This is a genomic window from Paenibacillus methanolicus (assembly GCF_008124765.1).
Taxonomy (GTDB): Bacteria; Bacillota; Bacilli; order Paenibacillales; family Paenibacillaceae; genus Paenibacillus_Z; species Paenibacillus_Z methanolicus.
Genome location: NZ_VNHS01000001.1, coordinates 979,765 through 1,037,435, shown reverse-complemented (window position 1 = coordinate 1,037,435; position 57,671 = coordinate 979,765). Strand labels below are relative to the sequence as shown.

Annotated in this window: 46 protein-coding genes (2 of these 46 only partly in view); 37 read left to right on the top strand and 9 right to left on the bottom strand. The window is 57.6% G+C overall.

All coding sequences use genetic code 11. The annotated features are described in order from the left end of the window. Together BCM02_RS03975 and BCM02_RS03970 are read left to right on the top strand one after the other, a co-directional pair. Positions 1 to 847: the 3' portion of a DRTGG domain-containing protein gene (locus tag BCM02_RS03975; protein ID WP_148927725.1), read on the top strand. The gene continues 482 nt to the left of window position 1, outside the view; the window shows 847 of its 1,329 coding nt (coding positions 483–1,329); its start codon lies beyond the left edge, outside the window; the stop codon is at positions 845 to 847. Between the two features lie 42 nt (positions 848 to 889). Next, positions 890 to 1,906, top strand: coding sequence for a S66 family peptidase (locus tag BCM02_RS03970; protein ID WP_148927724.1), 1,017 nt, complete (start codon positions 890 to 892; stop codon positions 1,904 to 1,906). A 124-nt stretch (positions 1,907 to 2,030) separates the two neighbouring features. Here BCM02_RS03970 and BCM02_RS03965 read toward each other — a convergent pair whose 3' ends face one another. Next, on the bottom strand, positions 2,031 to 2,591 hold the full coding sequence (locus BCM02_RS03965) for a helix-turn-helix domain-containing protein (RefSeq protein WP_148927723.1): 561 nt from the start codon (positions 2,589 to 2,591) through the stop codon (positions 2,031 to 2,033). Positions 2,592 to 2,773: 182 nt separating this feature from the next. On the opposite strand from BCM02_RS03965, the gene tdh reads away from it, so the two are divergent. From tdh to BCM02_RS03950, 5 genes are all read left to right on the top strand, one after another. Continuing rightward, positions 2,774 to 3,883, top strand: a complete 1,110-nt coding sequence (gene tdh / locus BCM02_RS03960) for an L-threonine 3-dehydrogenase (protein ID WP_148927722.1) — start codon at positions 2,774 to 2,776, stop codon at positions 3,881 to 3,883. Continuing rightward, positions 3,858 to 5,036: a glycine C-acetyltransferase gene (locus BCM02_RS03955; protein ID WP_148927721.1), complete on the top strand. Its 1,179-nt coding sequence runs from the start codon at positions 3,858 to 3,860 to the stop codon at positions 5,034 to 5,036. Before tdh ends, BCM02_RS03955 begins: the two co-directional genes overlap by 26 nt. A gap of 136 nt (positions 5,037 to 5,172) precedes the next feature. Further along, on the top strand, positions 5,173 to 5,322 hold the full coding sequence (locus BCM02_RS35140) for a hypothetical protein (protein ID WP_187434034.1): 150 nt from the start codon (positions 5,173 to 5,175) through the stop codon (positions 5,320 to 5,322). A gap of 183 nt (positions 5,323 to 5,505) precedes the next feature. Further along, positions 5,506 to 5,682 carry a metallophosphoesterase family protein gene (locus BCM02_RS35625; protein ID WP_222870986.1) on the top strand — a complete coding sequence of 59 codons (177 nt, stop codon included), beginning with the start codon at positions 5,506 to 5,508 and terminating at the stop codon, positions 5,680 to 5,682. A 16-nt stretch (positions 5,683 to 5,698) separates the two neighbouring features. Further along, positions 5,699 to 6,094, top strand: a complete 396-nt coding sequence (locus tag BCM02_RS03950) for a metallophosphoesterase family protein (RefSeq protein WP_222870985.1) — start codon at positions 5,699 to 5,701, stop codon at positions 6,092 to 6,094. A gap of 42 nt (positions 6,095 to 6,136) precedes the next feature. On the opposite strand, the gene sdaAA is transcribed toward BCM02_RS03950, so the two are convergent. Beyond that, positions 6,137 to 7,015: an L-serine ammonia-lyase, iron-sulfur-dependent, subunit alpha gene (gene sdaAA, locus BCM02_RS03945; RefSeq protein ID WP_148927720.1), complete on the bottom strand. Its 879-nt coding sequence runs from the start codon at positions 7,013 to 7,015 to the stop codon at positions 6,137 to 6,139. Beyond that, the gene (gene sdaAB, locus BCM02_RS03940; RefSeq protein ID WP_148927719.1) at positions 7,012 to 7,743 is read right to left on the bottom strand and encodes an L-serine ammonia-lyase, iron-sulfur-dependent subunit beta; all 732 of its coding nucleotides are present in this window, start codon (positions 7,741 to 7,743) and stop codon (positions 7,012 to 7,014) included. Before sdaAB ends, sdaAA begins: the two co-directional genes overlap by 4 nt. 179 nt (positions 7,744 to 7,922) lie before the next feature. On the opposite strand from sdaAB, the gene BCM02_RS03935 reads away from it, so the two are divergent. The 18 genes from BCM02_RS03935 (at position 7,923) to BCM02_RS03850 (ending at position 33,678) form a co-directional block, all read left to right on the top strand. Beyond that, on the top strand, positions 7,923 to 9,380 hold the full coding sequence (locus tag BCM02_RS03935) for a DNA/RNA non-specific endonuclease (protein ID WP_148927718.1): 1,458 nt from the start codon (positions 7,923 to 7,925) through the stop codon (positions 9,378 to 9,380). A 128-nt stretch (positions 9,381 to 9,508) separates the two neighbouring features. Beyond that, a complete protein-coding gene (locus tag BCM02_RS03930) occupies positions 9,509 to 11,650 on the top strand; it encodes an AAA family ATPase (protein ID WP_148927717.1) in 2,142 nt (713 codons plus the stop codon). A gap of 134 nt (positions 11,651 to 11,784) precedes the next feature. Next, a complete protein-coding gene (locus BCM02_RS03925) occupies positions 11,785 to 12,363 on the top strand; it encodes a Pvc16 family protein (protein ID WP_246183180.1) in 579 nt (192 codons plus the stop codon). Position 12,364: 1 nt separating this feature from the next. After that, positions 12,365 to 13,150 (top strand): hypothetical protein, encoded by a 786-nt coding sequence (locus tag BCM02_RS03920; RefSeq protein ID WP_148927715.1) that lies wholly within the window; start codon positions 12,365 to 12,367, stop codon positions 13,148 to 13,150. Positions 13,151 to 13,387: 237 nt separating this feature from the next. Further along, positions 13,388 to 15,127 (top strand): phage tail sheath family protein, encoded by a 1,740-nt coding sequence (locus BCM02_RS03915; protein ID WP_148927714.1) that lies wholly within the window; start codon positions 13,388 to 13,390, stop codon positions 15,125 to 15,127. 58 nt (positions 15,128 to 15,185) lie between these two features. After that, complete coding sequence (locus BCM02_RS03910) at positions 15,186 to 15,620, top strand: phage tail protein (protein WP_148927713.1); 435 nt, start codon at positions 15,186 to 15,188, stop codon at positions 15,618 to 15,620. 125 nt (positions 15,621 to 15,745) lie between these two features. Then, positions 15,746 to 16,123, top strand: a complete 378-nt coding sequence (locus tag BCM02_RS03905) for a phage tail assembly protein (protein ID WP_148927712.1) — start codon at positions 15,746 to 15,748, stop codon at positions 16,121 to 16,123. Further along, positions 16,078 to 16,317, top strand: coding sequence for a DUF6760 family protein (locus BCM02_RS36455; protein ID WP_148927963.1), 240 nt, complete (start codon positions 16,078 to 16,080; stop codon positions 16,315 to 16,317). The genes BCM02_RS03905 and BCM02_RS36455 overlap by 46 nt, the downstream gene beginning before the upstream one ends. 8 nt (positions 16,318 to 16,325) lie before the next feature. Then, positions 16,326 to 16,775 carry a phage tail protein gene (locus BCM02_RS03895; RefSeq protein ID WP_246183179.1) on the top strand — a complete coding sequence of 150 codons (450 nt, stop codon included), beginning with the start codon at positions 16,326 to 16,328 and terminating at the stop codon, positions 16,773 to 16,775. 52 nt (positions 16,776 to 16,827) lie between these two features. Continuing rightward, the gene (locus BCM02_RS03890) at positions 16,828 to 21,495 is read left to right on the top strand and encodes a hypothetical protein (RefSeq protein WP_148927711.1); all 4,668 of its coding nucleotides are present in this window, start codon (positions 16,828 to 16,830) and stop codon (positions 21,493 to 21,495) included. Positions 21,496 to 21,536: 41 nt separating this feature from the next. Further along, entirely contained in the window at positions 21,537 to 22,163 is a 627-nt protein-coding gene (locus BCM02_RS03885; RefSeq protein ID WP_148927710.1) for a CIS tube protein, read from the top strand. 3 nt (positions 22,164 to 22,166) lie between these two features. Continuing rightward, on the top strand, positions 22,167 to 23,267 hold the full coding sequence (locus BCM02_RS03880) for a phage late control D family protein (RefSeq protein ID WP_148927709.1): 1,101 nt from the start codon (positions 22,167 to 22,169) through the stop codon (positions 23,265 to 23,267). Beyond that, the gene (locus BCM02_RS03875; protein WP_148927708.1) at positions 23,264 to 23,980 is read left to right on the top strand and encodes a phage baseplate assembly protein V; all 717 of its coding nucleotides are present in this window, start codon (positions 23,264 to 23,266) and stop codon (positions 23,978 to 23,980) included. The genes BCM02_RS03880 and BCM02_RS03875 overlap by 4 nt, the downstream gene beginning before the upstream one ends. Before the next feature lie 34 nt (positions 23,981 to 24,014). Next, the gene (locus BCM02_RS03870; protein ID WP_148927707.1) at positions 24,015 to 24,413 is read left to right on the top strand and encodes a GPW/gp25 family protein; all 399 of its coding nucleotides are present in this window, start codon (positions 24,015 to 24,017) and stop codon (positions 24,411 to 24,413) included. Between the two features lie 20 nt (positions 24,414 to 24,433). Next, positions 24,434 to 27,493, top strand: coding sequence for a baseplate J/gp47 family protein (locus BCM02_RS03865; protein WP_148927706.1), 3,060 nt, complete (start codon positions 24,434 to 24,436; stop codon positions 27,491 to 27,493). 5 nt (positions 27,494 to 27,498) lie between these two features. Then, positions 27,499 to 29,799 (top strand): putative baseplate assembly protein, encoded by a 2,301-nt coding sequence (locus tag BCM02_RS03860; protein WP_148927705.1) that lies wholly within the window; start codon positions 27,499 to 27,501, stop codon positions 29,797 to 29,799. Between the two features lie 179 nt (positions 29,800 to 29,978). Next, the gene (locus BCM02_RS03855; protein WP_148927704.1) at positions 29,979 to 31,943 is read left to right on the top strand and encodes a phage tail protein; all 1,965 of its coding nucleotides are present in this window, start codon (positions 29,979 to 29,981) and stop codon (positions 31,941 to 31,943) included. A gap of 58 nt (positions 31,944 to 32,001) precedes the next feature. Beyond that, a complete protein-coding gene (locus tag BCM02_RS03850) occupies positions 32,002 to 33,678 on the top strand; it encodes a hypothetical protein (protein ID WP_148927703.1) in 1,677 nt (558 codons plus the stop codon). A gap of 271 nt (positions 33,679 to 33,949) precedes the next feature. Here BCM02_RS03850 and BCM02_RS03845 read toward each other — a convergent pair whose 3' ends face one another. Next, entirely contained in the window at positions 33,950 to 35,908 is a 1,959-nt protein-coding gene (locus BCM02_RS03845) for a hypothetical protein (RefSeq protein WP_187434010.1), read from the bottom strand. 5 nt (positions 35,909 to 35,913) lie between these two features. Next, positions 35,914 to 36,300, bottom strand: a complete 387-nt coding sequence (locus BCM02_RS03840; RefSeq protein WP_148927701.1) for a DUF4280 domain-containing protein — start codon at positions 36,298 to 36,300, stop codon at positions 35,914 to 35,916. Between the two features lie 193 nt (positions 36,301 to 36,493). On the opposite strand from BCM02_RS03840, the gene BCM02_RS03835 reads away from it, so the two are divergent. Genes BCM02_RS03835 through BCM02_RS03825 form a run of 3 tightly spaced genes read left to right on the top strand, consistent with a single transcriptional unit; the run spans position 36,494 to position 42,841 of the window. Next, positions 36,494 to 39,262 (top strand): adenylate/guanylate cyclase domain-containing protein, encoded by a 2,769-nt coding sequence (locus BCM02_RS03835; RefSeq protein ID WP_187434009.1) that lies wholly within the window; start codon positions 36,494 to 36,496, stop codon positions 39,260 to 39,262. Positions 39,263 to 39,282: 20 nt separating this feature from the next. After that, on the top strand, positions 39,283 to 39,777 hold the full coding sequence (locus tag BCM02_RS03830) for a GNAT family N-acetyltransferase (RefSeq protein ID WP_148927699.1): 495 nt from the start codon (positions 39,283 to 39,285) through the stop codon (positions 39,775 to 39,777). Between the two features lie 22 nt (positions 39,778 to 39,799). Beyond that, positions 39,800 to 42,841, top strand: coding sequence for an Npt1/Npt2 family nucleotide transporter (locus tag BCM02_RS03825; protein WP_187434008.1), 3,042 nt, complete (start codon positions 39,800 to 39,802; stop codon positions 42,839 to 42,841). 97 nt (positions 42,842 to 42,938) lie between these two features. On the opposite strand, the gene BCM02_RS03820 is transcribed toward BCM02_RS03825, so the two are convergent. Beyond that, complete coding sequence (locus BCM02_RS03820) at positions 42,939 to 43,865, bottom strand: helix-turn-helix transcriptional regulator (RefSeq protein WP_342791296.1); 927 nt, start codon at positions 43,863 to 43,865, stop codon at positions 42,939 to 42,941. A gap of 75 nt (positions 43,866 to 43,940) precedes the next feature. Here BCM02_RS03820 and BCM02_RS03815 point away from each other — a divergent pair, with 75 nt between their 5' ends. Further along, the gene (locus BCM02_RS03815) at positions 43,941 to 44,468 is read left to right on the top strand and encodes a dihydrofolate reductase family protein (protein WP_148927697.1); all 528 of its coding nucleotides are present in this window, start codon (positions 43,941 to 43,943) and stop codon (positions 44,466 to 44,468) included. Between the two features lie 71 nt (positions 44,469 to 44,539). Here BCM02_RS03815 and BCM02_RS03810 read toward each other — a convergent pair whose 3' ends face one another. Then, positions 44,540 to 44,965 carry a pyridoxamine 5'-phosphate oxidase family protein gene (locus tag BCM02_RS03810; RefSeq protein ID WP_148927696.1) on the bottom strand — a complete coding sequence of 142 codons (426 nt, stop codon included), beginning with the start codon at positions 44,963 to 44,965 and terminating at the stop codon, positions 44,540 to 44,542. Positions 44,966 to 45,205: 240 nt separating this feature from the next. On the opposite strand from BCM02_RS03810, the gene BCM02_RS03805 reads away from it, so the two are divergent. Further along, positions 45,206 to 46,885: a methyl-accepting chemotaxis protein gene (locus BCM02_RS03805; protein ID WP_246183218.1), complete on the top strand. Its 1,680-nt coding sequence runs from the start codon at positions 45,206 to 45,208 to the stop codon at positions 46,883 to 46,885. A gap of 98 nt (positions 46,886 to 46,983) precedes the next feature. On the opposite strand, the gene BCM02_RS03800 is transcribed toward BCM02_RS03805, so the two are convergent. Beyond that, positions 46,984 to 48,810 (bottom strand): CHASE2 domain-containing protein, encoded by a 1,827-nt coding sequence (locus BCM02_RS03800; protein ID WP_148927694.1) that lies wholly within the window; start codon positions 48,808 to 48,810, stop codon positions 46,984 to 46,986. 184 nt (positions 48,811 to 48,994) lie between these two features. Here BCM02_RS03800 and BCM02_RS03795 point away from each other — a divergent pair, with 184 nt between their 5' ends. Together BCM02_RS03795 and cyoE are read left to right on the top strand one after the other, a co-directional pair. After that, positions 48,995 to 49,771, top strand: coding sequence for a Cof-type HAD-IIB family hydrolase (locus tag BCM02_RS03795; RefSeq protein ID WP_148927693.1), 777 nt, complete (start codon positions 48,995 to 48,997; stop codon positions 49,769 to 49,771). Between the two features lie 154 nt (positions 49,772 to 49,925). Then, positions 49,926 to 50,858, top strand: coding sequence for a heme o synthase (cyoE, locus tag BCM02_RS03790; protein WP_148927692.1), 933 nt, complete (start codon positions 49,926 to 49,928; stop codon positions 50,856 to 50,858). A gap of 64 nt (positions 50,859 to 50,922) precedes the next feature. Here the strand turns inward: cyoE and BCM02_RS03785 are convergent, their stop codons facing one another. Beyond that, positions 50,923 to 51,957, bottom strand: coding sequence for a lytic polysaccharide monooxygenase (locus BCM02_RS03785; RefSeq protein WP_148927691.1), 1,035 nt, complete (start codon positions 51,955 to 51,957; stop codon positions 50,923 to 50,925). Positions 51,958 to 52,384: 427 nt separating this feature from the next. Between BCM02_RS03785 and BCM02_RS35135 the strand changes: the two genes are divergently transcribed. The 5 genes from BCM02_RS35135 to BCM02_RS03765 form a co-directional block, all read left to right on the top strand. Further along, complete coding sequence (locus tag BCM02_RS35135) at positions 52,385 to 52,528, top strand: hypothetical protein (protein WP_187434007.1); 144 nt, start codon at positions 52,385 to 52,387, stop codon at positions 52,526 to 52,528. A gap of 611 nt (positions 52,529 to 53,139) precedes the next feature. Continuing rightward, on the top strand, positions 53,140 to 54,075 hold the full coding sequence (locus BCM02_RS03780; protein ID WP_246183217.1) for an ABC transporter permease: 936 nt from the start codon (positions 53,140 to 53,142) through the stop codon (positions 54,073 to 54,075). Positions 54,076 to 54,105: 30 nt separating this feature from the next. Next, the gene (locus tag BCM02_RS03775) at positions 54,106 to 55,002 is read left to right on the top strand and encodes a carbohydrate ABC transporter permease (RefSeq protein ID WP_148927689.1); all 897 of its coding nucleotides are present in this window, start codon (positions 54,106 to 54,108) and stop codon (positions 55,000 to 55,002) included. Positions 55,003 to 55,071: 69 nt separating this feature from the next. Continuing rightward, a complete protein-coding gene (locus tag BCM02_RS03770) occupies positions 55,072 to 56,781 on the top strand; it encodes an extracellular solute-binding protein (protein ID WP_148927688.1) in 1,710 nt (569 codons plus the stop codon). A gap of 267 nt (positions 56,782 to 57,048) precedes the next feature. Then, on the top strand, positions 57,049 to 57,671 hold the 5' end (the start) of the coding sequence (locus BCM02_RS03765; RefSeq protein ID WP_148927687.1) for a response regulator. The gene runs 931 nt beyond the window's last position; 623 of the gene's 1,554 nt are visible here — the first part of the coding sequence; its start codon is at positions 57,049 to 57,051; its stop codon lies off the right edge, out of view.

Here is a 57,671-nt window from a genome sequence, read left to right as displayed (position 1 = left end):
GCTGGAGCTGCCTATTATCGGCAGCAACTACGACACGTTCACGGTCGCGACGCTGATCAACCGCGCCATCTCGGACAAGATGATCAAGAAGCAGATCGCGCTAGTCGGCGATTTGATGGAGGAAGAGCGGGAGCTTGCCTACCTGACCCGGCGCGAAGCGGTCGACGATATGCTTCGTCTGATCGGGGATACGAATCATAACCGGTTCCCGGTCGTGGATGACGACATGCGTCCGGTCGGCGTAATCACGGCGAAGGACATTATCGGGGCAGCGGGCGGCGAACCCGTCGCGCGCTTCATGACGCCGGATCCCCATACGGTGACTTTGCATGCGACCGTCGCCGCGGCCGGACACCTGATGGTGTGGGAATCGCTGGAACTGCTGCCGGTCGTGGACGACGACGGTCGTCTCGCGGGGGTGATCAGCCGCAAGGACGTGCTTCGCTCCATGCAAAATATTCAACTGCAGCCGCAGTATGGCGAGACGCTGGAGGAGCAAATCTGCTCCTCGTTCAAAGAGACGAAGGACGAAGCGGGCAGAAGCGCCTACGTCGGCACGGCCGCCGCGCCGATGACGAACGCGGTCGGCAACCTATCGGACGGCATCCTGGCCAGTCTTATTAATCAAGTGGCGGCGCGGGCGATCAGCGGCTTGCGACGAGGCAATTTGCATATCGACAGCGTGTCCGTCCATTATTTCCTGCCTATCGAGATCGACAGCAGCCTGAGACTTGAGCCGACCATCGTGGAATCGAGCCGCCGCTTCTGCAAAGTGAGCGTGGAGGTGTACCTCGAGACGAGACGGGCAGCCCAGGCCATCGTAACGGCGCGTCTGTTCGAATCGTAGATTGATCGGCATGCGCGTGGAAGAGGGGAAGGAAGGGATGGAATGATTCGATATCCGAACCTACAAGCGGGGGCGGCCATCGGCATAACGGCGCCGTCCTCCGGCGTGCAGCCCGAACTGCATGGTCTGGTCAAACAAGCGTGCGCGCGGCTGGAAGCGAAGGGCTATCGGCTAGTCGTCGGCGAGACGGTCTGGACGCAGCATAAAGCGAAGTCCGCTCCCGCGGACGTTCGCGCCGCCGAGTTGAACGCGATGCTGCAGGATGAACGGCTCTCGCTGATCTTTCCGCCGTGGGGCGGTGAGCTGCTGATCGAGGTTGTGGATCGGATCGACTACGAGGCGATCAAGCCCAAATGGATATTAGGCTATTCGGATACGAGCGCGCTCCTGCTGGCCGTGACGCTGATGACGGGCTTAGCGACGGCGCACGGCGCGAATCTGATCGATGTTAGAGGGGAAGTCGCGGACGAGACGACCGGCATGTGGGAGACGGTACTCGGCACGCGCGCCGGCGAATCGGTTCGGCAGCCGTCCTCGCCGATGTACCAGCAGGCTTGGGATCATGACAACCCGACGCCGTGCGTCTTTCACCTTACGGAACCGACGCGCTGGAAGACGGTCGGCGGAGGAAGCGTCCATATGAGCGGAAGGCTGCTCGGCGGCTGCGTCGACATCATACGCCACCTCGTCGGCACGCCATACGGAGACGTCAAGCGGTTCAGGGAAGAACGTATGAACGAGGAACCGGTTATTTGGTACTTGGAAAATTGCGAGCTGTCGATGGCGGACATGCGGCGTTCGCTCGTGCAGATGAAGCTGGCGGGCTGGTTCGATCATTGCGGGGGCCTGCTGTTCGGGCGAAGCGAAGCGAATCGCCCGACAGAAGGGTACATGGCCGAAGATCTGTATCGGGAGTTGGCCGAAGAACTGGGCGTGCCGGTGCTGTACGACGTGGATTGCGGTCATGTGCCGCCGCAGCTGACGTTCGTGAACGGGGCGCGGGCGGAGATCGAGGCGCATGAAGGGAAGGCGGTCGTGACGCAGTTTTTCGAAGCTTAGCGCAAGGGAGATCGCGATGTTAGCATTCTCAAGGCAATCATAATCGTAGCAGCACAAACTGGCGTCGGATCATCCGGCGCCGGTTTTTTGTGTTCTCTAGTGCTGTATGCAAACCGAGCTTCTCTTATAACGGGTAGCAAATAATCGAGTGGTACACCGTCTTCTCGTCCGCGATATTCTCGTAGCGGTGCGGCTGATCCGCGGCGAAATGAAGGGCGTCGCCGGCTCTCAGCTCGAATACCTCGTCCTGGATGTGGACGCGCAGCTCGCCGCTCATCATGAGCAGATATTCCTCGACGCCCTCGAAATGGGCTTCGGAATCGTGAATGATGCCGCGCTCCATCTCGACCGTGTAGATCTCGAACCGCTTCTGCTGCTCGTAAGGCACGATCGGGAATGCGCGGTAGTTGCCGTCTTCCTCGACGAATGGCTCCACGTCCTCGAACCGGTACACTTTGGCGACCGACTCGTTGTCCTCGATCAGCTGCGTGAACGAAATATGGAGACCATTGACGATTTTCCACAAAATCGAGATGGTCGGGTTCGTGTCGCCGCGCTCGATCTGGCCGAGCATCGCCTTGCTCACGCCGGTCAACTCCGCCGTCTGGTCCAGGCTGAGCGAGCGGGATTTGCGAATAGCCTGCAAATTTTTGCCGATCTTCTTATGAATTTGTTCATGCTCCATGTCGGTTCTCCTTCGGGAATGATGGTTTCATTATAAACGATCGAACAGTGGATGTAACATTTTTTTAGCTCCCTATGTACAATATAACGCACGTGTGTATAATGTAATGTATGGAATATATAATATAGCGCACAGATGGTTTAATATAACAATCAACAAGCGTGCGCAGGAGGCGTAACATTATGGGCGCGACGATGATCGGATTGGTCAAAGACAAGCGGGCCCCCGGAGCCGTTCTCATGAACGTGCCGGTGCCGGAGTGCGGCATCGACGAGGTGCTGGTGCGCGTGAAAGCGTCTTCAATTTGCGGGACGGACGTGCATATTTATCAATGGGACGCATGGGCGGAGAAGAATGTCGTGACGCCGAACGTGTTCGGCCATGAATTCGCGGGGATCGTCGAAGAGGTCGGCAGCCGTGTGACGCACGTGAAGCGCGGCGATTATATATCGGCGGAAGGGCATATGGTGTGCGGGGTGTGCAAAGCGTGCCGGACGGGCAACGCCCATGTCTGCCAGCATACGCGCAGCTTCGGCATAACGGCGCCGGGATGCTTCGCCGACTACGCGGTCGTGAAGGCGACGAACGTGATCCACAACGAACCGGACCTGCCTTATGAGCTGGCTTGTCTGCAGGATCCGCTCGGCAACGCGGTACAGACGGTGCTCGCGGGCGACATCGTCGGCAAATCCGTGCTCGTCGTCGGCACCGGACCGATCGGTCTCATGGCGGTCGCGGTCGCGAAAGCGAGCGGCGCGGGCATCGTCATGGCAGCCGACATCAATCCGTACCGTCTGCAACTGGCGGAGCGGATGGGCGCCGACTATTTAATCAACACCCGAACGGTCTCGATGACCGAGGCGGTGGCGGAATATACGAAGGGCGAAGGCGCCGAGATCATTCTCGAGATGTCCGGCCATCCCGGCGCGATCCAGAGCGCGTTCGAATCCGCCGCGCCGGCCGCGCGCGTGTCGCTTCTGGGCATTCCGACGCAGTCCGTGTCGCTCGACTTGTCGAAGCATATTATTTTCAAAGGGCTGCGCATCGAGGGCATTACCGGCCGCCGGATGTATCAGACTTGGTATCAGCTGAAAGGGCTGCTCAATCAGCGCCGCATCGATTTGACGCCAATTATCACGCACCGGATGGCGCTTCATGACTACGAATATGGATTCGATCTGATGGCATCGGGTCAGTGCGCCAAAATCATATTCAATCACGACAAGAAACCCGTCAGCGTAAGCTTGCAGGGAGAGGAGACGAACCATGGCCAATTGGAACCGGTTGTATGACGAGCTGGAGCAGCTGAAGGAAGAGGGGCGCTACCGTCCGCTTACGGTATGGGAAAGCGGGGCGGCGTCGACCATGACGCTCGGCGGCCGGGAGCTCATCCAGCTGTCGTCGAACAACTATTTGGGCTTAGCTGGCCACCCGGCGCTGCGCGAAGCGGCGATTGCCGCGACCGAGAAGTACGGCGTCGGCAGCGGCTCCGTCCGCACGATCGCCGGCACGCTCGATATTCATGTCATATTGGAGGAAGAGCTGGCGGCATTCAAAGGAACGGAAGCCGCGCTCGTCTTTCAGTCGGGGTTCACGGCCAATCAAGGCGTCATCGCTTCGCTTGTCGGCGCGGAGGACGTGGTTATCAGCGACGAGTTGAATCATGCCAGCATCATCGACGGCATCCGGCTGACGAAGGCGGCGCGCAAAATTTACGCCCACAAGGATATGGAACAGCTGGAACAGGCGCTGAAGGAAAGCGCCGGCTACCGGAATCGTTACGTCATTACGGACGGCGTGTTCAGCATGGACGGGGATATCGCGCCGCTGCCGGCGATCGTGGAATTGGCGGAGAAGTACGACGCGTTCGTCTATGTCGACGATGCGCACTCCAGCGGAGTCCTCGGCAAGAATGGCAAAGGCACGACCGATCATTTCGGCCTGCACGGCAGAGTCCATATTCAGATCGGCACGCTGTCGAAAGCGGTTGGCGCGGTCGGCGGCTATGTGGCCTGCGACGCGGTCGTGAAGGACTACTTGATTCATAAGGCGCGTCCGTTCCTGTTCAGCACGTCGCAGACGCCGGCGGTGGCGGCCACCGCGCTCGCAGCGATCGGATTGCTGCGTGAGAGCGGGACGCTGATCGAGATGCTGTGGGACAACGCGGCCTATTTTCGCGGGAAGGTGCAAGCGCTCGGCTTCGATACCGGCGCGAGCGAGACGCCGATTATCCCGGTCATCGTCGGCAGTCCGTCCGAGTCGATGGCGTTCTCCGACGCGCTGTTGCAAGAAGGCGTGTTCGCGCAGGGGATCGTCTTCCCGACCGTCGCTTACGACAAAGGCCGCGTCCGGTTCATCGTCACCGCGCAGCATACGCGCGAGCAGCTCGACCTGGTACTTGGCGCGCTCGAGCGAGCGGGCCGCAAGCTAGGGCTGCTGCCATAGCGTACACTGAATAGATTAAGGCGCTGAAAATTCGGCGCCTGCTTTCGTTTCGAGAATAAAGGCCAAATCCGCGCATAGACGCGATTTGGCCTTTTCCATTGACTAATCTTGCCACGACATGGACGTACTGTCCCCTTTGCCAGAGGCGCGGGAGGGGGAGAGTCTCACGTCGGCGACGGCGTCGTTCCGCAGTCATCTGATGGCGTTCGCGGCGGCGGAGTCGCGGCTGAACAAGGGGCAATCGATCGAGCTGACGGCATTTGCGCGGCGGTTCTCGGCGATATGATGGGCAAGCGGAAGGTTATAACTGGGTAATGGTGCAAGGAATACGCTCGAGGGAGAGCCGCGGAGACGCGGCTTTTTGCATGGCATCGCATTCGCGCGGAATATATGGAAGAGATTGGTGCCAAGTCGTTGTTCTTCAGGTACAATTTGGATAATGACTAAAACAGACGAAGGAGAGGGAACCATGAAAATTTTAATCGTGGCCGACGAAGAATCGCAGTACATCTGGGACCACTTCGACCCGGAGCGGTTCAAGGACGTGGAGCTGATCCTCTCCTGCGGCGATCTGAAGGCGGCGTACTTATCTTATCTGGTCAGCATGATTCACGCGCCGCTCCTTCTATATTCACGGCAACCATGATACGACGTATGGCGCAATGCCGCCGGAAGGCTGCGATTGCATCGAAGATCGGCTCGTCACTTTCAAAGGCCTCCGCATTCTCGGTCTTGGCGGTAGCTACCGTTATAGCCCGGGCGAGCACCAATACACCGAGCGTCAAATGAGGTGGCGGATCGCCAAACAGAAACCCAAGCTGTGGATGAAAGGCGGCGTGGATCTCCTCGTTACGCACGCGCCGGCCTATAAGCTCGGAGACGGCGAAGACCTTTGCCACCGGGGATTCGAGAGCTTCGTGTCGTTCCTGGATCATTATCGCCCAAGCTATATGCTGCATGGACATCAGCATCTGAATTACGGCCGCAATGAACGCGTACGTCAATATAAGGATACGACGCTGATTAACGGATTCGGCTATTATTTGCTCCATATCTAACAATATCCCCGCTGCCACGGCCGGCAGCGGGGATCCGCGCGTTCATTTCTTCTTCCTCAGCTGCGACATGATCGCCTTGCCCGTCGGCGTCTGAGCCAACCCGCCGCCGGCCGTCTCGCGATGCTTCTCGGGCATCGCCGAGCCGACCTCGAGCATCACTTGAATGACCTCGTCGGACGGAATGACGCTGCGCACGCCGGCCAACGCCATATCGGCCGCCGCCAGCGCGGTGACCGACCCGAAGCCGTTGCGGACGATGCACGGAATTTCCACGAGTCCGCCGACGGGATCGCAGATGAGGCCGAGCGTGTTCTTCAGCGCGAGACCGACCGCGTGCATCGCCTGCTTCGGCGTGCCGCCGCGCAGCTCGACGAGCGCTCCGGCCGCCATGCCGATCGCCGACCCCACCTCCGCCTGACAGCCGCCCTCGGCGCCGGAGACGAACGAATTGTTGGCGATGACATAGCCGATCGCGCCCGCCGCGAACAAGCCGTAGACCATATGCTCGTCGCTCCAGCCGAAACGTTCCTGGCTGCTGACGAACACGCCGGGGATAATGCCGCAGGAGCCGGCGGTCGGCGTCGCGATGATGCGGCCCATCGAGGCGTTGATTTCCGACACTGCGAGCGCATAGGCCATCGCGTTCCCCGCATGCTCGCCCAGACTCAGTTCCCCGCCCCGTCCGAATTCCATGACGCGCTGCGCGTCCCGTCCGGTCAATCCGCTGCGCGAGGTCGTATCTTCCGTCAATCCGCGCTGCACCGCTTCCTTCATTATGCGGAAGTAATCGGCCATCGTGCGGAATTCCAAGCCGGCGTCGCGTCCCGACTCCGCGCTTTGTTCCTCGACCATGAGCTTGCCGATCGAGAGACCGCGGCTCTCGCAGAGCGCGGATAGTTCATCTAAGGTGCGAAAATTCATGGTTGTTCCTCCTGGGTATTCGTGCTGATGCCATCTTCGTCCGCCGCGGCCTCCTGCAAATTCACGATATGCACCGTGCTGACCGATTCAATCTGTCCGATCTCCGCGATCAAGGCCTCGGTTATCGGGGAATCCAGCTCCAGCACGGTAAGCGCGTCGCCGCTTCGGCCCTTGCGGTCGACCGACATGAACGCGATATTGGTCCGGCTGCGCCGCATGACGTCCGTGACGCTCGCGACGACGCCGGTCCAATCTTTATGGCGTATGACGAGCGTCGGGTAGATGCCGGTCAATTTGACGCTGAAGCCGTCGATAGCCGTAATTTCGATGTTGCCGCCGCCGATCGACGTGCCGGTGACGGCGAGCTCGCGCGCCTGGCCTTCGGATTGGGAACGGAGCAGCAGCTTCGCCGTATTCGGGTGCGAGAACGCGCCTCGTCCTTCGCGGAACGCGACCGCGATTCCTTGTTCCACCGCGATCTGCAGCGAATTCGGTATTCGGGGATCGTCCGTCTGCCAGTCGAGCAAGCCGCCGACGATCGCGATATCGGTGCCATGGCCTTCGTACGTCGCGGCGAACGATCCGTAGAAGGTAATATCGGCTTCTTCCGGCGCGGCCCCGAACAGCTGCCTGGCGAATCGTCCGATTCGCGCGGCGCCGGCCGTATGGGAGCTTGAAGGACCGATCATCGCCGGTCCGATAATGGAGAACACGTCTTTAAAGCGCAAGTTCGCTCACCTATCCTCGCTGGATGACTGATAATGAAGCACGGAAGCTTACCTTCTTAATATAAGGCTAACCATATTCCAAATGAAGCAGACAACTTGTAACAAATTCAATTTACAGCTCGATTTGGCGCGCCTTATAATAAATTTATAATAATGATGCCGGATGTGAATAGACGAAGATGATAAGGCAGCACGCGCCGGCTCGGCCGGATGAGAAGCAGGGATCCTCGAATCGAAAACGCGCGCAGGCAAACGGTCTCCATCTGCTGCAGCGAAAGCTCGGCAATCAGGGCTTACGGCAATTGCTAGCGGAAGACGAGAAGGCCAGAACGAAGCCAAGCGGCGCAACGGAAGCAGGCAAGGAGGAGTCGGTCCCGAAGTTTGGGCATACCGTCGGAAGCGAGGAATCACGAACGGGCGACGCGATCGAGCCGGAAGAGATCCGACAGCCTTTCCAGACGTTCGACAAGGAACGCCACACGCTCTGCATCGAGCATGAAGGCGAGGGTTGGCGGCTCGTCATGCGCAGCGAGCCGACGCCGCTGGGAGAGCACTTGGAACGGATTCGGGAGTGGATCGAAGACAACGGCTCCGTTCAGCAAAAGACGGATCACGAGCGGGCATGCGAATTGGCGGAAGAGATCGATCGCGGCATCGCCCCGAGAGGAGCATGGGCGGCCTGGCGGCCGCAAGACGGAGACGAGGTCGAGAGCCGGCTGACCGAGCTGTCCGTATTAATGGAGAGTTTGCCCGGCGACGAATACGGAGGCCAGACCGGCGCGCAGGCGAGACCGGCATCGACGGCTGCATGGAATTCGGTCAATCTCACGATTTCCGACGGCAGAGGAGGCACGGTCGCGAGCGCGGACGGCCGCGGCGTCGATGCGGTCGTCACCGTCAATCCCGGCGCGCTTCGCGGCACGGAGCCGCAGGCGGGAGCGCGCAGTCCCTTGCTGCAGGCGGTCAACGCGCTCACGGGCGGACAAGCGACTTATATCGCCGGTCATTTGCTGAACCACCATCTTCACGGCAAAGGGGACGCGGTCGAGAATTTGGCGCCGATCTCCGCCACCGCGAACCGGCTGATGGAATCGAATTTCGAGAAGAGCGCCAAGCAAGCGGTGCTGGGCGAGAACAAAGTGCTCAGCTACAAAGTAACCGCGACGTACCCGGGAGGCCGCGATGATACGGTCGGACCCGAGAGCTCGCTGCCGACCAGTCTGGACGTCCAAATCCAGGAGTACGAGTTCGATAACAAACACGGCGATACCGCGGCGCTGCGCAAGGATATCAACAATTGGACGCTAACCGGACCTACGCTCTACGGCCAAGGCAATTATCCGCTGCATCGGAATAACGACTACGTTCGGATTGAGGGCAGCATTCAGCAGCGGGCGCAAGAGCACGTCGACCGGGTGAATCACTTTATTAACAATCCGGCCTTCGTGACGCTTAGAGCGCCGCTGATAGACAGAGCGAACCAGTTTTTGGCCGATGGCCAGCTGATCGTTAACGACGCGAATCTCATGCACAATTATTTGACGCACGAGCAAACGCTAGCGACGATGTCCGTTGCATGGAACGCGCTGGAGAACGACCTGATGATCGCGCTTCCGCGCGGCAAACGCAAACGATGACGCCGGCAGGCCGTTTAAGCGGTCCATGGCGCGAAAAAGGAGCGTACTCGCATGGTGCGCTCCTTTCTTTATGTCAAATAGTGCGGCAGCTAGAGAGAAGATAAACCCGATAGGAGCGACATCGTATTATGGCTTCCACTCCCTATACTACCGGTTACGAGCATTGGCGAGACGAGCTTCTTCTGCTCGATGCCTTGATTCAGTTCCGCTTGGATTGCCGAATCGAACTCGAACGCGATAACCCGTTCGACCCGATGCGCGGGCTGCTCGTCACCGAAGAAGAAGTCGCTCGTCTCCTGAACGAGACTGCCGGCGATGAGGCGTTGAGCGATTCGCTTGGGGTTCGCCAGCGAATCATTCAGGAACGAAGGAGCGAGATCGACGCGCGATTAGCCGCCAATCTGGCCGAACATCGTCCGCTGCCGCTGCTGGAACTCGCGGGACGCTTCGGCCTGCTTGCCTTCGAGCGGCAATGCGTCATGTTGGCGCTCGCGCCCGAGCTGAACCGCAAGTACGAGAAGCTGTTCGGTTATTTGCAGGACGACGTGACGTGCAAGCATCCGACGGCTGATCTGGCGCTGAAACTGTTCGGCGGGAACGAAGCCGGGCAATACGCGGAGCGCGGAACTTTCGAGGAAGACGGCCCGCTGATGAAATGGATCATGGAAGAGGGAGAGCGCGCGGCCGGCGTGCTGTCCAAGCCGCTCCGGCTCGATTCGCGCATCGTTTCGTATTTGCTCGGCACGTCCGAATTCGACCACAGGCTGACGCCGCATGCCAAGCCGCTGCCAACGCCGAGGCAATCCGAATGGCCGCTCTTGGAAGTCGAGGAGCTGCAGGAGAGGCTGCTGCATTTCGTCCGGATGAACGAGGCGAGACGGCCGGCCGGACCGATGCTAATTCATCTCTGGGGCGGCGATGGCGCGGGGAAGACAACGCACGCGGCCTTGGTTGCCGCGTCGCTGGGCAAGCCGGCGTACAAGCTCCGGCTTCAGCCCGAGAGCAAGTGGACGGCGGAGACGAACCAGCTGCTGCATCGCTTCTTCCGGGAAGCGCGTCTAGCGGGCGCGGTCGTCGCGCTGGAACCGGCAGAGCCGGGGGGCGAGGAGGATGCCGGCTGCGAGAAGCTGCTCGCATGGACCAGCGTTTATCCGAGCCCGGTCTTCTGGCTCACCTTGTCGCCGCGCGGCCCGGGCGCGCTCCCCGCGGAAGAGGGGACGCCGGTGCTGCAGGCAGAGCTTGCCGTCCCGGATATCATGCTCCGGCAGCGTCTGTGGATGAATGCCGGCGAGCTGAATGAACGAGAAGCCGAAGCGCTTGCCGCCAAGTATCGCTTCACGCCCGGGCTTATCCGCAGGGCTGCCGAGCATGCCGCGCAGAAGGCGCGGTTGGACGGCGTAGAAGCCGCGGCGGGGCATTACGAGCAAGGCGCAAGGGCGCAGGCGCATCATCGGATGGGCGACAAAGCCCGCAGGCTGAATCCCCGTTATCAGTGGTCGGATCTCGTGCTGCCGGAAGAGCAGCTGGACATGCTGCGGCAAGCTAGCGCAATGATGCGCTACCGGGGCGAAGTGTTCGGCAAGTGGGGATTCGAGCGGAAGTTGTCCTATGGCAAGGGGGTCAGCATGCTGTTCGCCGGCCCGCCAGGCACGGGCAAGACGATGGCTGCCGAGGTCATGGCCAGCGAGCTGAACATGGAAGCGTACAAAATCGACTTGTCCCAGATCGTCAGCAAGTACATCGGCGAGACGGAGAAAAACTTGCGCGTTATCTTCGACGAAGCGCAGCGTTCCCATGCGATCCTCTTCTTCGACGAGGCCGACGCGATATTCGGCAAGCGATCGGAAGTGAAAGACGCGCACGATAAATACGCGAATGTCGAGACCGCTTATTTGCTGCAACAAATGGAAGAGTACGACGGCATTTCGATTCTCGCCACCAATTTCCAGCAAAATATTGACGATGCGTTCATGCGCCGCCTCAGCCTGGTGATCAAGTTCCCGTTCCCGGATGCCGAGCATCGCGCGCGTCTATGGAGTTCGATGGTCCCATCCGCCACGCCATTGTCGAAAGATGTCGATTTTGAATTGCTCGGACGCAAAATCGAGGTCGCCGGAGGCAGCATCAAAAACATCGTCGTGACGGCGGCCTTCATGGCGGCATCCGCCGGAAACCCGCTTGGGATGCGGGAATTGGTCGCCGCGGCGCGGCAAGAACTGCGGAAGACCGGCAAAATTCTGCTGCCGGGCGAATGGGAAGGTTTTTTCTGATTCATTCAAGTCGAATCTTGTAAAATTGCGTAGTCAGATGTTCCTAGAGCAGATATAATAGGAGCATGGAATAAGCTACATAATCGATGCAACCGGCCGGACTGGTCCCGCGCCGGATAGATGGAGGGATCCTATTGGCCACCTATGCCGCGATCGCGGAAGCCGGCGCCTCTCTTCTGGCGCTGCTCCGGGAAGCGATGTCGCCCGAGCCGGTCACCCATCCCGAGTTAATCGGCATGGCTTCGCCGGCGGACAAGGGCGATTTGTCCTTATCCCTGTATCTGTACCGGGTAGCGGAGAGCTCGGAAGGCCGGCGAACGGAATTTATCGCGAGCGGCAGCGGTATGCTGCAGTTCCCGCCGCTCGCGCTGGATCTCTATTATTTGCTCACGCCTTACTCGAACGCGGATCTGCAATCGCGGACGCTGGACGAACACCGGATTCTCGGCAAAGCGCTGCAGGTGCTGCACGACAACGCGGTATTGCGCGCGCCTCACTTGACCGGCTCGTTGGCCGAGAGAGGCGAAGAGCTCCGCATCACGATGGACCCCTTGACGCCGGACGCCTTGAACGGACTATGGAATTTCGGCAGCTTGCCGCAGAAGCTATCGATACCGCTGCGGATCGGTCCCGTGTATATCGAATCGACCAAGCTCAAGCCGACCACGCGGGTCGTCGAACGGCAAATTCGCGTCAGGGACAAAGGAGAATAGCATGCGAACGATAACTACGCGCTGTTCTCTCGTCATTCGGCTGAGCGACGGATTCACCGGTCGTCCGCCGGCATCCTCGGCGGTAAGCTTGTCGGTTGAAGGTTCGGCGCGCAAACCGATCGTTAAGTCGGACGGCATGTGGATTTTTACGGATCTCGAAGGCGCCGAAGTAACCGTTATCATCGAATCCGCGGTTTACCGCCGGCAGAAGGCGCGCATTCGCTTGGACGAGCTGTCTCCGCTGGAACCGGTCGTCGCGATAGCGTTGGTTCCCGGGGGCGCTTATCCGCTACCGAGCGGCACGACGATACTGGATGCGGCCGTCACGGATCGTTCGGGCGCGCCGCTGGCCGGCGAGCGGGTAGAGGCGGAAGTTGCGCTTGCGCAAGCGTCGCGCGGCAGGCTTGTTGCGGATGCGAGCAGCGGTTCGCGCGAGATCGAGGTGCTGAAGAACGGCGCGATCGGCGTCGGCGATTACCTCCGATTATCCGGCCGCGACAATACCTCCGGTCAGGTCGTACGGATTCTGGAACATCGGGACGGCGTCCGCAAGTACGCGCTTGAACTTCCGTTGGCGATGGAAGCGAATCGAGGCGATCAACTGCTGCCTCATCTGAAGCAGTCGACGGATGAACGAGGGCGGATTTGGATGGCGTTCAGACAGCCAATGCCGAGCGCGCCATTCGAAATTTTTTTGAACTTTCCGGATCTAGAATCACAGACTCCCATTAGCATTACCCTTAACGCTTCCGTTTTGAATCAGGCGGATATCCGGCTTGAGGTATAAGTTCAAGTTCAAGAGACGACAACTCAGCACCGATGGCGACTTTGTGAACAGCCTCTTGCGGCAAGCGAGCAGTGCCTACGACGATAGGTTCATTGATGCCGGTCCGTGCCTGTTACGGCAGCGTGCATCAGTTTATCTTATATATAACCAAACGGGAGGAGGAACTGGTTTCGCCCCTTGCGCGCCGCAAACCTCATTCGGTCGGCGGGAAGCGGAGGATCAGCGAAACCGGGGATCATGGCAGAATATTTGTCGCCTGGCGTGTATGTGGAAGAATTTGAGAGCGGTGCGAGGCCCTTGCAAGGCGCCAGCACGAGCACGGCCGGCTTTATCGGATTGGCTCAGCGGGGCGCGACAGAAGGTTTGCCCGAGCTAGTCACCAGTTTTGCGGAGTTCAAACGTTTGTTCGGTTCTTATCTCTCGGAGAACGCGTTCGGCCCATACCGCTTCTTGGCGTATGCGGTGGAGCAATTCTTCATGAACGGCGGCTCGCGCTGCTTCGTCATGCGCGTAGCGCCCAAGGACGCGCGCGCATCGGTCAACACCTCCGCCGAAGCCGGCGTGCTGGCGCTCTCCGCGACGAACCCTGGCGCATGGGGAGACCAAATTCGGGCTGAATTGCTCCCGGCAAGCAAAGCCAAGACGCAAATCTACGAAATCATCGGCGAACCGGAAGCGTCGAAACGCTACCGCGTGAAGAGCAATGCGGGCTTCAATGCGGGCGACATCGTCGCGTTCGACGATGCCGCGGGCAAGCAATACAACCGCGTCGTATCTTCGCAGGACAACATCATCGAGCTGGAGCAGCCGCTTGAAGGCGGACTCGAAGTCGTGGACAACTCGCTGCTGCCGGCCAAAGTGCTGTCGACATGCGAAGTGACCTTGAACATCTTCTGCGGCAACGAAGCCGAGAGCTTCGACAAAATGTCGCTCAACGCGGCCGCGGCCAACCATATCGTGAAAGTGATGGAGCGTTCCGGTCTGCTGAACGCCGCAGACCTGAGCACGGAATCGAGCGAAGCGGTGCCTCCGTTCACGGTCATCTGCGGTCTGCCCGAAGCGGCCGGCAAATACGACATCGTGTTCGGCGGCGGCAGCGACGGTTCGGTCGCAAGCCTGTCCGCGTCTGATTTCGTAGGCGAAGATAACGGCCCTGGCCGCCGTACCGGCATCCAGTCCTTCATCGATAACGACGTCGTCAGCATCATGGCGATTCCGGGCGTTACCGATCCGAACGTACAAGTGCAGCTCGTGGCGCACTGCGAGAACCTCGGCAGCCGATTCGCGATTCTCGACATTCCGCGCGAGAAAACGAAGGTTGCGGACGTGCTGACGCACCGTAATATTTTCGACTCTAGCTACTGCGCGATGTACAATCCGTGGTTGCAAGTATTCGATCCGCTCGACAAGCGCAACATCTTCATTCCGCCGTCCGGCACGGTCGCGGGCATCTACTCCCGTTCCGACCAGACGCGCGGCGTGCAGAAGGCGCCGGCGAACGAAGTGCTTCGCGGCGTAGTCGGCTTGGAAGTGCAATACAACAACGGCGAGCAGGATATCCTCAACCCGGCCGGCGTGAACCTGATCCGCAGCTTCACGGGCCAAGGCATCCGTATCTGGGGCGCGCGCACGTGCTCGTCCAACTCGCTTTGGAAATACGTCAACGTACGCCGTCTGTTCATCTTCATCGAGGAGTCGATCAAGAACGGCACGAGCTGGGTCGTCTTCGAACCGAACAATGACCAGCTGTGGGCTCGCGTGCAGCGGACGATCGACGCGTTCCTTACTCGCGTATGGCGCGACGGCGCGCTGATGGGCACATCGCCGGCCGAGGCGTTCTACATTAACATCGGCCGCGAGACGATGACCCAAGACGACATCGATAACGGCCGCCTGATCTGCGTGATCGGCGTGGCGCCGGTGAAACCGGCCGAATTCGTCGTCTTCCGGATTACGCAGAAGACCGGCTCCGAATAATAGAATGGCCGCTGAGACGGCGTAGATTAGCAGTATATATGAATGGAAGGGGATTTCAATGCCAGGCGAACGTAATGATCCATACCGCAATTTTAGGTTCCGCGTAGAGATGGAAGGCATCCAACAAGCGGGCTTTAGCGAAGTGTCCGGTTTTGAAGCATCGCTCGACGTGATCGAATACCGGGAAGGCAACGAAGTTATCACCCCGCGCAAGCTCCCGGGTTTGGCGAAATACGGCAACATCACGCTGAAATGGGGCGCGACGGATTCGCTCGATCTGTTCGATTGGATGCAATCGTGCATCGAAGGCACCGTCGAACGGAAGACGGTCACGATCATCGCGATCGACGAAGAAGGCGGCGACGTCGCGACATGGCAAGTTATCGAAGCATGGCCGGTCAAATACTCGGCGCCTAGCTTCAACGGTACGGGCTCCGAAGTGGCGATCGAATTCGTCGAGCTTGCGCACGAAGGCATGACGCGCACGGCATAATCTCGTAGTCTAATAACACGATCATGTTTTTGGGAACAAGGGATGGCGAGGCGCCTTTTGCGCGCTTGCGTCATCTCTTGTTTTCCGCTTTAGCAGACTTGCAGACAAAATATGGAGGGATTACGATGGCGTTTCAAACGGAATATCCATTCGAGCTGCCGCGCGGTTACGTAGACGATCAAGGCACGCTGCACAAACGCGGCGTCATGCGTCTGGCCACGGCGGCCGACGAGATTTTGCCGATGCGCGATCCAAGGGTACAGCAGAATCCGGGCTACTTGACGGTTATCCTGCTCGCTCGCGTCGTCACGCGGCTTGGCGATCTGAAGCATCTCGACACGAAGGTGATCGAGCGCCTGTTCACGGCGGACTTGGCATTCCTGCAAAATCTATACCGCTCCATCAACGACATGGAAGCGCCGAAGGTGCATACCGCTTGTCCGAAATGCGAGCATGAATTCGAGGTGGACATCGATTTTTTGTCCGCAGCGGAAAGCCTTTAACGGGCTATCCGGTCGAAAAGCTGTACGAGGAAGCGGGGTTCATCGCGTATTATTTCCATTGGCCGCATGATGACATTATGAATATGGAGCACCGGGAACGGCGGCGTTGGTGCGAAGAAATTTCGCGCATTAACCGGAGGCTCAACGATGATGAAGACAAGGTGAACGTGTTCGACGTCTTCAAGAAGAGGTGACGGGCAGATTGAGCGCGTTAACGGAGAGAGCGCCCTACGGCGGCGTATTTCGCTTCTGGGTGGAATTGGATGGCATGCTGGTCGGCGGCTTCAGCGAAGTGACGGGATTGTCGGCCGAGATCGAGACCGAGGAGTTCCGGGAAGGCGGCGTGAACGGGTACGTGCACCGGATTCCGAGAGCCGTCAAATTTTCGCCGATCATTCTGAAGCGCGGCATGTCCCAATCGAGCGAGCTATGGGATTGGTACGCGCAAGCGATGAACGGGAAGATCGTGCGCAAAAGCGGATCGGTCATTTTGCAACAGCTCGATGGCGAGGAAATGTGCCGGTGGAATTTTTTCGAGGCTTATCCGGTTCGATGGAGCGGCCCCGACTTGAACGCGTCCCAGAGCGATATCGCCGTCGAGACGATCGAGCTGGTGCACAACGGGCTGAAGACGATTTTCAAGGCGAAATAACCGAAGATACAATAGACGGGCTGTAACGACAGTCGCGAAAGGAGGGACGTAAGTGACAAGCCGAAGAGACCAACCGTCGCCTGCTCAATCGGAATCGGCTTTGCTGGACATGGGACGCGCGCAGCGCCATCAGTCTTTCGCGCAGACGATCGCGGACAAGTACAGATTCGTGAGGCGCGATGACAGAGGCCGGCTCTCGCTTACGTTTCGAGAGAAGGGGGCCGCGGCGGCGGCGCTGCCTCCCGCCTCGATCACGACGGTCGTACAGCAAGTGCAATTGAAGCTCGGACTGCTTATGCCGATGCAAGTCCAGCTGGAAAGTATCGAACGCAGATGGCTGGTCCAGGTAGAGCGCTGGCTGCGAGGGACGGACCGATCTTTCGATCGCGTCGTGAAACGCGTCGGGCAGAAGCTGCGCGAGGACGAACGCCGCGAGCATAGCGCCGCCGGCAATCGGACCGAGCTGAATTCAACCGCGTCCCGACAGGCGGCGCACGGCATCCCCTTTACGCGCAGCGCAGACGGCTCGCGAGAAAGGTCCAATCCTCTGTCGGGAGGCGAGCGTGGTCGTGCGTTCGATGCGCCATTCATTCACGCCGCGCCGCGTGACCGACAGGAAGACGCGGATGGTACTCGATCGGCGCAACGCGACCAAGAAATCCGGGTAGAACGGCAGCGCGTCGAACGAGTCGAAGACTTGCTGGAGCGGTCAAGGGTAGAGTGGCGAAGAGCGATGCGTCTAACGGCGATGCCGGCTTCGTCAGCGGATAATCGTCGGTTGGAAGCTGAATTCATGCGGAAGCGATCCGGTGGCGAATTAACGCAGATGAAAGCCAACCAGGATCCCCATGCAAGTCGAGAGATTCGATCTCATGCGACGGTCGTCCTGCATCGTTATTTGCGCATGCTGGATTCGAGATCGCCGCTTGCAGCGGAAGGCAGCATGCAGGCCCGGCGGCCCGGCGTTATTCGCAATGAACGCGTTGCGCAAAACGACGCTTCCATCCATGGCAGTTTCGAAGCGGGTGAGGCGCTGCCTCGTCGGGCAAGGATCGTGCAAACACCGACGAATCGTGACTTCTCGCTGGAGGTTCGGAGTCGGATGGAACGTTCGATGCAGGGCTCCATAGCCGAAAACAGCGTACAGGCAAGCGAAATCGGCACGGCAAATCGTGGTCCGCGAGCGAGCTTCCATTCGACTTGGTCGGCCCAGCTTGTGCACGCCGTACTGGGACGTCTCGCTGGAGAGCGTTCGGCCACGATTCGTCCGTTCTTGAATCGGGCGATGGACACGAGCCGGACGATTGGAGAACATGCGGATACCGGTCGAGCTGCGCGCCGTCAACTAGACGATGTCGCGAATCCGCCGCGTAACCGAACTGCATCACCGGCTCATGTGTCGGAGTATCGAGGTGCGCAGCGACAAGATGCCAGTACCAACCGAGACGCCTGGAGCGAGCAGAACAGTAGGAACGATGCGAGACAAGAGACAGCGGCGCCGCTCGGTAGCGTTTCGCGAATGCGATCTGAAGTTGACGCTGCGCAGAGCGTGACGGCAACAACGCTCGGAAGCACTTTGCGCATGCAATCCGGAGTCTACGCTCCGCCACTTGTGAAGGCAGCGCCGATGCAGCTGCGCCTGGTTCGCAGGCCGCATACGGGTCTTGAGTCTCGAGATAGACGAACGAAGGCATCCGCGATCGAGCATATCGAGCATCTACCGGGCAAGGACGCGCAATCCAAGCCGACGAATCGTCCGGATACGAAGCCAGCGTTGTCTGGCGCAGATGCTGACAAGCAAGCACTTCCGTCCAAAGCTTTGGCTATTAACGGAGACATTGCGCATCAAGCAGCCGAATCCGGCAACGGTGATTCCCGGCAATCAATGCCGCAACTGAAGCGAACGCTTCCGAACGGACATCCGGATTTATCGGTAGATCGCCGGAATGAAGGGATGCTGCCGGCTTTTCGCCGTCGGGATGCGGAGAGTCGGTTAACGTTGAGCCGCTGGCAGCTTGTTGAGCTCACCCCCGCGATGGCGGAACCACAAGTTAATCAGAAGGAAATCATCGCGTACAAGCCGGTAAGAAGCACGATGCTTGTCCAGCGGATACAGAGTCGCGGCGAGCGTGATTCGCGAACTTCTACTGGGCAAGACATGACTTCTAGTCGCGAGGCGAATCCGGCGGCTCGAGGCGGCATCCGGTTCTTCGTTAAGCAAGTGCACTCCACAGGTTCATTGGAGCGCGAGCGCGCAGCTTGGCAATCGTCCGCGGAACCGGCGGCAAGAAGTTGGGTCACTACGGCCTCGGTGCCGCAGATTCAGCGTTTCAAGCACAGATTACGGCCGCAAGCGAGCACGGCGAAAGAGGCCAATGGTATCCTTTCGCAAGGACCGTTTACCTCGAAGCCATTGTTGAAGGGACTACAGTCGCTCATTCACAAGAATTCGTCGACAGTAACGGACCTTGCTCCCGATGATTCTGCTGTGCGCAGACCGACTAACGGTGCAAGCGATATCGCGAAGCATCCGCCACGCGTGGAGCGTTCTTTGAACGATGTAAGCGTGCATGACGCGGAGCATCCATCCGCGTTAACGAGCGTGAATGGCAGTAAGCGCGGCTTGCCCGCATTACCGCCACATTCGCCCGTGCATCTGATTTTTGCAAGACGGCAGGCAGTAGCGGTGGATATTAGCTCGGCGAATGAGCGCGCAGCATCGTCAAGTGCCGAGAAGGTCGGCGAGATTGCGAAGCGCGTAATCGCGCAAAGGGCAGCTTCCGCAACGGGGGATTTCCGCGATATAAGAGTCATCCAGCAGCAATCGCGAGGTCAGATTCAAGGCCGGCAATTCGTGTCCCAACCCGGATCGTCGAGTGCAGATGATGCAAGGACGTCTATCACGCGCGTTCGCGGAACAATTACTCAGCCTGAATCCGGTACGACAGCGCCGAACACCGCGGTTCAGCAGCATGCGACTGCGAAGAACGAGCAAGCAGACTATGATGTGTCCATCGCGGTTCGCGCGCGCTTGAATGTACGTCGAATCCAGCAGCATATGCCATTGTTACCGGATTTGATCTCGGAAGGTATGCTGAGTCGGGGCGGCTTCGAGAAGGGCGGGCGTAGCGCGTCGCTCGTTCATATATTGGCAAGGCGACTACAAGCGGATGGAGAAGAGGCGCGCTTAGGACACCGAACGGATCCCTTGCACGAATTGCCGGTTCAAACCGTTCGCATCCATCTCCGTCGCGGCCTTCTGAACGCGGAAGGCTCCGACCGTACGGCACGACAAAATGCATCGCATATGCCGGAACATGGGAACGAATCGGTCGCTGCTCGCGGCTCTAATCCAAGCTCCGAACGTGTCGACAATCCAGCTGGGCCAAGTCACGCCGCGAGGGCAAAAGGAACGCTCTCTTCACCAAGCAGGCAGGAGCAGCAGCCTCGCCATCAGACGGCAGAGCTCGCACGGCTTACGTTTCCTGCCAGCTTATCTTTCGTCTTCGCGGCAGCCGCGCGCAACGCTGCACGGCTGCGTACCGGCTCAACCGCCGGCCGATTCGCCGGATGGAACAAAGGCACGCCGTTGTCGGCTAGACAAGGCGCTAAACAGAATGACCGAACGCAAGCCGGACAAGCCATTAGCAGAGTCGCGTCGCACATCCAGCCAAAGGTTGATCAGCCGCAGGCGCAAAAGCCAGCCGGCAGAAGCGTGCTCAGCGTCAATGCGATACACCGTATTTTTCGTCAATACGGACAAGCCGCCATTGCCTCGCTGGGGAATTCGGTGCGAGTCAACACGGCGACCGCCGAGGCGGCAAGTGCATTAAATACGAGGAAGAGCCGACCCGGTACGTTAGGAGATCAGAACGATTTCTCGCGTAATCCAATGCAAGGGAACGCATCCGTGGCGGACAACCGCTTCACTATTCTTGACTATCGATTGCCGACTGCCGAACCTGTTCATCCAAACCAGTCTTCCCGAGCAAGAGGCGGCATGATCTCGAATGCGTTAACGCATCGGACGATTGTCGTGAACGGGAACGTTCAATTTACGCGTAGCCTGAACGCAGGCATAGCGCGAGGCCGCGGTCCAGAATCGGGAAGCGCTGCGAATCGGCAGACGGCCGGTTCACGCATCGCGGGCTCTCAGACGATGAGCGACGGATCAAGCCGTTCCGCTCGGCTAACCTCTTTGCAGCACACGCTGCAACGGCGCAGTTCAGGCTTGTCGTCGAACCTCGCAAGTTCGGGCATCGCCGATGTGAATTCCGCGAGCGTCAATTTGACGGATGCCGTTCAACGAAGGAACAGAGGCTACGCAAACGCCGGCAGACATAACCCGACGACCAGTGTACAACCCGCGAACGCGCAGGATGTCGAGTTGGCAATGGGACAAGCCGCGGGCCGCCAGACGGCCGCGTCATCTCCGGCCATGCACTACAGCGCGGCAAGGCCGCAGGCATCAGCCGCGTCGAACCGTTCGGCCATTCAGCCGGCCATGATGCAGCATGCCGCGAAGACGCAGCCCGCTTCTGCGCAACCGGCGCAGCCGGTGAAGACGATGGAACCGGCCCGGACGCCGGCGATCGACCCGGCGCAGCTTCAGCAAGCGCTGAATCAGCTGCCTCAGCTGCAACCGGACGTCATCGCGGGGAAAGTGATGACGGCCATCGAGAAGAAAATGAAATTCCAGCAGCGGACGCGGGGCTATTAGCTCGAATTGCGCGTCCCGGATCGTAGAGGAGCGAGAACGATATGGCATTGAAAAAAGCGAATATCATCGTGAAACGGGGCAGTGGCCAGGAGACGCTGGAAGTGCTGTTCAACCCAAGCGAATATTCGCTGGAGTCGGCCAATACGTTCGCGTGGCAGACGATTCCCGGGCTGCAGACCCCGATCGCGCAGTTCATTAGCGGCGAAGCGACGACGCTCAGCATGGAACTATTCTTCGATTCGTACGAGAAAGGGACGGACGTTCGCCAGCAGACCTCCAAGGTATCCAAGCTGCTCGAAGTGGACAAGGATCTCCACGCGCCGCCGACCTGCCGGTTCGTCTGGGGTTCGCTGGATTTCAAAGGAATCGTCGAGCGCGTTTCCCAGAAATTCACGATGTTTCTCGATTCCGGCCTACCCGTCCGCGCGACGCTGTCGGTGTCGTTCCGCGCGATCGCGAGCATGAAGGAGCAGTACCAGAACATTCCTCGGCAGTCGGCCGACCGGACGAAGCAGAAGACGCTGGAGCAAGGCGACCAGCTGTGGATGATCGCGGCGCACGAGTACGAGGACGCGGGCGAATGGCGGGCGATCGCGGAGGCGAACGGCATCGATAATCCGCGCACGGTCCGCACCGGACGCAAAATCATCATCCCGAGGCTGGAGTAGACGATGGCAGACGTAAAATTCGACAACAGCACGTATACGTTCGACGCGTTGGAGCAGAAGTACCGCAACTTCTTCGCGCCCGCGTTCGAGGTGACGATCGACGGCACCAATTTGACACGGCAGAGCGTAGCCATCTCCTCCATATCGGTCAATACGATCACGAAGAACGAAGCGGACTCGGTCTCGTTCACGGTCGAGAACGCCTACGATCCGATTCGGCGCGAATTCCAATGGACGGACTCGCTGCTCGCGATCGGCAAATACATCACCGTCAAGATGGGCTATACCGACAAGCTGGAGACGGTGTTCTATGGCATCATCACGACCGTGGACCTCGATTTCCCGGCGCAGGGCAATCCGACAGTACAGGTGCAGGCGATGGACCCTTCGTTCTTCATGACGAAAGGCACCCACTCGAACACCTGGCTGAAGAAGAAGGATTCGGACGTCGTGAAGGCGGTTGGGGCGAAATACGGCCTGCGGATGGTCGTCGACGATACGACCGTCGAGAAGGAAACGGTCGAGCAGTCCGAAACGACCGATTTTCTCTTCTTGAGCGAGTTGGCGCAAATGAATCACTTCGACTTCTTCGTCGTCGGCAAGACGCTGTATTTCCGCAAGCCGAAGCAGTCGAAGGTGCCGATCATGACGCTGATGTACGGCAAGAACTTGCGCAGCTTCTCGACGACGATCGATCTGTCGGGTCAGGTAAGCCAGGTCGTCGTCCGCGGCTATGACAAGAAGACGCTCAAACCAATCGAAGCGGCGAGCCGCAACATCGATATCATCGGCAACAATTCCAAGACGGGCCGCGACATCATGCGATCGCTTGCGGATTACACGAAACAGTATTATTACACCAATGCCGGCACGCTGCAGGAAGCGCAGCATTTGGCCGACGCGATTATGAACGAGATTGCCATGGACCTCATCAAAGGGCAAGGCGAGAGCATCGGCATTCCCGAGCTGCGGGCCGGCCGGTATCTGAAGCTGGACGGTTTGGGAAGCAAGTTCAATCAGGTGCTGTACTTGACGCAGGTCACGCATACGATTTCGGCATCCGGTTACTTAACTACATTCATCGTGGAGGGCAATGCCATATGATGGGATCCAATTCGCCGGGCGGCCGCTCCGGCAGAGGGGCCGGCGTGGAAGGCGTCATGCTGGCGCAGGTGACGAACAACCAGGATCCGGAGAAGCTGGGCCGGGTGAAGCTGAAGTTCCCGCACCGCGAGACGAATCAGGAGTCCGATTGGGTTCGCACGCTGACGTTCATGGGCGGCAAAGATCGCGGCGGGCTGTTCGTCCCGGAGGTCGGAGACGAAGTGCTGGTGGCGTTCCATATGGGCGATTTCAATCAACCTTACGTGATCGGGGCGCTATGGAATAAGACCAACCCCGCGCCGGCGGGCGGCGAGAAGAACAGTATCCGCAAAATCAAATCGCGCTCCGGCCACGAGTTTATTTTGGACGACACCGAAGGCAGCGAGAAAATTACGCTTCAGACGAAAAAAGGGCACAAGATCGAATTCGCCGACCAGAACGACGAGCTCAAGGTGACCGACAAGAGCGGCAATCACGCGGTGACGATCAGCGGCAGCGGTACCGGCACCGTGACGATCAAGAGCTCGTCGACCAAGATCGAGATTACGGGCGGCGGGGACGTAACGATCTCCAGCACGAAGGCCGTCACCATCAAATCGACGCAGGTGAGCGTTGAAGCTTCGGCCGCGCTCAGCCTTAAGGGTACCGCGTCATTGGAACTGAAGTCGGACGGCATCGTGTCGATTAAAGGCTCGATGGTCAAAATTAACTAGCGCCGCTGGCGCAACCGGGAAAGGCGGTGGCAGGATGGCATCCTTTATGGGGAGAGGCTGGAAGTTTCCGATCGAAGTCGACGCGACGACCGGCCGGATCAAGACGAGCGGACAGGAAGAGGATATCGCCGAGGCGATCCGCATCATTCTCTGGACTAGCAAAGGAGAGCGGGTCATGCGGCCGGATTTCGGCTGCGGCCTGCGGGAGTTCGTGTTCGAGACGACGGACGAAACGACGCTGCGTCTGCTGGAATCCGATATCCAGGAGGCGATCCGCGTGTGGGAGCCCCGGGTTCACGAAGTAGAGGTGCAGGCGTTGCGGGACGCGGAAGAGCCGGGCAAGCTGCTTCTGAACATTTCGTATGTGGTCAGGACCACGAACAATTTGTTTAACCAGGTATTTCCTTTCTATTTGGAGGAAGGCACGAAGTAGAAGGGCGGCGTACATCGACGATGAAAGACAAGCGCGAGTTAAGCGAGTTAATACAGTGGATGAAAGAAACGGCGCCCTACTATACGCCGGAATGGCGCTTCTCGCCGGATGATCCGGACCCCGGCACGGCGTTGTTTCATATAGCCGCGGATATGGTGCAGGAGAGCCGCAAACGGCTGGGCCGCGCGCCGAACAAACACTTTATCGAATTTCTCAATCTCCTCCAGACGCAGCTCCAGCCCGCGCGTCCCGCCAGGACGGACGTCGTGTTCGAACTGAGCGAAGGGGCTCGGGAATCGGTGTGGATTCCTAGGGGGACGCAATTGACGGCTCCCGCTCCGGGCGGGGGCGAGGAGCTAATCTTCGAGACGGACCGGCCGCTGCTCGTCACGCCGGCCAAGCTGCTCGACGTCATCAATATCAGCCCGCTGCAGGATCGCATCGTGCTGGCCGCGGAAGATTATCCGAATCTCGTGCTCGGCGGTCGTCCGGAGGTATCGTTATTCGATACGTCCAGCGGCGTTAATTTGCAGGAGCATGCGATTTACCTTCGGCATGACGATTTGTTCATGGCGACGCATCCGGCCGAGCTGACCGTGAAACTCGTACACGGCGCCAAACAGTATAAGCTGCCTGAGCTCGCGTCGTGGCTGGCGGAGACGGAGCATCTGGAGTGGTCGTATTGGTCGGAAGGCAATTGGGTCGCTTTCGATGAGGTACATGCGGTCGGCCATGCGTTGAAACTGCGCAAGCATGTCGTTCGTCCCGTGGACGTGCTAACGGTCGGAGGTTTGGAAGGGCGCTGGATCCGCTGCAAACTACGCGATGCGCAAGAGGGCGAGAATCCGCTGCTTTCCCGCGATTTGGAGGTGGAGGCGTTGGCGGTGTCGGCTTCGTTCGACGAAAGCCGCGGCGTGGACGGCATACCGCCTTCCATGATGGCCTTCAACGACATGGAGCTGGGCGCGGGCGGCTGTTACCCGTTCGGCGAGCATTTCGCCCCGTTCGCCGCGTTCTACATGGAGAGCGAGGAAGCGTTCGGCAAGCGGGAAGGGAGACTTACGGTCCGCTTCCGGATGACGATGATGCCTAATATGCTGCGCGTTGCGCCGGATCCGGAGATTCGCTGGCGGATGGTCATGCGGCGGACGGAGCTGGACAAGAAGGACCCGCCGCGCGTCCGTATCCAGCGCGTCATGTGGGAATATTGGAACGGCAGCGGCTGGATGCGGATTCCGGGCACGGAGCGGTATGAGACGTTGTTCGGCGAGATGCCCGAAGGAGAAGCGGTCGATTGCACGCTGACGTTCGATTGTCCGCGGGATTCGGAGCGGACTTTCGTGAACGCGCAGTACGGCTTCTGGATTCGCGCGCGCGTGACGGCGGTCGATAACATATATGCGCCGGAGATGGTCTATGTTTCGCCGCATGTAGAGCAGGTCAATCTGAGGTATGCCTATGATTCGCGGACATTCGCCGCGGAGAACGCGCTGGCGTTCAACAACGCGGCGCTTCGGGACGTCTCGCACGCCGCGGCGCAGGGCGGCCATCCGTTCCGCGTGTTCGAGCCGCTGGATAGCCGCGAGCCTGCCGTCGTCATGGGATTCGACGCTCCGCTTCTGAAGGGGCCGATTCGGCTGCAGCTGGCGCTTCAGCCTGGCAAATGGTCTTCGCTGCAGCGGCCGTGGATCGAATGGGAAGCGCTCGTGCTGGACGGCAACCGCATGTACTGGAAGGGCATCGCGGCGGCCGACGAGACGAACGGCATGACCGAGCAGGGCGCCGTGCAATTCGCGGCGCCGCCCGATATGGCGCGCACGCTGCTGTACGGCCGAGAGCGGTATTGGATTCGGGCGGTGAACCGGGATCGGTACTTCGACCTATCGCTCGCGTCGGATTATCCCGCGGCGGCTCGGATCGACATGAATGCCGTGCCAGCCGTCCAGCAATGGTCGATCCGGTCGGAGACGCCGACTTACCGTAACGGCGTATACAGCGTGTCGCGGACGCCGGTTATAGCGGAAGAAATCTGGGTGGACGAGACGGGCTCGCTGATCGAGCCGGAATTGTCGCGGCGGATTCGGGAATATCCGGATGACCATGACGTCCTCTACGATAGCGAAGGCGACGTGCATCGGGTATGGGTACGCTGGCAAGGCGTGGATTCGTTGACGGGTTCCGGTTCGGAAGAGCGGCACTATCTGTTGGATCGTGCCGCGGGCACGATCCGGTTCGGCGATGGCGTGCGGGGGAGAGCGGTGCCGCTAGGCGGTCCGGATGGCGTGCGCTGTCACTACAAGGTGACGGCCGGCGCCGGCGGCAATCTACCCGCAGGCTCGATTACGGGACTTCTTCAATCGGTCGCGTTCGTCGCCCGCGTCGCCAATCCCGCACCGGCGGGGGGCGGCTGCGACACGGAACGCATCGATGCCGCTCAAGTGCGCGGACCCGAACGGTTGAAACATCAAGGCCGGGCGGTGACGGCTTCCGACTTCGAATGGTTGGCACGCGAAGCCTATCCGGGCTTGTCCAAAGTCAAATGTCTGCCGAACCGCGACGTACTGATGCAGCGGGCGGCGGGCGCGATCACGCTTGTCGTGCTCGCGGATCCCGGGGAAGCCGGGCATGCGCTGTTCCCGTCGGTCAAACGCCAGATCGAAGCGTATTTGATCGCGCGGGCAGCCAATACGATCACGGTTCGGCCGACGATTCAAGTAACCGAACCGGCATTCCTCGAAGTGTCCGTCAAGGCGACGGTAACGGCCGAATCCATGGGTCAGCTCCTGGAGACGGAGGAAGGCTGCTTGGCGAAGCTGCGGGCGTTTCTTGATCCGGGTAACGGGCATTTCGATGGGAAGGGCTGGGAGATCGGCGAGGAAGTACATGCATCGCTGTTCTACTCGCTGCTCAAGTCGGTGCGTACCGTGAAGAACATCGATCACCTCTATATGTCCATCGTGAAGGTGGAAGACGGCCGCCGGATCGAGATCGATCCCGCCAAGCAAGCACAATTTCCGCACGGCATCGTGCGCAGCGGCCAGCATCGGATCGACGTGCTGGCCGACGAAGGGAGAAGGTGACCGGCATGCTGCCATCCCCGAATTTGGATGATCGCAAATTTGAGCAGATCGTGCAGGAAGCCAGACGCGCCATTCCGAAGTGGATGCCGGACTGGACGGACGAGAACGCCCATGATCCGGGCATCACGCTCATCGAAATGTTCGCTTGGCTAACCGAGATGCAGCAGTTCTACATGAATCGCGTTCCGCTGCGGATCCAACTTAAGTTCCTGAAGCTGCTCGGCACGAAGCCGAAGCTTCCGAGCAGAGCGAGGGCGGCGGTCAGCTTCAGCGGTCTGGACCGCTCGCTCATGCTGCCCGAAGGGACGAAGCTGGACGGGATCGATCAACGGTTCGAGACGGTCGAGCGCATCGTGCTGCATCCGGCCAAGCTGGACCGCATCATCGTGCGTACCGACAGGGAAGCCAATGATTATACGTCCACGAACGACAACGTAGGGGTCTCCTTCTTCGCGTTCGGCGCGGATGCCAGAGCGGGCAACCGGTTCTACATGGCTTTCGACCGCGAGCTCGCCGCAGGGGACGAGCTGACGATTTCGGTGACGCTTGCCGAGGAGGAAGGGACGACCTTCGTGCCCGCCCGCCATCCGCAGCAGGAGGTGGTGCCGTCGGCGGCCGTATCGTGGAAGTTCTACGGCACGGAGAATCAGGCCGACCTTGCCGTATCGGATGCTTCCGGTCTCGGCGCCGTTCGGCCATCGGCTTGGCTGCCGCTCGATATCGTGCGGGACGAGACGCTGCAGCTGATGTATAGCGGCACGATCACGATCCGGATTCCGCATCCGATGCGCCAGGTGATGGTGCATCCCGCCAACGACCGCGGACGGTGCTGGATCTGCTGCACGATCGAAGAAGACGGCTACGAGAGTCCCCCCCGGATCGAGCATATTGCCCTGAATACGGTTCAGGCGGTCCAGCAGGATACGCATGTCGTCCTGTACGATACAAAGGGCAACGGCAAGGCGGAACAATCGATCCGGCTTAGCTCCCATCTGGGGGTTCACGGGTCGCTGCGGGTTCAACTCGCGAACGAACGCGGACAATGGACGGATCTGCCTCGAAGCGGCAGCGATAGCGCCTTCGATTATGCGGACGACATGCCGCGCGTAACCGCCGGATACCGATTGATTCGGCAACCGGAAGCGGGCGAGATTACCGTCATCGTAGAAGGGATCGCGGCGGAGACGGCCGCGTCCATGGCGGGCAAACCGCTGCTGCGCGTGATCGCCTATTCGGACGAGCTGAATGATAAGCGCTTGATCGGCATGACGAACGGACTTCCGGGGCAGAAAGTGGCCGTATACGATCATCCGCTGCAGAACGGCCGGTTCCGGCTCCAAATCGGGCAGCTCCGGGACGATCAATGGCAGTGGGAGGATTGGATCGAGGTGGACGATTTCGACGCCTCGGATGCTTCCGACCGCCACTACGTCTGGGACGAAGCCGCGCAAGAGCTGCGTTTCGGCGACAACGAGCGCGGGCTCGTCCCGACGGCAAGCGAGAAGCCGAATATTTGCATCGTCGCGTGCGCGTATGGCGGCGGCAGCCGCGGCAACGTGAAGCCGCATTATATCGACCGGATCGCAGATGACTTCTATGCGGACCGGGGGTTGCAAGTAACCAACCATCAGTACGCTCGCGGCGGCACGGAGCGCGAAACGATCGAAGCGTGCATCGATCGGGTCCGCGGCGAGCTCGCGCGGCCGTTCCGCGCGGTGACGGCCGAGGATACGGAATTTATCGTCCGGCGAACGCCCGGCGTACGCGTCGCTCGCGTGAAGGCGCTGCCGCTGTATACGAAGGGATTGGCGGATTATCCGCGGGAGCAATCTCCGGGTCAACTGACGGTCGTCGTCGTGCCCGCCAGTCCGGTATTGACCCCGAAGCCGAGCGCGGGATTCCTGCAAACCGTGAAGAGGCACTTGGACGACCGCCGGTTGATCACGACGGAGACGCACGTTATTCCGCCGGCTTACATTCGGATAACCGTGCATGCCGTTATCGTCGTGGAGCCGCATTTCGTCGACGAGCACGGGAAGGTTGCGGCGGCCCTGAACAAGCTGCTCAAGCCGCTTGACGGCAAAGACGGCTCTCCCGGCTGGACCTTCGGCCGAACGGTTCATAAGAGCGACCTGTACAGCATCATGAACGCGATGGACGGCGTCTGCTACATCCAGGAACTGTGGTTGGACGCGGACGGCAAACAGTGGAACCGGACGCCATCGGGCGATATCGCGCTTCCGCCGTACGGCCTCGTTTACTCGGGCGAGCATGAGATCGAACTCATCAGCCGATTGAACGTCTAGCTTAATCCGTCATCCGCGCATAAGAAAGGAGGCGAGCGTCTCTGGAACGCGACCCGTTATATTTTTCCTTCAACAAGGAAACGGACTGGGCAAACGGCCAGACCAGCAATCTCGAATGGTCCAAAGACGGACTGCGCATCGGGCAGACGTATAAATACGGCATCCGCAGCACGGTTCAATTGAGCGGTCTGGACGGGATCCGGGACGTACGCGATTTCGCCATCGGACCATACGGTCGGCTGTACGTGCTGGACGAGAGCGGCGACGTCTGGATGTACGACCAAGAGAATCGGCATCACGAGCGTCTCTTCCCGGGCGGACATGGATTGTTCGGCCATCAAGCCTTGTTGGCCGCATCCGGTGAGATGCTGCTCGTGGGCGACATGGAGCGAGAACAATCGCTCGCGGCTTATTCGGTATCCAACTCGCAGACGTATTGGAGCTTCGGCGACCTGCAAGGCATGCCGATCCTGCCGCTTGCCGCCGCTTCGGACGACCGCTTCTTCTACGTGGTTACGCCGCTCGACGCCGTGCGCTCCGACCAAGGCGAGTGGATCTCTCCGGCCGGCGGACGGATGGGCATCGTCCAGATCGGCAAGGCCGGCGACGTGGTAGCCGTTATCGAAGACGACAAATGGCGGACGAAAGAACAAGTACCCGTTCGTCGCTTGCGCTACCGCTATTATTTGGCCGTCTCGTCCAAGCAGGACGTATTCGTGTTCGATGCCGCCGGTCACTTTCTGGTCGGCTTTCCGCACGACGGAGACTCGCCTTCCCGGATCTATTTGCCTTCGCTGCAGTTCGCGGGGCTGGCGATCGACTCCCGCAATCAGCTCTACATCGGGGATTCTCGCCATGTGGACGACGAAGGGGAGGACGACCGCTTCATTCTGAATCTGGGCGAGACGGGCGAGTGGATTAACAAAGTGCCGGGCTTCCGGGGCAAAGCCGATAAGCTGATCTTCGGCGACCGGGACCGGATGTACATTCTGAACGCCGAGGCGGAGCGCGCCACGATTACGGTGTTGGAGCTGCAGCGCCGAACGCTCGAGAACGAGGAGAGCGGCATGCTGGAGGGGCTCCTGCTCATGCCTGCGCTCGATAGCCGCGAAGCGGAGACGGTCTGGCACAAAATGCAGCTTGACGCCGACATTCCCGACGAGACGCAGCTTCGGCTGTCCTACTTTTGCTCGGACCGGGATAGTCTGGTGATCAATGGGCGAATCGTCAACGTGGATGCGCTCCTCCGCGACCCTGCACTTAGTCTTCGGGAGAAAAATAGACTGCTGGCGGAGATGTGGTCCGAGCCGGTCATCAATCCGAAAGACGCGCTGTTCTTCGAGGCGAAAGGCCGCTACATGTGGCTGAAGCTCGAGTGGATAGGAAGCGAGCGCAAGACGCCGCGGCTGAACCGGCTTCGCGTCTACTTCCCGAGACTGACGTATCTGTCCTACTTGCCCGCGATGTACCAACAGGATCCCGGCGGCTTCATGGAGCGGTTCCTCGCGCTCTTCGGTTCCATGTTCGATCGCGTCGAGTCGGATATCGCCGATTTGCCAAGACGGTTCGATAGCGACTTGGTCGCGGGACCTGCGCTGCGCTGGCTCGGAAGCTGGCTCGGCATCGAGGTCGACGAGCATTGGACGGACGCGCAGATCCGGCGATTCATCCAAGAAGCGCCGCAGCTTTATCGCTATCGCGGCACGCGAAAGGGCATCGAAACGATGGTTGACATTTATACGGGCCGCAAGCCGCATATTATTGAATATTTCCAATATAAAGCGATGCGCGAATCGGCCGACCTGCGAGCGGTTACCGATTTGCTGTACGGCATGAATCCGAGCAGCTTCTCCGTCCTCGTGACGATGGAGCAGGCGCCGACCGAGAAGCAGCGTCTCATGCTGCAGCGCATGCTGGACGAACAAAAGCCCGCTTTTACCGAAGCCCGCCTGGTCGTGCTGCAGCCGTGGATGTACTTGGATATGCATACGTACTTGGAGCTGAATACGGTGCTGACGGAGCCTTCGCTGCTGACGCTAAATCCGGACCGTTCCATGCCGAGCGATACGCTGCTCGTCGATGTCGATCGAGACCGGCGACTCGATTCGCATACGCGACTGGGACTGGATTCGGAGCTGGAATAGGGGAGCCTGGCAGGATGCCGTCAAACCTGCTGCTTAAATTGATCAAGGGGTGGAGAGCGTGAAGAGAAGCCGGTATTACCCGTTCGAGCGGAACCGTTATTTCTATGGCAAGCTATTGACGGTGCGCGACTTTGAATCGGAACAGAAATACGCGAACGACAAGCGCCGGCTGCTGAATCGGCTGACGACGGGAAGCGGCGTCGTATCCGGTATGCAAGTCGTGGCGGTGGACGACAAATCGGTCACGGTCGAGATGGGCGTCGCGATCGACTATGCCGGCCGGGAGATCGTCATCCCGTCGCCGGTTACGCAGAAGCTGTCCATGATCGACGGCTTTACGAACAACGAATACATGAAGAATGTCTACTTATACGTCGCTTATGACGAGAAGGGCAAGGAACCGGTGCATGCGATCGCCAATTCGGCGGTGCGGTCGGAGGAAGTCAGCGAATATAACCGCATTCTCGAGAGCTACCGATTGTTCGTGACCGAGGAGGCGCCGGATCCGGCTTCGTTCGAATACGTGCGGCTGACGGAGACGATCGCGCCGATCTACCAGGACGGACATGTCCGGATCTACCAGCGCATGCCGAAGTATTTGAATCCCGACTCGGTGACCGACGTGACGCTCGTCATCGAGAAGACGCTGCAGACGCCGAAGATCGCGATCGAATTCGACTACGAATGCGACGCGCTGTCGCCGATCGGCGCAAGCAACCGCCATGTTGCCTTTGCCGATCCGGGAGACGGACGCGATACGGAATATACGTTCAAATACGCGGTCAAAGCCGGTAATCCCGCCAGCGGCAAAGCGGCGCTGCGCATTCTGCGCGAGAGCGTGAAGCTGACGATCGGCGACGCGAAGGTCGCGGTCGACGCTAACCCGCGTCATGAAGTCGAGCTCATTCACGATCGGGTTCCCGAGCGGGTATTGCGCGATTATTTCGAACGGACGCTGGATCAATCGCTGGACGGCATGGCGGAGCAAAGCATCTGCTTGGCCAAGATCAGCCTGATGAAAATGGGACCGACCTACATGATCGAGAAGGTCGAACGCGTGCCATTCGGGGAGTTCGTGCACAATCCGTCGCTGCTGCAGCGAATCGGGGGCTTCGGCGGTCAGGATGCGGACAGCCGGTTCTTCACGAAATCCGAGGCGACCGAGCTGCCATACGGCTCGAAGCCGGAGCTCAATGTCGACTTCAACCCCGACCGGAGCGAGTTCACGTTCAAGCTTGGCGTGCCGCAGCCGCAGCATATCCAGGACGAGATCGCCACGGGGACGGTAACGGTGGAGCTCGAACCAAGTAACAAGAGCGGCCTGTACTTTTTTAGCCGGGGACAGAAAAGCTACGTGACCGAAGAAATCGCGTCTACGCTCGGCGCCGGTCAATTCTACGTGCAGGTCGGACTGGAAGAGAAAGATATCCATGTGACCAGCGACTTGCTCCAATCCGGCGACCAAGTGTATTACGGCAACGCCGACGTCTTCAAAGGGAGCGAGTTCGAGTCGCCGCTGCCGAACGTCACGTTCGGCACGATCGTTTATCCGGCCAAAGGGGCGTTCCGGATCGGCATGAAGCTCAGTCAAGCGACGGAAGCGTCGGCGATCAAGCTTCGCTGGTGGGCATTCAAAAAGCTGCCCGGCGCCGAGACCGCGGCGGTCGTCTCTACGGCCAAGGCGGCCACGAAAGAAGCCGCGGCAGCCAAAGAGGAAGACTTGTCGGGAAAGTAAGTCATGCGAAAGCTGGAATAGAGGACTACGTCTTGCTAATGCCATCATTCCGAATAAGTGACGTTATAACGCCGTGCGGCCTATGGGCTGCACGGTTTTTTGGTCTTTCTTGAAGCTGTAATTAAAGACGATCCCGACGTTCGGTATCCTCAGTGAACGCAGTCCAATCCGCGTCATGCGCAGAGAAAAAAACCTTCTCTCGCGCGAAGGCAAGAGAAGGCAGCTGAAGGCATATGAACGTAGTTGATAAAGTGGAAGGAGATGATGAAGGTTAGCGCTGACTGCTCAGCGTCTTGACAATCGTCAGCCGAACCGGTTGCGGCTTGTTTTTGAGGTACGTAAAGGTGAGTATATCGTTACCCCATAAGTAGATGACGACCGTTTTGTCCGCGGAGAGCGTCGCTTTTTGACCTTTCAATTTCTGTGCTTCGGTCAATTTCAATATCTCGGCGATGACCGGTTTATTCCACAGATTAATCTCCGATACGTACGATTCCTCCGGATTTGCTTCGTCGGCCTGCATAACGAACGACATCTGGAACGCGCCATATACGAGCAAATTAGGGGACGAACCGAGCGGCGCGACAGCACCCGGATCGGCGTTCTCCGCATCCTTCGCCGTTGCATCCTTGGCGGCGTTCGACGCCGGCGTATCGCTGCCCGGATCGATCTCGTCCATCTCGTTGATGTCATTCTCCGGGTTATCCCCGCTGCTGGCTAGCCGAACCGAGCCGCCGAACAAGGCGTTCTGCCAGCTGGCCGGTTTCGCGGTGCCGTCATCCGTCGTGCCCGACGGATCGCCAGTTTCATCTCCTGTGCTAATCGGAGGCGGCGATGGCGAAGTTGGGGAGGTGCCGCTCGACGCGTCCGTGTCGGCGTTATCTTGCGAAGGCGTTAAGACCGGTGTCTGCGGAATCGTCGGCGTCGTGCTTGGATTCGTCTCGTTCCCGTTCGTCGCCGCTTCGGCATCGTCGCTTGCCGGGCTATCTTCCGGCGTTTCCGCCGATTCTTCCGGTTGTTCTTCTTCCGCCGTTTCTTCGGCAGGCGGGTCCGGCTCGCCTAGCACATCGAGCAGTTTCTTGCGCGTTTGGTCCAGGAACCCCTGTGCATGAATGCTGCCGCTTTTGAAGAAGCCTTTGTAGAACGGGTTGCCGTCTTGATCGTGCATCGTGCCGACGCCATCATAGACGCCGTTCTTGAATTTGCCGGCATACAGGAGCGTGCCGCCGCTCGCGAATGCCTGTCCGTCGCCGTTCGCGACGCCTCCTAGGAAATTGCCGGTGTACAATGCCGCTCCGGTTTCGTCCGACAATGTGCCTGCGCCGCTGTATTTGCCCTGCTGGAACAGCCCTTTGTACTTGACCGCGCCGGAAGGATAATATTCGGTGCCTTCGCCGGCGAGCGCGCCGCTCTTGAACAGCCCTTCGAATTCTACGCTGCCGTCCTTGCGGAACAGCTTGCCTTCGCCTTCATAGACGCCGCCGCTCCAATTTCCTTCATACCTCGGCTTGCCGCCTTGATCGAAGGATTTTCCAGCGCCTGCGTAGCTATCCTGCAGGAATGCGCCCGTATACACCATGTTTCCTTGTTCGTCATAGAGCGTGCCGTTACCTTCAAACTTGCCGGCGGCAAAGTCGCCTTCATATTTGACTTGCTTGCCTCCGGGATAGTAGAGAATGCCGGCCCCGGCATACTGATCCAGCGCGAACGCGCCTTTGTAGATCACGCTGCCGTCCGCGCCGTAGAGCGTGCCGCTGCCTTCCTTGAGGCCTTTCGCGAAATCGCCCCGATACATCACGGCGCCGTTGCCGTCATAGAGGACGCCCGCGCCTTCGTACATGCCTTCGGCTAGCGGTCCTTCATAGATAAGCCGACCTTCGGCATTCTCGACTTTGGCCGTGCCGGTGAAGCCTTCCGCCGCTTTCGAAGAGGCCTCGATCGTCGGGGTGCGCGAGAACAGTTTGTTCACGAATTTAGGCGGCTTGATGAACCCGAAGTACACGATGACCAGCGCGATCAGCAAAATGATGACGACCAGCTTCTTGGCGATGTAGAACCGTCCGAGCGGGAAATAGTTCTTGACCGACTGATCTTTCGGATTGAGAATGCCGCGCACGAACTTCTGAAGCCAAGCCATAATGAACTTCGGCAATTGCTTCGCTTGCCGGAGCGGAGCGAGCACTCGTTTGCGGATCGGATTGATGAATGGTTTGAGGAATTGCTCGATCATTTTCATTAGGGCACCTGGATCGTGAACTGGCCGGGCATCGCGACTTGTATGACGCCGCCCCAGTTGCACATGCATTTGGATGAATTGTTGAGCGCCGGGAAATTGCTGACCAGCACGGTCGGCGAGCCGGGCGCCCACGGCGCGGCCGTGACCGGGATGCACGGCATAGGCGTTAACGCGCCGAACGCGGCCGCCGTTGCCGAAGCGACGGTCGGGTTGGCCAACGATTGGCACATCCCGAAAGGCAAGATATTCATCATCGGTTTGTTATCCATGATATTCGCGATCGGCGTCGACGTTAGGACGCGGTTCGCGGGCAGCACGTTCAGCGTGCTTGGGGCCGCGCCGAACGAGCATTGCAGCATCGCGCCTTGACAGACTAACTGTCCCATATATTTGTTCTCCTCTTGGAACGGCGTTCCGTTTCGTTTCTACTATTAATAATAGTACTATAAAGCAAATTAAACCATCAAGAGATGATGTCGGATTATGGCGAATGAAGGAAAGTTTAAGTGTTGCGGCCTACTTATTTGTAGTAGTATAGAAGGAGATAATAGAACCGATTCGAAATGGAGCAATTGGCATATGAAACCGAATACGAAGAAGAGAATGCCGGCGCAGCCGTCCACCAGAGGCGTAGTTTGGCTGTGCATCGTGGCGATGGTTCTCGCCTCGTTGGCCATGTTTTTGTTCGTCAATCGCGAAGTGCTGCAATCCAGCCCGTTCCAATCCGCGACGCCGCTATCGAACGTGTCGGCATCGGCGAGCGACGGCAGCGGCGGCCGATATGTCATTAGCGAGGAGAAGCAGCGGATCGAAGCGTTCGATGCGGAAGGGCGGAGACTGTTCCAAATCAACAAGGATCCGCAAAGCGGGGCCGCGCCGAGCATCTATACGGAGCTCGCCGTTGACGGGGAAGGGCGTTTGTACGTTCTCGATACGCAGTTGGACGAATACGGACTGTACGTCATCTCGGAGCACATCCTGCGATATACGAAGGATGGGAAGCTGGAACGCCAGTTGTTCGAATGGAAGGGCGACCGGAAGAGCAAGCGGATCGGTCAAATTAAAGCGCTGCAGGTGAACGGTGACGAGCTCTCGTTCTTCATCTCCGGCACTTCGGGCGTCGAACAAAAGCGAATGATGTTGTCCACGGGGAAGTGGGATCAGCCGTTCGCCTTCACGCTTCCGCCGGACCGATACATATCCGAGATCGCCGGCCACGAGCCGGGTCAGATTTATTACGCGACCAGGCGAGGCGCGATTTATCGCGTCGGGGATGACGGCCAGAGCACGAAGCTGTATCCGACGACGGTGATGTCGTCGACGCGCAAGAACTTCCCGGAGCGGCTTAAACTCGGCGAACGCGACAGCGTGACGTTCATCGACCGGGCGCAAAATACGGTTACGAGACTGAGGCCGTCCGCCCACCAGCCGCTGGAGACGCTCGCTCATGCCGAGATCAGCGCGGCCGGGGAGCTGGCCGATTACGAGATTGGCGAGCAAGCCGGCATCTACGTGTTGGCGGATCGCCTGGTGGAAGCGACGGCCGCCGGCGACCCGGTCCGGACGGTGGACCAGATCAAGTTCAACGGGCAGGAGAGATTGCATCATTGGCTCGTATGGGCGGCTGCGGTTGCGGCTGTGGCGCTCGTCGCGCTTGCGCTACGACTAACCTACGTGCATGTCATGCGCCGGCGTATTTCGTTCTTCTTGAAGCAGATGGTTGCCTTCGTGCCGCTCATCGCCATCTCCATGGTGCTGCTCTCCAATTCCATCTATCAATCGTTCTCGGCCAAGATGGAAGAAGAGATGCAGCGGGAGCTGTCGGTGCTGGCGCAGAGCGGCAAGTACATCATCGACGGCGATCAGCTGGAGCGGTTGACGTCGCCGAACGACTATATGAACTATGATTACCTTCAAATTAAAGAACGGATGAACATCCTGTTCGAAGGCGAGAACAGCGAGAACCGACGCGGCTTGTACAGCACGGTGTACAAGTACGAGGACGGCAAGCTGTATATCATCACCGACGATAACGACGGCATCAATATGTTCAAACCATATGAGCTGACGCCCGAGAACTTGGCCGTGCTGGAACAGGGCCAGATCCGCAGTAATTCGACAGACGACGCGGAGGGGCAGTGGACGTACGCGCTGGCGCCGATCTATAACTCGGAGGGCACGGTCGTCGGCATCTTCGAGACCGGCCGAGACCGCAACGTGCTGAACCAGGAGAATGGCCGCATCTTCGACAGCGTCATCCGGCAGATCATCTTAATTACGTTCCTCATTCTGCTGGTCTTCGTGGTCTCGTCCTACTTCTTGCTCGCTTCGCTGCGCAAGCTGCGCCGGAGCGTAACGGAAATAACGAATGGCAACTGGGACGTCGAAGTGTCGATTCGCTCCCGTGACGAAGTCGCGGACTTGGGCGAGCAATTCAATCTCATGGTTCGTCATATTCGGCAGTACATTCGCGACATCACCGATTTCAGCGAAGCGTCGTACCGGTTCGTTCCGCAACAGGTCATCAAGTATTTGGGCAAACGCGGGATACTGGACGTCCATCTAGGCGACCAGGTACAGCAGAACATGGTCGTCATGGTCGCCAAAATCCGCTCGTTCTATGACATGACCAAGCGGCTGACGCCGAAGGAAAACTTCAACTTCATGAACTCCTTCCTAAGTCGTTTCGGTCCGCTCGTGCGCAAGGAAGAGGGATTGATCAGCAGCTATTTGGGCGCCGGATTCATGTCGCTGTTTCCTTCCCGGACGGAGGATGCGATCCAATCGGCGATCGCGATCCGCAAGGAGCTCATCGTGTATAACGGCCACCGGCGCAAGTCGGGCTATCCGCCGGTCGACCTCGGCATCGCCATTCACAAGGGCGCGCTCATGATGGGGATTATCGGCGAAGAGTCCCGCATGGAGAGCAACGTCATCTCCGACGATGTCAGCTTGACCACGCGATTGGAAGAAGCGTCGGAGCAACTTGGCGCCTCGATCCTCATTACGCGCACGGCGCTCGAGACGATGGAAGCGCCGGAGCGATTCCAATACCGGTGGCTGGGCCGCATACAGCTGGATAGCAAGGAGCTTCCGCTGGAATTGTACGACATTTACGAAGGCGACGAGGAGACGGCGCGGCTCGGTAAAGACAAGACCAAAGCGCTCTTCGAGCGCGGCGTCGCCCTGTATCAGGAAGGACGATTCTTCGATGCCCGCGAGACGTTCGTGGAAGTAATCAAATGGAATCGGCAGGATAAGGCGGCCAAATTATATTTCTATCTCTGCGATGAATACTATCAACAGGGCACTGCGGCGGACTGGAACGGCACGCTAGCCGTTTCATAGATAAAGAGGGAGCCAACATCATGAGCAAGGATCGCTATCAGGTACAATCATTAGGGACGAAGGAGGACGCGGCTAATATAACCGCGTTCTTCCTGTCTGACCGCTCGTTTGACGATACGCGGCACACGCCGGGCGAAATCGAACATTTTCGAAACAACCCGTTGCGCGCGCTTGACGGCGATTATATATATCGTTACGTAGGTTGCGAGAAGGACGGCATTATCGGCGTCAATAGCTTCATGGAGAACGAACAGCGGACGGGCGGCTACTATTGGGACTATATCGTCGTGCATAAGTCGTACCGCAAGGACGGCATCGGATCGTTGCTGATCGAAGACATGATTTCGCTTCTGCGCGGCAGGGGAGCGCGATACATTATCACGTATACTTGCGATCTGGACTCGTACCTGCCGATCCGCCGCCTATTCGAGCGGCATGGCTTCGAGGTCGCGGGAAGAATGAAGGACTATTATTTTGAAGGCGAAGACCGGCTTGTTTATTATTTGAAGCTGTAATCGCGCGACAGGTGCATCGATGATGATAAATGCGTTGTTGAGATGGATCGGCGTCAAACTCGAGGACCGGCGCAAGCTGGCGATGATGACGCCGATATTTTTTCTGTGCGGCATCTCCGAAATGTTGAACTATAACGGTTATATGACGCTATTCAACGACCGGTTCGGCAGCGAGTACTTACCTTACGTATACGCGGCAGAAGCGGTCATCCTGCCTCTGGAAGCGTGGCTGATGTCCTGGCTTGCGAACCGGCTGCCGAAGCCGCAGTGGATGCGAGCGATGTACGTCGTGATGGGTTCGATCGTGACGCTCAACGCGGCCGCGCTCTTGACCATTCGATTGACCGGACTCGACTTTGGCCTCTATTATCCGTTCTTATTCCTGACGTCCAGCTTCGTCGTCCGGCAGCAGACAATTCTGCTGTGGAGCTTGGCGATCGATCTCTGTCCGACCCAGCAGGCGAAGCGGGTCATGCCCGTCTTCGTATCCGGCGCGGCGCTCGGCGGGATCGCGGCCGGATTGATTAGTCAAGCCGTCAGCCGGTCGCTCGGCGCCGACGCGGTGTATATGCTTGCGCCGCTGCTGCTGCTTGCCGGGTCGTTCAACTATTGGCGGGCGATCTCGGTGTATCTCGTTCCGTTGACGTTGAAAGAAGAACGCGCCGCGAAGGGGGCTGCTCAAACCGAGGGCGCCGGTTCGATGCTGATGTTCAAGCGAGTGTTCCAATCGCCGTATCTGCTTTGCGCGGTGGCTATTATGACCTTGATGCCCGCGCTTTATTTCCTGATGGAATACACATTCTTGTCGCAAACGCACCGGTTCTACCCGGACGAGACCGACTTCGCGGCATTTTTCGGCAAAGTAACGACGCTGCTGTTCACGTTCGCGCTGCTGCTTCAGCTCGTCTCGGGACGCCTGATGAACGCGCTCGGGCCGAGCAGCATGCTGGCGGCGATCGCCGCGGTATTCGCCGCCAGCTTCGTGCTGGTAGGGGCGACGCTTGGGTTAGATATGCTGCTGTATACGTTGTCCGCCGGATACATGTTCGTGTATTTGCTGCTTTATTATTTCGCGGAACCGGCGAATCAAATGTTCTTCAAGCTGCTGCCGATGCAGGAACGGGATGGTTACCGTTACATCGCGCAGGGAATCGCGGCTTCGGGCGGCATTCTGCTCGGTGCCCTGCTGCAATATTTGCATGCCGGAGCGGGCTTGTCATGGGCTGTGCTCGTCTGGACGGGCGCGATCGGTTCAGTCCTTCTCGTCATCCTTGCGCTCATCGGCAGGCAGCTGTATATCCGGCAGCTCGTACGTACCGTTCAGGCGATGACGGAGGAAGGAGAGGATCTCGTCTCGGCGTTGGATGAATTCGTGAAGCAGGGGCGTTCGGATGCAGTACTTCAAACGCTGCTTCGTCACGAGAACGATTACGCCCGCGAGCTCGCGCTTGAACTGATCGGACGTTTGGGTCAGCCGACGTATTTGCCGGAACTGCTCCGATTCGCCGACGATCCGAGCGCGCGTCTGCGTCTTGCCGCGCTGCGGGCCATGCGGCTGGAGGAGGCGGGGCTGCAGACGCTCGTGCGCATAGCGGCGTTCCTGGAGGACGACGATTACGAAGTGCGCGCTCAAGCGGCGAAGCTGCTTGGCACCGCGAAGCACCTCTCGCATCAGTCGGTCTATTTCATCCGGCTCAAGCTGCTCGATTCGCATCCGAAGGTCGTGGCCGAAGCGATCAAAGCGCTGCATGCCCTTGGCAGCGAGCCGAGTTACGAGGCGTGCTACGAAGTGATCGGGCGCTACTTGGACGAGATGGGCGAGCCCGCCGTATATATGTGCCGCACGATCGCGGAACTTGGGTTAGTGAAATTCTTGCCCGACGTCGAGCAGTTGCTCGGCGACGCGGATCCGGCGGTGCGGGCCGAAGCGATCAGCTGCATGGGCGCCTTGAAGCATACGGAGGTCATTCCGTGGCTCTTGGAAGGACTGGAATTTGCAGAACCGGCCTTGCATGAGACGACCGTGGAGGCATTCGCTCGAATGGGCGAGGAGGCGGTTGAACCGCTCCTGCTGTATGTTAGCGAGCTTCCGATGAAAGCATGGAATGCGACCGTGCGGGCGCTATCCGTCCTGCTCGACGAGGCGAGAATCCGCGAACTGCTGGTGCCGCTGACGATGGGAGCTGCCGATTATCTCCGGACTAGCAGGGCGCTTGCGGCCGCGCTACATGCCGGAGGCCATCAAGGTCTCGCGGATCTGGCGGCCATGCGAAGCGACGAGTTGCGCAAATTCGTGCTTGGCGGCTGTTGGGCGGTCATGGATCGGCTTGGCGAGGAGGACGTGATGCGGGCGATTCGCCTAGCGACCGAAGACGCGGACGAGGAGGTGCGCGAGAACGGGCTGGAGGCGCTGGCTGAAGGCGCCGGCGACAAGCGGTTGGCATCGGCGATTCTGCTATTGCTGTCGGATTGGGATGAGCTGGCGCATGCGGAGATGACCGATGCCGGCATGCAGACGATGATCGGACGCATGTCGGCGGATCGGGATCCGTGGCTGCGTTTGATCACGGCGGATGCGCTGGAGCGAAAGGAGAGTGTGGAGATGAACGAGCCGCGGCAGCTTTTGGGCATGCTGGACAAAGTGTTGTTTTTGAAAGAGGTTCCGTTCTTTAAAGGCCTGACGCTTGAAGAACTCGGTTATGTGGCAGGGATCGCGGAAGAAGAAATCATACCGGCGGGGAAACGGTTATTCACGATGGGGCAGCCGAACACGGCAATGGGCGTCATCATGGAAGGCACCGTTGAGCTTACCGCCGGCAATAACCAAGAGATCATCGCCCGGCTTGGTCCGCGCTATGTATACGGCGAATCCTCCTCGCTCTACGGGACGCTGGCAACCGCGAACGGAATCGCCGCCGAGCCCAGGCTTCGGCAGCTGACGATCGACGGCCAGGCGATGTCGAAGCTCATCCAGCTGCATCCCGGGATCGGGATCGGCATGCTGCGCGCCACATTCGAGCGGGTGCGCAGATTGGAGCAGCGGATCGCGAAGCAGCAAGGATAACGAGCAGCGCATCGCGTCTTCCCCTAGCTCAATCGACGCAACGTTAAATTCATTAGGATTGCCGACTAGCAGCCTCGCTATATTGCAGCTCATTTGCTCATGACGTGACATCCTCGTCATGCGCGTATTGCTCGGCTGCCTGGCGCAGCAGTCCGGCAACGAGGCTGCGAAGCGCCGGCGGCTGCAGCACGCGCACCTCGGGACCGAACCGCAGCAGTTTGCGCGCCAAGAACGGCAGCTCTTGATGCGGAACCAAGCCTTCCCATCTGTCATCGGTAATGAGGTCATAATCCGGATCGGTCTGTGCGACACGCGCGCCGAATGGCGTGAACTGCAGAGACACTTGCACGCGTTCGCGGTCGTCTTCCTGTTTCATCCATTCTTTCATCGTCTGAAGTTCGGGCAATGTCGCGTCGAGTTTGCATACATTGTGCATCCGGTCCGCGCGATAGAGAAGCGTACGCTCGTCTTTGAGGGCGGGCACGTACCAGCAACCTTGCTCATAATACAACCCAAGCGGGAATGCTTGGGTTATTTTTATGCCGCCCGAAGAAGAATAGTCGAACGACAGCCGTCTCTTCTCCATGGCGGCTTCCAGAATGAGGGTGGTCCATGGCGCAGGAATGACGGCAGCGCGCTGGATGAACGCCAGGTGGTCGCCGATTCGGTCGATCTGCTCCTTCGTATCCAGGGGGAGGGAACTATAGTAATGATCGGCCAAGTGGCTTCGAATCTCTCCATACGGGAAGTCGGGCACGAGTTCCAGCAGCTGGAGCAGCATGAATAGGCCGAGCGCCTCGGATTGATTGAGCTGCAAGGGCGGCATGAGCCGGTTCGGCAGCGCACGATAGCCGCCGCCCGCGCCTACCTCGGCGTAGAGCGGCACCCCGATCGTCTGCAAATAATCCAGATCGCGCTGGATCGTCCGCATCGAGACGCCGAACCGTTCGGCCAATTCGCGGGCCGTATACTTCTTGCGTGAATCCAGAATTTGCATGAGCGCAAGCCTTCTGCCGTTCATCATGATCCCCTCGCTTAATTACGTCAACTATTGTCATAGTTCGATGATAGCATAAACCTATGAAGGGAGCGATAATCGATGACGAAGAAGAAAACGATTTTGTACATTGCCATGAGCTTGGACGGTTACATTGCGAGAGAAGACGGATCGGTGGACTGGCTGGAAGAGGTGGCAGGCGAAGGGGACAACGGGTACGGAAAGTTCTATGAAGGCATAGGTTCGATTATTATGGGTCGAGCTACCTATGACATCTGTTTGGGGTTATCGGATACATGGATGTACGCGGGCAAACCTTGTTATGTGTATTCCCGAACGGCGCGCCCGAGCGAGGGGCTGGTCGAGTTCACTTCCGAACCACCGGAGCAGTTAATCGAGCGTCTTAGGCAAACTTCTCAGGGGCATATATGGCTAGAAGGAGGCGGGGAGATCGTGCGGTTGTTCCTGGAGCGCGACTTGATCGACGAAATGCAGATCGCAATCATTCCGACCGTGCTGGGCCAAGGCATTCCGTTATTCCCGGCCGGCACGAAATCCGTGAGCTTCCGATTAGCCGCTACCGAGACGTATGGCGATATCGCCATCATGACGTATAACCGGGCGCAATAAAGGTTGTGTTACAAACACGAAAGCCGTAAGCTTCCGCTGTGTTTTGCAGCGTTGGCATACGGCTTTTCGTGTTATGGCGTCCAGCGTTGAGGCTTCCCTTGCTCGTCATAATAATTAATGACGGATGGCTGAATATCTAGAATGACGTAGTTCGGGTCATCCGGACCTTCGAACCACTTGGATAACTCTTTGTTCCATAGCTTTTGCCGGAGGCTGTCGTCCTTCGTGATCGAGGCTGTGCCTTCCAGCTCGACGACTTGCGGCGCCGAACCGGCTTCATAGCCGAGCAGCAGCGATACATTCGGGTTTTGCTGGAGCTCTTCGACTTTGTGCGTCTTGCGGTCCGTCGCCAAATATACATTCATGCCGTCGTGAAATAAGGCCATATACCGAACCTTTGGCTTGTTGCCTTCAACGGTGGCGAATGCTGCGATCCGATGCTTGTCCATCGCCTCGAGAATTTTAGCCTGCAATTGCTGTTTCTCCGCGACTGTCATGGTGATCCACTCCTTTGCAGAACGTTCGATAATGATTTCCAAGTGCTCATCCACTAATTACCCACATGCGCGCGAAGTATCACTCCCGCTCGATTTTGTTCATGAACCGCGAAGCATGCCTGTAATTCCCTGCCCATTGGGACGCAAGGATACGCTAAGATGACTAAGCCACGATGAAGGGAAGGACTTCGACGTCAACATCACGAGATTTCATATACAGGGGGAAAATAACGAGTGAAAATGTCAGTTGGCGCAAAACTTCAAACCGGATTTTTTATTCTATCCGCGCTGATGGGAACGATCAGCTTTGTGTCATATTCTAATTTGTCGAATGTAGACGAGTCTTATTCGGATCTTATCGACCGCAAAGCCGCTATCGTCTTCAATACGAAGTCGATTCAGGTGAACGCATCGCAGGAAATCTCCGGACTTCGCGCCGTTCTTCTGGGCGAAACAGGCGGCAATGACACGGTAAACAATGCCATGCAAGCGCTCGATGCGAATATTGAGGATACGCTCCAATTAGTACGGATCCCAGAAATTGCCGAAGCTTTGAACAAGCTGAAAACACTCAACGCTTCGTACAAGTCGGAAGTGGAGCAAGTCATTCAGCTCAAGCAGCCGGATCAACAGGCGGCTATCAAGAAAGCTTCGGAAACAATCATTCCGATCGCACGCGAAATTCGGACGACCGCGGACGAGATAACGCAATTCCAGATTGACGAACTGAATAATCGCAATATCGAGAACTCGGAATCGGTCGCGAATATAAAAACGACTTTGCTCTTCCTGACCATTGTGTCGATTCTGATCTCCATGTTCATCGGCGTGCTGTTCACCCGCATGGTAACCAGACCCGTCATCCGCATTCGCGACGGCGCACGCCGGATCGCGGACGGCGATCTCACCGGCGATGACATGACGACCAAATTCGACGATGAAATCGGCGAGCTGGCGAAATCGTTCAACCAGATGAAGGGAAATCTGCGTGCGCTGATCGGGCAGGCGAGCCAGAACGTGCTTCAAGTCGGCGCGGCATCGGAGGAGCTTGCGGCTAGCGCGGAACAGACGAGTCTGGCAACCGAGCAGATTGCCGGTTCGATCCAGGACATCGCCGGCGGCGCGGAACAGCAAGCGATGCGGGCTACCGAAGCGGCAGAGGCGATCGACGAAATTACGCGCGGGATGAACCAGGCGGCATCCTCGATTCAGCATGTCGCCGATCTGACGATCTCCACGACGGAGAAGGCGAAGCAAGGCAGCGTGGTGGCCGTCCAAGCCGTCGAGCAAATGAACAAGGTTCAACAATCGGTCGGCCAGACCGCCGATGTCATTCATATGCTGGGCGATAAGTCCACGGAGATCGGCGACATCGTTCAGATGATTACCGAAATTTCCAGCCAGACGAACATGCTCGCGCTGAACGCGGCGATCGAAGCGGCGCGCGCGGGCGAACAGGGCAGAGGATTCGCGGTCGTCGCCGAAGAAGTGCGCAAGCTGGCGGAGCAATCGGGCAAAGCAGCCGCGCAGATCCGCACGTTGATCGCGGATATGCAGGATAGCACGGAGCAGGCGGTGCGTTCCATGCAGGACGGAACGACCGTCGTCAAATCCGGCATCGACATGGTTCGCTTGACGGGCGAAGCTTTCGTCGACATCGTGCGCTCGGTGGAGCAGGTCGCGGCGGAATCGCAGGAAGTGTCCGCGATCGTCGAGCAAGTATTCGCCAGCTCCAAGGGCGTAGCCGAGACGGTGAACGGCGTAACGCGCATCGCGCGCGATTCGGCGGGCAGCACGGGCAACGTGGCATCGGCCGCGCAGGAGCAGAATGCGTCCATGGAGGAGATTGCCGCCTCGGCCGAGGATTTGAGCAAGCTGGCGCAGGAGCTGCAGGAAGCGGTACGGGCATTTAAGGTGTAAAGATGCAAGGAGCGCAATAAGCAAAGAACCTGCCGCATGCAGCGGACAGGTTCTTTTTTCCTATGACGAGACGCTCGATTACTTCGGAAGTGGACGGATTAGGATTCCGAATCGTGAACTCCGCTCTCGCCGATCGGGCCGGTTGGTTCGTAGACGTTGATCGTACTGCTCTTGCCTTTGAACAGCTTCTCGCCGACGTATTCGTAGCGGAAATGCGATTTGGTCGCCTCATACGTCGATTCGGAGACGAGCACTTGCCCGGCCGTTGTGCTGGACTCGATCCTAGCCGCGATATTGACGTTATCGCCGATGGCCGTATAGTCAATGCGGAGGAAGGAGCCGATGTTGCCGACGACGACGGTGCCGGTGTTGATGCCGATGCCGACGTTGACGGTTACGCCGTGTTTCTCGAAGATCGACTGCCGGATGGCGACCATGCCCTGCTGGATCTCGAGTGCGGTCTTGACCGCATAATATTCGTGCTCCTTCACGTCCAGCGGCGCATTGAAAATGATCATCGCGGCATCGCCGATAAACTTGTCGATCGATCCGTGATTGTCGAGCGTCGTCTTCGTGATAAAGTTGAACATCGTATTCAGGAAGTCGACGACTTCTTCAGGCGTCAGCTTCTCCGACAGTCCGGTAAAACCGCGAATATCCAGAAACATGATCGTCGCTTCCTTGCTGACGCCCCCAAGCTCGATCTCGATATTGTCCTTGACGATCTTCTGAACGAGAACGGGCGAGATGTACCGGCCGAATTGCTTGGTGATGAAGTTTTTTTGCAGGCTTTCGGCGAAAGACTTGATCGTGATATTCACAAGGAACGTCAGGACGAGCGCGAACATGGTGTACGTGACGGTCAAGACAACATGATGCGGATACAGGTAATATTGGCCGCCGAGCAGCAGCGCGAGGCCGATGACGAAGTAGAGCAGCGCCCAGATCGAGCGGAAGCGCCAGACCAGGAACAGCGTTAGTACATAGAGGACCAGCATGCCGGCCAGATCAACCCACGGCGGGATCACTTGAATATGAACGTTGTTGATCAGCTGATTCACGATATTCGCATGCGCATAGACAAGCTTCATGCTTTTCTCGATCGGCGTCACGCCTTCATCGGTGACCCCGGCCGACGTGTAGCCGACGAGGACGATGCGATCCTTGAAATTCTCCAGCGGCACGTCGCCGGTCAATATATAGGAAAACGGAATCGTCATGAATCCGTTCGCATCGCTGACGTATTGAATCGTGACCTCTGACAGCGGGTTCGGTCCGGGATCGGAATAGCCGAGGAAGTGATCGACGTCCGCGCCGTACATTTTCGCCGCTTGGAACGCGAGCGATGGGATCTTGCCCTCCGGGGTCTCGATTTGCAGCCAAGTTCTGCGAATGACGCCATCGTCGTCTAACAGCCGGTTAATGTGAGCAGGATGGACCGCTTCGCTGAATTCCGGGATCGGCTTCACGATTTCTTGGGCTTGCAGCGGAGCCGATTTGTTGGCGATCGTCGTCCGCGTGAATGCGTTCTCCGTATTAATGTAGGAAGGCAAGATGACGTTATCGTGCTTGCGAAGTTCGGCCGCCAGATCGGCATCGATCTGCGGATCCTCGCCCGGATCGGTGAACAGAATATCGAAGGCGATCGCCTTGGGCCGATTCTGCTCCTGCTCGAGCGCCTGGAGGAACGAGATGTAGACGTCGCGGCTCCAAGGGAACTGACCGAGCGTCTGAATCGATTCTTCGTCGATGGCTACGACGACGATATCTTCGTGCGGCGCGACGCCTTCCGCGGCCTGCCGCGCGTTATAGTCGACGAGCGAGTAGGATACGTTCTGCAGCGAGTCGAAGGCGTACACCGTGAGCAGGACGGCCAGGATAAACAAATTAAAGCTCCATTTCCACTTGCGAAGACTTGTATTCATGTGTTCTCTACCTCATTTGGTCGGATGGATGATTGGTACTATCATACCATGCGCTTGGGAAATAGAGGTCGAAATTCATAGAAATATGTCCCGTACTGTTGGCGAGCGAGAAACATGCTATACTGTACGTTATAGAAAAGTTTGCTAAGGCGCAAACGAGAGAAATGGATGGGAGAGGGCACGCATGACGTACAAAATCGCTTTTTTTGATATCGACGGCACGCTGGTGAATGAAGAGAAAGTCGTACCGCAGGATACGATCGACGCCATTCGCGAATTGAAGGCAGCCGGCGTAGAGCCGGTCATCGCCTCGGGACGAGCACCTTATTTCATTAAACCGTTAGCGGAGCTGCTGGGGATCGATTCGTTCGTATGTTTGAACGGCGCGCTTGCGGTCTATCGGGGCAAGACGGTGTATAAACGCGTCATTCCTCGGACAAGCATCGAAACGCTCGTGGCTTTGGCCGAGCAGCATCAACATACGCTCGTTTACGAGGGCGAACACGATTTCTTCGCAAATCGCGCCGATTGCCCGCTTGTAACGGAATCCGTGCTGTCGCTGAAAGTGGAGTTGCCGGGGACGGATTCGGAATTTTGGAGAACGAACGAGGTGCTCCAGTTGTTCCTCCACTGCGAAAGTCACGAGGATGCGCTCTACGATGCGCTTTTGGACGATTTCACCTTTATACGCTGGCATCGCGGCGCATTGGACGTCCTGCCATACGGCGGCTCCAAGGCGCAAGGCATGGAAGCGATGCTTCGCGAGCTGGATATCCCGGTCGCGGAGTCGATCGCGTTCGGCGACGGATTGAACGACAAGGAGATGCTCCGATTTGCCGGACTCGGCATTGCCATGGGCAACTCGCATCCCGAATTGCTTCCGTTCGCGGACTATGTCACGACTTCGGTCGACGATCGCGGCATCCGCAACGGATTGAAGCATGCCGGTCTTATCGCGTAATGTCAGCCGACCTGCGAGAGCGGGTCGGTTTTAATTTTAACGAAAGTGTCACATGATTTTGACAGATTCATGATGGATTGGCTTAACATGCGTATGGAAGCGGCGATTTATGATAGCATAAAGGTACAAAGAGGAGTTAGGAGGCGTTTGCTTCATGAGCGCGATTAAGGGGAACCGGCTCAATTCCGGTTACGACTTGTCTACGGGGTCTATTTCAAAAATACTGTTCGATACGATAAAAGTCGGCATCATTAAATCCAATCTGATTTCCATGTTCGCCGGCCTAAGCATGGCACTGCTCGTGAACGACATCCCGTTCTACAACGAGATCGGGAATATTTTGTTGGCGCTGATTGGTTCCGCGCTCGTCATCGGCTCGGCAGGGGCCTTCAACAACGTATATGACCGCGATATCGACGTCATCATGGAGCGGACGAAGAGCCGGCCGACCGTCACGGGCACGGTCAGTCTGGGCAGCGGACTAGCAATCGGCATCATGATGGCGATCGGCGGAATAGCCGCGTTGTATGCCGCCGCGCCGTTATCCGCGTTATTCGGATTTTTGGGCTTGTTCTTGTATGTCGTGCCGTATACGATGTGGACCAAACGCAGAACCGTCTACAACACGGAGGTAGGCAGCTTATCCGGCGCCGTTCCGCCGTTGATCGGATGGACGGCCATCAGCTCGGATATTACGCATATGGGCCTTGCGGCGCTATTCGTCCTCATGCTGATCTGGCAGATGCCGCATTTCTACGCGATCGCCATTCGCAGAATGGAGGAGTATCGCGCGGCGAACATTCCGATGCTTCCGGTTGTCAAAGGCATGCGGCGCACGTACCGGCAGACGAATTTCTACTTGGTGCTTCTTCTGTTCTCCGGGTTGCTGTTCTGGTCGTTCAGCCCGTTCGTGGCGATCACGTCCGTCGTGCTGAGCGCGGGCTGGCTCGTGCTCAGTCTAGCGGGATACCGCCGGATGGGAACGGACGGCTGGGCCAAATCGATGTTTATTTTCTCGCTGAATCATATTACGATTTTGCTGTTAATCGTGATCGGCTATTCGTTAATTAAGCCGCTTATGGGGTAGAATATTAAGCAAACAGAAGAACCCGCCTGATTCAGGCGGGTTCTTCGTTATTATCGCGTCATCCTTACGGAATCAGCTTCCATACGTCTGCGGATCCTGGCGTTTCGCCTTGCGTCCACCATTTAGCTTCGTAGTTGTTGCCATTGTACGACACTTTGGCGCCGCCAAGGTACACCGCCGTCGAGCTCCAAGCCGGGTTTGTCGTCGTCGTGCCGCCGGTCGTGGACACGGTCAGCGCGGAAGAAGCGGCGGAAGTCGTTGTTGCGTTTTTCGCTTTGACTGTGAAGGAGTACGAGGTTCCGGCCGTCAGGCCGCTGTTCGCGAACGAAGTCGTTGTGGACGTGCCGACGAGAGCGCCGTTACGGTACACTTCGTAGCTAGTCGCGCCGGATACAGCCGTCCAGGACAGCGTCAGGCTCGTGTTCGTGACGGAGCTAGCTGCCAGACCTGTAGGCGTGCCCAGACCTGGGTTAGTCGTGCCGCCGCCGAAGTTAGCGTCGATCACATTGTAGAACGCGTTAGCCGTGTCGGCAACTTCCCATACGGCCAGGATGACATGGTAGCCGGATTTAGCCGGCAGGTTGCAGCTGCTTGCATAGTTCGTCGGCGGCTTCACGCCGTTGTAAGGAATGTCGCAGAAAGGCGTCAGGTTGAAGGAATTGCGGGACAGCGGAGCGTTTTGATCCCAGCCGTCTTTCGTAATGTAGTATTTCCAGCTTGCCGTTGCATGGTTAGCCGTCAGTTTCCATTGGAACGTAACCGGGCCGGCTTGCAGATTTACTTTGCTCCAACGCGTGGAGGATTGCTCATCCAGGTTAGGGAACGCGCCGCCCGCGCTCGCGATTTTGCCGTCGGCAGGGCCGGCAGCCGGCCAGCCTTTAGGCGCCTCGAGACTTTGCGGCTCGTATACGATCTGGCCGCAGTTCGTGTTCGCGCCGGACTTACAAAGCGCGGCACGGCTGGCAGGTCCTTCAATGTAGCCGTGAGCGGATGCTTTGTTGTTCGTGAACAATACCATCGAGAGAGCGACCAGGAACATAACCCCGCCGGCAACGATCATCTTTCTGAGCAGAGCTTGATCAGCGAAACGTAATGTCATACAATATTTTCCTCCTTAAAATGTTTGATAAGTCAGATTATTAAGCGCTTACATGACATGGCTTCTGCAGCCAGCGTTGCCTCCTTTCGTCGAAACCTGTATGTCGTCTTTGTCATGCGACGGCCGGGTGATGGGTTCACTTGCCTTGACGAGTATAAACGCCCGACTCGTTTATATCATTTATCATATAATACAGGTTGTTCTTCCACAATATAGCGTCGATTACACATACTAACGATTTATTACAGATTTCAACGATCGACAACAAAATATCGGACCAAGCATGTGAACTACCTCGTAAAAGACAATATAAATATCAATTGTGGAAATTAAAGGATAATAATATTGGAGTATGAATGGAATCCTTCGCGCAAACTAACGTGCAATGACCCAATCATTATGAAAATCATGTAAAGGAGGCGATGTCATGAGCCGTAAAAGCAAAGATTTTGCCGGACAGCAGCAGGCTTTTCAAATAAAGTCGAGCCATGCCGAAAATAACGAAGCATCCGTGGAAAACAACAACCGCAGGCAAAAAGGAAGCGAGCCGAATACGCCATCGACCGGTTAGGGGATCGATCTGCTCGTCTGTTGAGATAGAAAACAGCTGGATGAAACGCGTAGGATGCGCGTTCGTCCAGCTGTTTTTGTTTTTTATTACACGAACCGAATTGCACGGTGCATAGAGCCCAAAAGGTGTATTAATGAAGCAAAATTTCCCGCTGCATACTGTACTACGAATTGGCTTGGCTCTAGCTAGGTCTGTCGTCCTGAACAGGCGTCTTACGCCATGTCGCACATAGTCGCGTTCGTCCTAATTCTCGGCGGGCCGCAAGGGCGAACAAGGGCTGCAGAACGAATGTTTCCTTCTTTAGAAGAGTTCACGTACGCATTTTTATGATACGCGGAATGGTTCATGTCGCTTTTTCTATCATCGTAATTGAATACTATCATTTTTCGTTGCTCAGCTATATAGTTCCCTTTTTGCGCCTTCGATACAATAAACGTACAACAAGGAACTGAAACGGTTACTGGAGGGAGATTTAACCGAAATGAATCACGTAAGGTTCTCCTTTTCAAATGGTTGATGCTCCAAGTTTAAGCGCTTTAAGCGGTCAAACAATGAAAAAGGAGGAGGATTCTTGAATGGCGAATACACCTGCCGCCAGCCAGGAAATTCAAATGCCGGCGCATTTGGGAAAACCAAAGAACAATGTGGTGAAGCGGTTCTTCAAGCAGCTGGACATTCAGCTCATGGTGCTGCCAGCCCTGGCACTAATCTTTGTATTCGCGTACATGCCGATGTATGGGGTGCTGATCGCATTCCAGAACTACAAGCTCGGAGCGGATCTGCTAAATAACGATTGGGTAGGCTTCAAGCACTTTCAGGATTTCTTCACTTCGCCGGAATTTTACCCGGTCATGCGCAACACGATCGTCATCAGTTTTCTGAAGCTCGTGTTCGGATTCCCGGCGCCGATCATTCTGGCGCTCATGCTGAACGAAGTAAGGAAGATGGTTTTCAAACGGGTCGTCCAAACGATTACCTACTTGCCGCACTTCTTGTCTTGGGTCGTGATCGGCGGCATGGTTACCTCGATTCTCGCAACGGACAACGGAAGTTTGAACATGGTGCTCGAGAAGCTGAATTTCGTCGACGAGCCGGTGAACTTCTTATCGCTGCCGGAGTATTTCTGGAGCATCTTGGTCACCACGAACGTCTGGAAAGAAATCGGATTCAGTTCCATCATTTATTTGGCCGCAATCTCGGGTATTGATCCGCATTTATACGAGGCTGCTTCGATGGACGGCGCAAGCCGGTTCCGTCAAATGTATCTCATCACGCTGCCTTGCATTATGCCGGTCGTCATTATTTTCATGATCTTGGCTATTGGTAACCTGCTTAACGCGGGCTTTGAAGATATTCTCATCCTTGCTTCCAATCCGGGCTTAAGGGATGTATCGGATTCGCTGGATGTATTCGTGGTTCGAGTCGGTATCGACAACTTCCGGTACTCTTATGCGACGGCGATTGGCTTATCGAAAGCCTTGGTTAGCGTCACGCTGCTGACGATTGCTAATTTGCTCGCGAGAAGAACCGGCAACAGCTTGTGGTAAAAATCGACTCACGATTAGGGGTGCATTCCATTGATTCGTTCTAGCGTTGGAGACAGAGTGATGGTCGCATTTATCTACGTCTTCTTGACGGTACTGGCCTTCACCACATTTTATCCATTCTGGAATTCGTTGATCATCTCGCTCAATGAAGGGATGGATACGAGCAAAGGCGGGGTAACGTTCTGGCCGCGCGTGTTCACGTGGGATAACTATGAAATCGTATTCCGCGAAGAAAAATTAATCAACGCGTTCGGCGTCACCATCATGCGTACGATCGTCGGCACGGTTGCTTCCATTCTGGCCACCGCGATCTTTGCTTACGGGATGACGAAGCGCGAGCTGATCGGCCGCAAATATTACATGGTCATGTGCATCATTACGATGTACTTCGGCGGCGGCTTGATCCCGACTTACTTGTTGATCCGTAAACTGCACCTGTTCGACTCGTTCTGGGTATTCATCATCCCGTCGTTGATCAGCGTGTGGAACATGATCATATTCCGTACCTTCTTCAAAGAACTGCCGCAAGGCTTGGAAGAATCCGCGAAAATCGACGGCGCGGGCAACTGGGGCACGTTCTTCCGCATCATTTTCCCGCTGTCGGGACCGGTACTGGCCACGCTGTCGCTGTTCACGGCGATCGCGCATTGGAACGAATGGTTCGTGGCGAGCATCTACATCATGAACGAGAAGCTGTATCCGATTCAGACGCTGCTTCGCCAAATTCTGTTCTCGAACATCGCGTCGGATCAAATGGCGAATCTGGATGCCAGCGCCTTATCTCGCTTGAACAACGCGAAGACGATTACGTCCAAGTCGTTGTCCATGGCGACGATGATGGTCGCCACGCTGCCAATCGTGGCCGTGTATCCGTTCCTCCAACGCTACTTCGTAAAAGGCGTTCTGGTCGGATCGCTCAAAGAGTAGTTTTCCCGCTTGCGTTTAGAGCCGAAAGGCTTTAAACATAGATTAATATGATGAGAGGGGTAAGTGCTTGTGAAGAACAAGAGAAAGATTGCGCTTAACGCCGCAACTGTTCTGTTGTCGCTGTCGTTCGTTGTCGGCTGTAGCAGCAATGGAGGCAACAACGGGGGAGAAGCAGCCACCAACGGCAATACGCCGGCGAATGAGAAACCGTCCAATGAAGCTGCAACGCCTTCCAACGAAGGAACAGAGCCAGAGAGCAATCTGTTTAAGCTTGGCAGCGAGCCGCTTGATCTGACGTTCTACGGCAACTACGGCTGGTACACGATGCCGCAATGGGGTGCCGATCCGTCGACGAAGTGGATACAAGACAACTTCAAAGTCAACATCACAGGCATTTCCTCCGGTGGCAACAACGCGCAGAAGCTGCAAACGATGATCGCGGGCAACCAGCTGCCGGACATCATCTGGGGCGAGCGCGACGACAACATGAACCGTCTTCGCGAATCCGGCTTGCTCGTGCCGCTTGACGAGTATATCGACAAGTACCCGAACTTCAAGAAGTGGATGGACCCGAAAGTGCGCAAGTTGTTGACGGCGCCGGACGGCAAAATTTATACGCTTCCGAACTATTATACGAACCAGCCGAACGGCAACGCCGGCTACATCGTCAACAAGAAAATGTACAAAGCGCTCGGATCGCCTGAACTGAAGACGACGGACGATCTGTATAACTACCTGAAAGCCGTCAAAGAGAAATTTCCGGACGCGATTCCGTTCGAGACGGGTCTGGCGAAGGACGGACACGGCATCGACCAGCTGTTCTCCGCGTTCAAGGAGAACAACCTGAGCTTCACGCGTTACTTCGCGGTACCGAACGGCGATAAGTTCGAATCGATCTACACGGATCCAGGCTTCCGCGATTCCTCGGTGTTCTCCGCGAAGCTGATGCGCGAGAAGCTGATGACGCAAGACGCCATGACACAAACGGAAGACCAAGTCAAGGAGAAATTACTTAGCGGCCGCGCTGCGGTATATGCAAGCTCCGACCCGATGAAACTTGCGGCTGAAGCCGACATTGCCCTGAGCTCGAAAGATCCGGAAGACGGCTACTTCTTCATCGATCCGATCGTCAAGCCAGGCAATGACGTGACGAAAACTTTCCCAGGCACGTACAACATGCTGGGTTGGAACGTTGCGGCGATCACGACGAGCGCGAAAAATCCTGAAGCGGTATTCGCCCTGCTCGACTGGATGACCGGTCCTGAAGGTACGGCTGTCCTGTTCTGGGGTCCTCCGGGAGCCGACGGCTTCTGGGATGGTTTCGAGTCGGATAACCTGACGCCGAAATTCACGGATCGCTACGCGAACGACCCGAAAGGTCTGACGGAGATCCAAGCCGTGAGCGCGAACACGATCTGGGTCGGCAACACGGTCTACATGGACGGCGTGAAATCGAAATACGAAGCGACGCTGCCGGAAGAGAAACGCAACTGGTCCACGAACTGGCAGTACAAAGTCACGTGGAAATCCCAAGGCGACGCAACCGAATTCGTTAATCTCTTCCCGATTCCGGACACGGACGAAGGCATCGCCTACCAACGCGTGAAAGACATCTGGCTTAAAGCGCGCGCGGAAGCGTTGTTCGCCAAATCCGACGACGAAGTGTTGAAAATCCTGGATAAAGCGCACAAAGACTCCATGGACGTCGATTTCCAAATCGTACTGGATTCCTACACGAAAAAATGGCAGGATAACAAAGCGATCATGAACGGCAACTAGGCAGCATCGAACGGCAATCGCATTCATTCATTAAAGTAGGCGAGGATAAGCTGTAAACAGCGTATCCTCGCTTTTTAATGTCGTGCTTTGCTAGGCATTTGTAAGGGAATCAGAGGATTTTCGCCTTGCGCCCGTCCCATTTTTATGGGAAATTTGGCTTATCAGACCGTAAGCGAATCCGCTTGCATGAGGGTGCCTTTGGAAGGTGCATATTTCAACGGTATACAGCTTGTACCCTCAACATTTTCTCATCAGGGAGTGGTGAACATGTCCTATAAAGTATTGCTGGCCGACGACGAGAGATTGGATTTGGAAGGCATGCGGACATTCATTCCGTGGCAAGACCTTGGGATGGAAGTGGTTGATGCCGTGACCAACGGCTTTAATGCCCGTACCGTGCTCACTTCCGAGAAGATCGATATTCTGGTCACCGATGTACGTATGCCGCATATGTCCGGACTGGAGCTCGCAGAATTAGCCCTGAACGAGAAGAAAGACCTGAAAGTCATCTTCGTCAGCGGTTATCAAGATTTCCATTATGCCAAACAAGCTTTGTCACTCAACGCCTGCGGGTATGTGCTCAAGCCGATGGACGACCAGGAATTGATCGATTCGCTCATCAAAGCGCGGGATCTGCTCGATATGGAACGCAAGCGCCAGGCGGAGTATTCGCAGATGATTCCCGTCGTCAAAAACGAATATATGCTGCAGCTGTTCGAAGGGAGCTATACGGAATCCACGATCGACGTGCTGCGCCGCGAATATAATTTCAAGCAATTCGCATGGCCGGGACGCGTATGCGTCTTGGAAATCGACGATCTGTTCAAGATGGAAGGCAAGACGGAAGAGAGCCGGGGGAAATCGAGCACTTGGCTGGACGGCTTGCTCGC

What these genes read in the sequence shown, in the direction of transcription:
- BCM02_RS03965 (WP_148927723.1), bottom strand. Translation starts at nt 2,591, where the DNA reads ATGGAGCATGAACAAATTCATAAGAAGATCGGCAAAAATTTGCAGGCT.
- BCM02_RS03930 (WP_148927717.1), top strand. Translation starts at nt 9,509, where the DNA reads ATGGCTTCCACTCCCTATACTACCGGTTACGAGCATTGGCGAGACGAG.
- BCM02_RS03795 (WP_148927693.1), top strand. Translation starts at nt 48,995, where the DNA reads ATGACGTACAAAATCGCTTTTTTTGATATCGACGGCACGCTGGTGAAT.
- BCM02_RS35625 (WP_222870986.1), top strand. Translation starts at nt 5,506, where the DNA reads ATGAAAATTTTAATCGTGGCCGACGAAGAATCGCAGTACATCTGGGAC.
- BCM02_RS03880 (WP_148927709.1), top strand. Translation starts at nt 22,167, where the DNA reads ATGGCAGACGTAAAATTCGACAACAGCACGTATACGTTCGACGCGTTG.
- BCM02_RS03870 (WP_148927707.1), top strand. Translation starts at nt 24,015, where the DNA reads ATGGCATCCTTTATGGGGAGAGGCTGGAAGTTTCCGATCGAAGTCGAC.
- BCM02_RS03910 (WP_148927713.1), top strand. Translation starts at nt 15,186, where the DNA reads ATGCCAGGCGAACGTAATGATCCATACCGCAATTTTAGGTTCCGCGTA.
- BCM02_RS03970 (WP_148927724.1), top strand. Translation starts at nt 890, where the DNA reads ATGATTCGATATCCGAACCTACAAGCGGGGGCGGCCATCGGCATAACG.
- tdh (WP_148927722.1), top strand. Translation starts at nt 2,774, where the DNA reads ATGGGCGCGACGATGATCGGATTGGTCAAAGACAAGCGGGCCCCCGGA.
- BCM02_RS03840 (WP_148927701.1), bottom strand. Translation starts at nt 36,300, where the DNA reads ATGGGACAGTTAGTCTGTCAAGGCGCGATGCTGCAATGCTCGTTCGGC.
- BCM02_RS03875 (WP_148927708.1), top strand. Translation starts at nt 23,264, where the DNA reads ATGATGGGATCCAATTCGCCGGGCGGCCGCTCCGGCAGAGGGGCCGGC.
- BCM02_RS03815 (WP_148927697.1), top strand. Translation starts at nt 43,941, where the DNA reads ATGACGAAGAAGAAAACGATTTTGTACATTGCCATGAGCTTGGACGGT.
- BCM02_RS03820 (WP_342791296.1), bottom strand. Translation starts at nt 43,865, where the DNA reads ATGATGAACGGCAGAAGGCTTGCGCTCATGCAAATTCTGGATTCACGC.
- BCM02_RS03860 (WP_148927705.1), top strand. Translation starts at nt 27,499, where the DNA reads ATGCTGCCATCCCCGAATTTGGATGATCGCAAATTTGAGCAGATCGTG.
- BCM02_RS03865 (WP_148927706.1), top strand. Translation starts at nt 24,434, where the DNA reads ATGAAAGACAAGCGCGAGTTAAGCGAGTTAATACAGTGGATGAAAGAA.
- BCM02_RS03950 (WP_222870985.1), top strand. Translation starts at nt 5,699, where the DNA reads ATGCCGCCGGAAGGCTGCGATTGCATCGAAGATCGGCTCGTCACTTTC.
- BCM02_RS03825 (WP_187434008.1), top strand. Translation starts at nt 39,800, where the DNA reads ATGATAAATGCGTTGTTGAGATGGATCGGCGTCAAACTCGAGGACCGG.
- BCM02_RS03810 (WP_148927696.1), bottom strand. Translation starts at nt 44,965, where the DNA reads ATGACAGTCGCGGAGAAACAGCAATTGCAGGCTAAAATTCTCGAGGCG.
- BCM02_RS35135 (WP_187434007.1), top strand. Translation starts at nt 52,385, where the DNA reads ATGAGCCGTAAAAGCAAAGATTTTGCCGGACAGCAGCAGGCTTTTCAA.
- BCM02_RS03955 (WP_148927721.1), top strand. Translation starts at nt 3,858, where the DNA reads ATGGCCAATTGGAACCGGTTGTATGACGAGCTGGAGCAGCTGAAGGAA.
- BCM02_RS03835 (WP_187434009.1), top strand. Translation starts at nt 36,494, where the DNA reads ATGAAACCGAATACGAAGAAGAGAATGCCGGCGCAGCCGTCCACCAGA.
- cyoE (WP_148927692.1), top strand. Translation starts at nt 49,926, where the DNA reads ATGAGCGCGATTAAGGGGAACCGGCTCAATTCCGGTTACGACTTGTCT.
- BCM02_RS03845 (WP_187434010.1), bottom strand. Translation starts at nt 35,908, where the DNA reads ATGATCGAGCAATTCCTCAAACCATTCATCAATCCGATCCGCAAACGA.
- sdaAA (WP_148927720.1), bottom strand. Translation starts at nt 7,015, where the DNA reads ATGAATTTTCGCACCTTAGATGAACTATCCGCGCTCTGCGAGAGCCGC.
- BCM02_RS03915 (WP_148927714.1), top strand. Translation starts at nt 13,388, where the DNA reads ATGGCAGAATATTTGTCGCCTGGCGTGTATGTGGAAGAATTTGAGAGC.
- BCM02_RS03935 (WP_148927718.1), top strand. Translation starts at nt 7,923, where the DNA reads ATGATAAGGCAGCACGCGCCGGCTCGGCCGGATGAGAAGCAGGGATCC.
- BCM02_RS03800 (WP_148927694.1), bottom strand. Translation starts at nt 48,810, where the DNA reads ATGAATACAAGTCTTCGCAAGTGGAAATGGAGCTTTAATTTGTTTATC.
- BCM02_RS03885 (WP_148927710.1), top strand. Translation starts at nt 21,537, where the DNA reads ATGGCATTGAAAAAAGCGAATATCATCGTGAAACGGGGCAGTGGCCAG.
- BCM02_RS03805 (WP_246183218.1), top strand. Translation starts at nt 45,206, where the DNA reads ATGTCAGTTGGCGCAAAACTTCAAACCGGATTTTTTATTCTATCCGCG.
- BCM02_RS03780 (WP_246183217.1), top strand. Translation starts at nt 53,140, where the DNA reads ATGCCGGCGCATTTGGGAAAACCAAAGAACAATGTGGTGAAGCGGTTC.
- BCM02_RS03905 (WP_148927712.1), top strand. Translation starts at nt 15,746, where the DNA reads ATGGCGTTTCAAACGGAATATCCATTCGAGCTGCCGCGCGGTTACGTA.
- BCM02_RS03830 (WP_148927699.1), top strand. Translation starts at nt 39,283, where the DNA reads ATGAGCAAGGATCGCTATCAGGTACAATCATTAGGGACGAAGGAGGAC.
- BCM02_RS03785 (WP_148927691.1), bottom strand. Translation starts at nt 51,957, where the DNA reads ATGACATTACGTTTCGCTGATCAAGCTCTGCTCAGAAAGATGATCGTT.
- BCM02_RS03920 (WP_148927715.1), top strand. Translation starts at nt 12,365, where the DNA reads ATGCGAACGATAACTACGCGCTGTTCTCTCGTCATTCGGCTGAGCGAC.